This is a genomic window from Streptomyces sp. NPDC107654, from assembly GCF_055639035.1.
This window is the reverse complement of record NZ_JBVKBI010000038.1, coordinates 1-50,993: the sequence shown is the minus strand read 5'-3', so window position 1 is coordinate 50,993 and position 50,993 is coordinate 1. Positions and strand designations below refer to the sequence as shown.

Here is a 50,993-nt window from a genome sequence, read left to right as displayed (position 1 = left end):
GACGCGAACTCCCACAAGCCCTGCGCCATCGCCTCGCACACCGCCACGTTCAACCAGCAGTTCCGCACCCCGAACCGCCGCATCTCCCCCCACTCGGAGGGGTTGTGGCCGTCGCTGTCGGTCAGGCGGCGCAGGAAGCCGCCCATCAGGGCGCCTGCGTCGGTGTCGTGGCCGACGGCCGCGGCGGGCAGGCCGGAGCGCAGCACGGTGGGCACCAGGCCCGGCTGGGTGGCCACCACCACCTCGTGGCCCGCCGCACGCGCCGCCGACGCGAGCGGCACCAACGGGTAGTAGCATGTGTTCCAGCCCCAGGCGGTGAAGAGGACCCGCACCGCGCTCACCCGGCCTCGGGCAGTGCGGCCGCACGGGCCAAGGACTCCAGGCTGCGTACGACGGTCGCGGCCGGCGGCCGGCTCGCGGCCTCCTCGCGCAGGCGAACAGCGGCCGACCGGTACGACGGCGTGTGCACGATGTGCAGCGCCGCGTCACGTACCGCGGCGGGGTCCAGGGGGCCGTCGGAGAGACACAGCCCGGCTCCCGTGCCGGCGAGACGCTCGGCTGGCGTCAGATCGGAGATGTACTGCGGCAGGCAGAGCTGGGGGACGCCGGCGGTGACGCCGGCCATCATCGTGCCCGCGCCGCCGCGGGCGATCAGCACGTCGCAGGTGGGCAGCAGCAGGTGCAGGGGCAGTTGTTCCACGATCCGGACGTCGGGTGGAAGCCGTACCGTGTCGAAGGGGGTCAGGTCGGCGACGGGGACGACGATCTCGGCGCCCGTCTCGGCCAGGGCTTCGATCAGCCGGTGCTGCGCATCGACAGAGCGGTCGCCCTCGGTGGTGTTGGCCCACTGTGCGGACAGTCCCCAACTGAGGCACACCCGTGGGCGGTCGGGTTTGCCCAGCACCCAGCGGGGTGCAGTGCCGCTGCCGTTGTAGGGCACGTGTCGCAGGGCCAGGCGCGGGTGGGTCGAGGGCACCTGCAGCGATGCGGGGCACGGGTCGATCTGCGCCACACCGCGGGAGTCGAAGCCGTCGATGCCGAGGCGGTGCGACAGTTCGGCGAATGCCTCGCGTTCGTGGTCGTGGGCCTGGGCGTGGAAGTCGACGCCCCAGAGCACAGAGGCATGGGGGATGCCGTGGGCCGCGGCGACCAACGGGGCCACGTAGGTGGTCGGTTCGGACACGATCAGGGAGGGTTTCCAGGAGGCGCACAGCGCGTCGAGGTCGTCAACCATGTCCTCGGCGATGCGGACCGAAAGGTCCAGGCGCCGCCGCGGTGACCGTGGCCCGTCCGGCGGTGCGGAGCCGGCCGTCGGCTGCGGGGCGGGGCTCCGGTCCGGCGGCTGGTGCACAGGACGCATGGCCCCGCCGAGCAGGTTGCCGTGGTCCACCGACGAGCCCACCGGCACGGTGGGCAGTCCGGTGCGTACGGCGGCGTCGATCAGCGCGGGCTGGGTCGCCACCAGGACCTCTTGCCCCGCGCTGCGGAACGCCCAGGCGAGCGGTACGAGGGGGTACAGGTGCGAGGGCCAGGCCCAGGACACGAACAGGACGCGCACGGTTCCCTCCGCTGCTGCCGCTTCATGGTCGATTCCGTCCGGGCCAACATTCGGTCAACTGCATGGGAAACCCGTCCAGAAACGGTGAGGTCCACGGTGTACGTGGTTGTCGTCGGTGGCCGGATCGGCGCAGGATTCAAGGTGCAATGCAATAGGCACCGCGCCGGCTTTGTGCACAGGGGTGCTGGCCACCCTCCCACGTCGTAAGGAGAGAGCATGTCCGGGAACAAGTCCCACCCGACCGCCCCGAGGTTTCCGCTGTCGGCCTGGATCGGTTCCGCGCTGCCGCTGGCGATGGTGTGGGTTGTCCTCTACCTCACGCGCGCCGTGTCCACCAGTGTGCTCACGTCGATCGGGATCGCCATCGTCGTTCTCGTCCTGTGGGTGGGCATTGGGGCGACGATGCGGATGAGGCGGGGCCGGTAGGCGCGTGCGGGCTGGACGGCCGGTGCCCGGTGGTCGCCGTTGCCTCAGCCGTCCACGCCGTCTCCTCGACCGCCGTCTGCCACGGTGTGGCCGACGCCCCCGGACCCGGTGGGGCGGGGAGGTGAGGGAAGTATGCGCGTACTGTTCACCACCTGGGCGTGGCCCACGCATTACCAGCCGATGGTGACTCTGGCTTGGGCGTTCCGGGCCGCCGGTCATGAGGTGCTGGTGGCGAGTCAGCCCTCGTTGATGCCCACGGTCCGGGCGTCCGGGCTCAGCGGTGTGGCGATTGGCAGCGACCGGGACTCCACTCCGGTGGTCAACCGGCTGCTCGCCGTGGATCCGGCCGTCGCGGGCGACGGGCGTCGTTCCCGGACGGTGTCTACGTATGCCGCGATCGCCGAGACGATGGCGGACCCCCTGCACGACCTCATGACGCGCTGGCGGCCGGACCTGGTCGTCTTTGAGGAGAGCACGTACGCGGCGCCGTTGGTCGCGCGCCGCCTAGGGGTGCCCGCAGTGCGCCATCTGTGGGGCGTGGACATCCTGACGTCGGTGCGCACCTTCGAACCGTCTGCGCTCGCCTCCCTGACCGGGCGGCTGGGGCTGGCGGCGGCGGACACCACGGGCCTGGCGACCGTCGACCACTGTCCGCCCAGTCTTCAGGTGCCCGGCGCGGGCTTCCGCCGTCTGCCGATGCGGTACGTCCCCTTCAACGGTGCCGGTGTGCTGCCCCACTGGACCGCCCGCCGACCGCGCCGGCCGCGTGTGTGCGTCACCTACGGGACCACCAGTTCGCGCCTGGCGCACTATGCGTTCGTGCTGGACCGGGTCGTGGCAGCGGTCGCCGGTCTGCCCGTCGAGGTGGTCGCCACGGTGGCGGGCAGTGACTTGAACCGGCTCACCGCACGGCGGGACAACGTGCGCCTGGTGGAACGCATGCCGTTGCACACGCTGCTGCCCAGCTGCAATCTGCTGGTGTCCCAGGCGGGACCAAGCACCGCGCTGACGGCGGTGTCCTGCGGAACGCCGCAGCTGATGATCCCTCAGATGCCCGATCAGAAGCTGATCGCGGCCATGGTTGCGGGCACGGGAGCCGGTGAGCGGCTCGAACTGGCTGATGCGAGCATCGAGGCGATTCGGGACGCGGCACAGCGCATCCTGTCCCGGCCGGAGTACGGCGAGGCGGCCGGCCGACTGCGGGAGGAGAGCCGTCGGCTGCCGTCGTCCGCCGACCTCGTGGAGACCCTCATCGGTGGCGTCTCGGACGCGGTGACGATGGGGGCTTAGCGCGGTCGGCGTCGTGGTGACCGGCCGTCGGCGTGTTCGGCGCCCGACGGCTGGTGGTCCGGGCTCAGTCCAGCGCGGCGCGGCGGAACGCCCGCAGGCCGAGCAGGGTCATGACGGCGCCGCCGCCGATGACGACCGGCAGCAGGACCCACAGGGACAGGTGCGGCATCGCTGGGGTGAGGGCCGCCCGCATGCCCTCGCTGAGGTACACCACCGGGTTGGCCAGCACTGCCGCCCGCAGCCAGGGGATCGCCTCCAGCGACGTCCACGGGTAGTACACGCAGCCGAGCATCATGGCGGGCATCATCACCAGGCTGAACATCAGGTTCACTTGGGCGGGCGGGATCACGGAACCCAGCCACAGCCCGAGCGCAGCGGCCAGCAGTGACCCGGTGAGCACGACGACCACGAGCAGCGGCCAGTGGTGCAGGGAGACGCCCGGGGAGTGCCCCGGCGCGTGCAGGAAGAAGGCGATCGGCAGCACCAGGAGGACCGCCACGACCGACTGCACCGTGCCGCTGGCGATCCGGGCGGCCCCGACGGCCCAGGGCGGTGCGGGGGTCAGCAGCCGGTCCTGGACGGTCTTGGGGTACGACAGCTCGCTGATGAGCGGCATGGTGACGCCCATGACGCCGCTGAAGAGCATCGTGGTGGCCATAACTCCAGGCATGAGCACCTGGGTGAGCGAGGCTCCCGCCGTGCGCGGCGCGCCGGAGACCGTGGGCAGTACGTAGGAGAAGACGAACACCATGAGCAGCGGTTCCACGATCACCCGCGCGAGGAAGCCGACCAGCTGCCGTCGGAAGACCACGTGCAGGTCACGGGCGAGGAATGCAAGGAGAACCCGGCCGAGGCGCACGGGCGGGGCGGGCTCCGGCTCCGCACGGGTCACCGTCGCGGCGGTCATACGCGGTAGGTCCTTCCGGTCAGGGTGAGGAACGCGCTCTCCAGGCTGGGCCGCGAGGTTGTCAGGTTCATCAGCCGTCGGCCCGTGGAGGAACCGAGTTCGGCCAGCTCGGGGAGCAGCCCCTCCGGTCGCTGGGTGACGGCGTGCAGCACCGCCCCGTCGACCCGGGCCCGGCCCAGGACGCTCTTGCCTCCCGCCAGCACGGCCTCCAAAGTGACGGGCCCGTCGAACGTGGCGGTCACCGAGACCTCGCTGCCCGCACGGGCCACCAGCGCGTCCACGTGGTCGCAGGCGAGGATCCGGCCGCCGTCGATGATGGCGGCGCGGGAGCAGAAACGCTCGGCTTCGTCGAGGTTGTGCGTGGTCATCAAAATGGTCTGGCCCTGTTCGTGTAGTTCGGTCAGCACGTCCCACAGCTGGATCCGGCTGTGGGCGTCGATGCCGGACGTGGGCTCGTCCAGGAAGAGGACTTCGGGCCGGTGCACCAGCGCGCGGGCGATGAGCAGGCGGCGCAGCTGGCCGCCGGAGAGCTGGTAGAAGACCGCGTCACGGCGGTCGCCGAGACGGAACCACTCCAGCAGCTCGTCCGCCCGCCGCCGCGCGGTCCGGGCCCGAAGTCCCCAGTAACGGCCCCGGAACTCGAGGTTCTCCCGCACGGTCAGCTCCCGGTCGACGGCGTTCGTCTGATGGACCAGACTGATGCGCCGTCGTACGTCCCGGGTCTGTTTCACGACATCGAAGCCCGCGATGCGGGCGCTGCCCGCGGTCGGCGCCACAAGAGTGGTGAGCATGCCGATCGTTGTGGACTTGCCGGCCCCGTTCGGGCCGAGCAGACCGAAGAACTCCCCGGCCCCGACCGTGAAGGTGATCGATGAGACCGCCTCGCGTTCCCGGCCGCGGCCCCGGTAGGTCTTGCTCAGCCCCGAGACGTCGATCACTGGGCCCGCTCCTCTCAGGCCTGCGGCTTACGCAGCGACAGTGACTGGGTCATGACGGGGTAGAGGGGGGCGATGAGCAGGTCGGGCAGGGTGGCGACCACGTGGTCGAGGTCGAACTCGGGGAAGCCGAGCAACTCGCGCGGGTCGCCGCTGTCCAGGGTCAGTCCGCTGTCGGCCACCAGGCCGCCGACGTCCTGGTTGATGCCCCACACGTTGCGTTCCATGACGCCGAACGGTTTCAGGTCCAAGAACAGGTCGACGGTCAGGAGCATGAGTCCGCCGGGTCGCAGCAGACGTGCCGCCGCGGTGACCACCTGCTGGGCCTCGGCCCGGTCGAGGTGCTCCAGGACGGACAGGCACATGACGCGATCGAAGCTCTCCGGTTCGAGGTCGGCGTCCTGCAACCGCTCGGCGACCAGACGGACGTCCGTGCCGAAGGTGGTGTTGAGCATCTGGTGCAGTTCGGGGTTGAGCGGCAGGTATCCCGGGTCGGTCCACTCGTTGTAGTCGTCCCGGGCGGAGGGGTCGACGTTGACGACCTCGCAGCCGTTCATGGCGGCGACGAATTGCAGGCCGCTCAACCCGCTGCCCACGTCGAGCACGCGCATACCCGGTTCCAGGTGCGCGTTGAGGAACATCCACGGGTACTCGTGGTCCCGGGTGCCGCTCGCGTACTGGAACGCGAACGGGCCGTAGTCGGGGTTCGTCGGGTCCGCCAGTGCCTGGTTGGGACGCTGTTCGGGCCGCTTGCCCTCCTCGACCAGGCGCACCGACCGGTGCCCGTAGGGGGCACCCCATTTCTTGTTCCAGGCGGTGAACTCCGGCGGAAGGTTCTTGCGCGCGAGCATGCTGGTGCCTTTCGCTGTGTCGTCTGGCCGGGGCGTGCGGGCGGGCCCGCCGCACCCGGCCGGTTATCCGGTCAGGGCTGCGCTGCGCGCGCGGCGGCCGTCGTGGGCGAGTTCCTCAAGGGCCGGGACGAGGTCCGTGGGCGCGGGCTGGGCGGCGGCCTCATCCCGCAGCCGGGCGGCGTCGCGGGCCCATCGCGGGTTCTGCAGCAGGTCGCCGACGCGGGCGCGCACCTCGGAGGCCGTGGCGTCCTCCGGCAGCAGTACGTTCGCCGCGCCTGCCGAGGACATGCGCTCGGCCACGAAGGCCTGGTCGGGGAACTGGGGGACGATCAGCTGCGGCACGCCGCTGACCATGCCCGTCATGGTGGTGCCGTTGCCGCCCTGGTGGATCATCAAGGAGCAGCTGGGGAGCAACAGGTGAAGCGGCAGTCCCTCGATGACGCGCACATTGTCCGGCAGGGTGCCCAGCAGTTCGCGGTGGCTGGGCGCCACGGTGACGACGACCTCGACGTCCAGGTCAGCGACCGCTTCGATCATGCGTCCGGCCAGCACCAGGTTGGTGTTGACGGCGGCCAGCGTGGTGCCCCAGGTGATGCACACCCGGGGGCGGGCCGGCGGGTCCAGCAGCCAGTGCGGCATCTCGGCGGGGCCGTTGTACGGGATGTAGCGCATCAGACGGCGGGCGTAGTCCACGGGGATCTGGATGCGCGGGGGGCACGGGTCGAGGGTGAGCGTGCCCAGCGGGGCCACGTCCGTCACACCGTGGCGTGCGCACATGTCGGCGAGCAGGGCGGGTTCGGCGTGCCGACCACGGTAGGCGATGTCCGGGGCCATCAGGACCCGGACGTTGGGCACGCCGACGGCGGACGCGGCGATGGCTCCCGCATAGCTTGTGGGACTGTGCACGACGAGGTCCGGCTGCCAGGCGCGGGCGAAGTCCACGAGGTCGTCGACCATCGTCTCGGCGATGGTCGCGAACATGTGCAGTGCCTTCTCGCCCTTGGGCTTGCGCAGCTCGCGCCAGAGTTCCGGGGTGGCCTCGGCCTCGCGGCCGATGCCCATCGTGCTGCGGGTCAGCTCGGTGAAGTCGACGTCCGCGCCCACTTCGACGGCCGGCTGTCCGGAATGGGTGATGGCGTCGGCGAGGGCAGGCGGCCCGGCCACCCGGATCTCGTGGCCCGCGTTGCGTGTCGCCCACGCCAGCGGCACCAAGGGGAAGTAGTGCGGGGGCCAGGCCCACGCGGTGAACAGCACACGCATGTGTTCTCCGTCCTGTTCGCCCGCCTGGCGCGGGCGCGGTGGGATGGGGGCGTTCGTCCGGCGGAAGACGGCCCTGCCGTGGGCGCCGTCCGGGCGGTGCCACCGTCGCACCGTGTTTTGGGGAGCCGTTGGAGTATCGATCGGCTGGGAGGCGGTGCTGTCAGGCGGAGCGGACGATCTCCAGCAGATCCCCGATGAGGGCGGCCGGCGCGGACCGGTCGGCGTTCTCCTGCCGCGCCTTGCGGGCCTGGGTCGTGAACGACGGCCGCTCCAGCACATCGAACACCGCGGACAGCACCGCGTCCGGCGTGGCGTCGGGGCCCGACAATGCCCGTCCCGCCCCGCCGGCCTCCATCTGGCGGGCGATCGCCAAGTGGTCGGGCAGCTGGCCGATGGCCACCTGGGGCAGCCCCGCCGCCAGCCCGGTCAGCACCGAGCTGGCGCCGCCCTGGGAGACCAGCGCATCGCAGTGTGGCAGGACGGAGTGCAGGGGGACGTCGACGAGGACCTGGACGCTCGGCGGGGTCCGGCCCAGCAGGGCGAACTGCTGCCTGGAGACCAGGGCCACGACGTCCACGTCCAGCTCCGCGACCGTGCGTGCCACGTCACCGGCGAGGAAGTGCCGCTCGTCGAGCGCTGCCATGGTGTGTCCCCAGGTCACGCACACGCGGCGCCGGGGCGTCGGGCCGAGTGTGGCCCGTGCCGCCTCGGGACCGTTGCAGGGGACGTACCGGGTCACGAGCCGCGTATGGTCCGAATGCAGCGCCAGGCAGGCGGGGTTGGGGTCCAGGGTCAGGTCGCCCGTCCCCGGCACCTCCGGCAGGCCGAGCCGCTGGCAGGTGGGCCGCAACAGTTCCGGCAGCAGACGGTGGAACGGCCTGAGCAGGTCCGGGCCGTAGAGGCAGCGCACGGCGGGGGCGCCGATGGCCGCCGCAGCCAGAGGGCCCGCGAACGCCGTCGGGTCGAAGACCACCAGGTCCGGTCGTTCGCTCCTGGCGAGCTGGACGAGGTCGTCGGCCATCACATCGGCGAGCCGGGTGAACAGCTCAAGCGCGCGGGGCACTTTGTTGCGCTTGGCGGCGGAGGACGATTCTCCTATGACGAGCCGACGGAAGTCGGGCCGGACGTCGACGTCCGGCCCCACGGGGACGGCGGGCAGGCCCAGTGCCCCCGCCGTGGGCACGAGGGACGGCTGGCAGGCCACGCGCACATCGTGCCCCGCAGCGCGCAGCGCCCAGGCCCACGGTGCCATGGCGTACAGGTGGGTGCGCCAGCTCCAGGTGACGAACAGGATGCGGTGCGGCTCGTAGGCGCCGACGCGCGGCGAGCGGGGCATGGTTCTCCTCGTGACGTTGTCGGGCCGTACGGACGACCGGGATACGGATCTCAATGTGTCGGTTCCGGCTCCATTCGGGTTCGAGCCCTGAACGGCCGAAGGAGCAGGCCACGACCGCACAGCACAGACCGCTCGACAGCCTGTCGAACCATGTTCGAAGAAGGCTTGAACCAGCAACCGGAGACTGTGACCAAGGTGGAAGTAGGGATTACGGAGGTCCGTTGTGCACGTGCTCGTCACCGGAGGAGCCGGCTTCATCGGCCGCCACGTGGTCTCCGCGCTGCTCGCGCAGGGGCACCGCGTGCGGGTCCTGGACGCTGCACTGCCTCATGTGTACGCGGGCCGGCCGGTGCCCTGGCCCGACGGCGCCGAGAACGTGCAGGGCGACGTGCGCGAACCCGCCGATGTGGCGGCGGCGCTCAGCGGTGTGGACGCGGTGTGCCACCAGGCGGCCGCGGTGGGACGGGGTGACAATTTCGCGGACGCCCCACTGTACGCGGCCTGCAACGACCTCGGCACGGCCGTGCTGTTGCGTCAGATGCAGGTCCTTGGTACCAGGCGGCTGACCCTGGCGAGTTCCGTGATCGTCTATGGCGAGGGACAGTGGCGCTGCGCCGAGCACGGCGCGGTGACGCCGGGTCCTCGGGCCCGCGCGGACCTCGACGCCGGCTGCTACGAACCGCGTTGCCCACGGTGCGCGGCCCGGCTTGCTCCGGAAACGGTCGACGAGGACGGACGCCTCGACCCGCGTAACGTGTACGGCGCGACCAAACTGGCCCAGGAGCACCTCGCCGCGGCCTGGGCCGCCGAGACCGGCGCCGCGGCCACCGCGTTGCGCTACCACCACGTCTACGGGCCAGGGATGCGTCAGGACTCCGGCTACTCGGGAGTAACCTGCACCTTCCAGTCGCACGTGCGTAGCCACACACGGATAGACCTGTACGAGGACGGGGAGATGATGCGCGATTTCGTCCACGTACGCGATGTGGCTGCCGCCAACGTGGTGGCGCTGGGCCGCGCCGAGCCCGGGTTCCGGGCCTACAACGTAGCGAGCGGCACTCCGCGCAGTGTGGGCGAGTTGGCGCGTGTGATGTCGCGCATGGGCGGGCTGCCCGAGCCGCGGGTGAGCGGGCGGTACCGTTTCGACGACGTGCGGCACATCGTGGCCTCCCCTGCCCGGCTGCGCGACGATCTGGGCTGGCGGCCCGAGGTCCCCTTCGAGGAAGGGGTCCGTGCCTTTGTCGGCGAGGCGCTGTCACCCATTCGGCAACAGTAAATAAAGTGCAATGCAGGTCATCGTTCGGTCAAATGTGCGCTCCCGGCTGTGTGGCGGTATTGGGGCTTGATCGGATTTGAGCCTTCTCTGAGCATTCGTTGTTGACTTGGTCGAGGCGCTGCCCCTAAAGTTTCCGATATTGATGGCGCGCCGCGTGGACCGAGATGACCAGCAGTCCACGGAGGGCCAACGCACTGGGGGAACGCGTGAACAAGTGTGGCATGCACCTTCGGTAGGGTGTTTGGCACCCTTGTGCGCGACTAACACGGGGTAGCAGATGTACTTTCGCGCATTGGGAACTTTTGAGGTTTCTCATGAGGGACGCATTCTTACACCCACAGCGCCAAAACAGCGGAGCGTGCTCGCCCTCCTGGCGATGCATCGCGGTGGACTGGTACCGATCACCACCCTGATCGAGGAGATCTGGCCGACCGACCCGCCGGCTACCGCGGTCACCACACTTCAGACGTACGTCTACCAGCTGCGCAGGACCTTCTCCGAGGCGACAGGCAACCGCAAGGACATCCTGCTCACCAAGCCGCTGGGATATGTCGCGAACATCCCGGCAGAGGACATCGACGTCCACCGATTCGACCAGCTCGTCGAGTCCGGGAAAAGAGAGCTGGAACAACAAAATCCACACAAAGCGTCGGAGCTGCTGCACGCGGCGACGAATCTGTGGAGCGGGAAAGTTCTCTGGGACGTCCACCGCGGCCCGCTGCTCGAAGCGCACGCGACGCGTTTGGAGGAAGCGGGGCTCCAGGCGCTCCTCATTCAGGCCGAGGCGGATCTTCGTATCGGCCGCCACGAGGAACTCGTCGGCGAATTGCGCGGTTTGCTCACCAGTTATCCCTGGCATGAGGGACTCTGCGCGAAACTCATGGTCGCTCTGTATCGGTGTGAGCGGCGGTCCCATGCCCTGGAAATTTATAACGAAGTCAGCCGCAGCCTGGCGGAAGAACTCGGTATCGACCCCTCACCCAATCTGCAGAAGCTTTATCAGGCCGTCCTCACCGACGCTCCGTGGCTGCGCTACGAGCCCGAGTCCCCCCAGGCGGTCGTCACCGGAGCCGCCGCCCCGGCACTGCGCCCCGCCCAACTGCCCGGTGACCTACCAGACTTCCGTGCGAGGGAACGCCAACTGGCCGAGCTCGACCGGCTGCTCACCCCGGACCGCAACGCCCCTCAGGTCGTCACCATCACCGGCATGCCAGGAGTGGGCAAGACCGCCCTGGCCTTGCACGCGGCCCACGCGGCGTGCGGCCGCTTTCCCGACGCCCAGCTGTACACGTGTCTGGCCAGCAGCACGGACCAGCCGGTCTCGACGGCCGAGGCGCTGCGGGGCTTCCTCCGTGACCTGGGGGAGGGGCTGGGCCGGCTGCCCGCCGACGAGGCATCACTTGCCAGCATCTTCCGCTCGCGCGTGGCCCACCTGAAGGGGCTGCTCTTCATCGACGACGCCCGGTCCGCCGAGCAAATCCGTCCGCTGCTGCCCGGTGGCCCCCATTGGTCGGTCATCGTGACTGCCCGGCATCTGACGGGACTGCTGCCCGGCTCGCACGACGTCGTCGTCGAACCGCTGTCCCCGGCCGAGAGCATCGACCTGCTGGACAACATGCTCGGCGACCGCGATGTGCGCGCCGAGCTGGCCGACGCCGCCAGGCTGACCCGTCGCTGCGGCGGACTGCCGCTGGCGCTGTGGGCTCTGGGCCGGCGCCTGAGCGTCAACCGGCACTGGAGCGTCGGCAAGCTCGCACAACGGGTGACCGATACTGCCGGCCTGCTCACCGAGCTGCGCGAGGCTGGCCTCGACCTGCGCGGTTACCTGCACCGCGCCTTCCGCGACCTGGCAGACGTCGACCGCGAGGCGCTGTACGCGCTCGGCCGCGCCAGCGAGGGCAGCGGGTTCGACATCGACACCGCGGCGGCCCTGACCGGCACCGATACGCGCACCGCCGAGGACACCCTGGACAGGCTGTCCGCCGCCCACCTGATGCGCCCGGTGCCGGGCGCCTCGGAGAAGGAGCTGCGTTACGTCCTGCACCCGCTGCTGCGGGCCGTGCTCACCCCCGCCCGCCGCAGTCCCACGCTGCGTCCGCCGCACATCCTTCCGGTGCGCCGCCCGGTTCCCGCCGCGGTCGTGCCGCGGACGGTGCACGTCGCCTGAAAGAGACGCCCGGCGGCGGCCTTGCGTGCGCCTACGGACCCACACGGGACGCGAGGCCGGCCACCGAACGCATCACGGTGTCCGGAGCTGGCCGGACCCTGTTCTCCCGGGCCACCTCGGCTGCGGCCGCCGCCAGCCGGTCGTCCCGCAGCATCTCCGCGACTACGGCACCGGCCTCGGACAGCGCGTCAGGCGCGAGTAGACGGCCCACGCCGGCCGCGACCACGCGTTCGGCATGGACCTTCTGATCGCCCTGGCCGGCCACGATCAGCTGGGGGACGGCGCAGGCGGCCGCGGTCAGCGTGGTGCCCGCCCCGCCCTGATGCACCAGCAGCGCGCTGCCGGGCAGCACCGTGTGCAATGGGACGGACTCCAGCACCCGCACGCCTGCGGGTGTCTCACCCAGCAGACCGCGCTGGTCACCCGCGACCAGCACGACCGTCTCGCAGTCCAGCGCGGCCAGTTGGACAAGGATCCGGCGCAGCGGCTCGAGATTCCCGTGCACCGCACCGAACGTGGTGCCCCAGGTGACACACACCCGGGGCCGGCCACTGCGCATCGGCGGCCCGACCACCGACGTGCCGTTGAACGGGACGTAGCGCATGGGCCGGCTGCCCGCCGGAGTCGCAGTCTGCAGCGCGGCCGGGCAGGGGTCCAGGGTGAAGGAGCCCAGGGGGGCCGGCGCGCCCAGCCCCCACCGGCGCCACAGCGGCTCCAGCAAGGGCCACTCCCGGTCACGCTGTGCGTAGGTGTGGTCGACGCCGTAGAGCAGGCGGACCGCCGGCCGGCCGGCCAGCGCCGCAGCCAGCGGACCGGCGTAGGCTCGCGGCTCGAAAAGCACGACGTCCGCCCACCGCTCGGCCAGTTCGGTCAGGTCCTCCAGCACAGCCTCGGCCGTCAGGGTGAACATGGCCATCGTGCGGGCCGCGCGCTGCTCGGCGGCCGTGCGCTGCTCGGCGGCCGGGGAAAACCCCTCCCAGGCGGCGCCCGGGTCGACGTCCCGGCCCACCCGCAGCACCGGCAGCCCGCTTCGGGCGGCCACGGGCGCGAACGCCGGGGGCAGCGCCAGCCGGACCTCGTGCCCGGCGGCCCGCAGCGCCCACGCCGCGGGCACCAGCGGATACAGGTGGGACACGATCGGGAACGCGGTCACCACGACGCGTAGGGGGCCGTTCACGAGCCCGCCGCCACATCCACCAGCCGGACGGTGCCGGCCTGGCCGTCGACCTCCACGACCTGCCCGTCACGTAGCACCTCGGTGGCGTTGCCGGTGGCGACGACCGCAGGGATCCCGTGTTCGCGCGCCAGGATCGATGGGTGGGACAGCAGGCCCCCGGTGTCGGTGACCAGCGCGCCGATCGACCCGAACAGCACCGACCACTGGGGTGTGGTCTCGGGGCACACCAGCACGTCGCCCGGCCGAAGCCGGCCGAACTCGCTCTCGCTGACGATCACCCGGACCGTGCCGGTGCAGCGCCCGGCCGAGGCCGCCGTACCACGCAGCAGCCGGTCGCCCTTCGCCGCCGACTCGCGCGCTCCCAGGTGGGAGACGGAGTCGGTCCAGCGCACCGGTTCCAGCAGTGCTCGGTCCGCGCCGGCGAGCGCGGGCAGCACGTCGTCCAGCGAGGCGGCTGTCTCCAGCTCCCCGTAGGCCGGCGGGCCGAGATGCGCGGCCGACCAGTTCCGCTCGCCGCGCCGCCGGTCCGCCAGGGGGCGCATGTCGTCGTCCGAACCGAGCGCTTCGCACGCTTCCTCGGCCGACAACAGAAACACGTCGTCCGCCTCGGCCAGGCGACCGCGCCGGACCAGCCGGGCGGCCAGTTCCAGCAGGACGTAGCGCACCTGCCCCCAGCAGGTGTGTGCGTAGAAGCCGGTGTCGTCGCGCAGCGGGAAGGAGCGCTCGGCCCGCTCCAGGGCACGGTCGAAGCGGGCCCGGTCGCCGGGGCTCAGGGCCGCCCGCGCGGCCGCCGCCGCGGATCGCCGGCCCCGCCGCGCGCGTGCCATGGCCCGCTGCGGGTCGCTGCCGACGGCCAGCTGACCGGCTATCAGCCGCAGGACAGTCGCCGGCTGTTCGGACAGCGAGGGCTCGGCCAGGTCCGCGCCCATGCAGCGTTGGCCGTAGTCCCGCAGGAAGCAGTCGAACGCGGCGGCGAACTCGGTGTCCACGCCGGACAGCCGCCCTACCGCGTCGTCGTCCGGTGCCTGAACCAGCGCGCGGAGCACGGGGCGCGCGCAGGCCAGCTGGGCCAAGCGGGCCAGCGCCAGCGCCGGCTCGGAGGACTTGCCGGGGAGCCCGGTCAGCAGCGGCAGCACCTCGGCGACGCCCCAGCCGAGCAGGTCCCGGCACAGCACGCCGAACTGCGCCCAGACCAAGCCCGCGGCGCCGCCGATCAGGAAGTGCACGGCCTGGGCGCGGTGCGCGAGCCGCAGCCGGGAGTCCAACTCGTCCAGCAGTTGGCGGTCCGTCAGTCCGGGCAGCGCGCCGGGCACAGCGGACGCGGTGCGCCGGGCCAGCCACGGCTGCCATCGGGCGTGCCACCGCTCGACCAGTGCGTACGGCTCGTCGGCGCGCACCGCGGCCGCCACCCGTTCGGCCCGGCGCAGCACGGCCGCGGCGTCTGGAAGAGGCACGATGCGCAGGTACGACCAGCCGCCCAGGCTCCGTACGTCGATGCGCTCGCCGAAGGCGTACCGGAAGAGGCCCTCGCTGCCCGCGTTCACGGCCGCGATGAGCGTGCTGACGTTCATGGGCGTGAGCGGTTTGAGGGTGTAGCCGCCGCGCAGCCAGCGGCCGGGCGGCACCTCGACGGCGACCGGTGTGCGCTCGGCGGGTTGCGGCAACGCGGTGACGGGCCGGGCCTGGAGCAGGACGGGCGCGTCGTCGGCCCAGGCCCACTCGATGTCCTGCGGGCAGCCGGCCCAGTCGGCCACCTGGCGGGTGAGCCGGGCGACATGGGAGATGCCGTCCGCGGGCAGGGCGTCCTGGGTGCCGGCGACCCGCCGGGGCTCCGCGTCCCCGCGCAGCACCCATTCGTCGGGGTCGGCCTGGCCGGAGACCAGCCGGTCGCCGAGGCCGCGTACGGCGTTGACGACCGTGTCGTCCGGGGAGCCGTCGACGGGGTTCACGCTGAAGGCGACACCGGCCGCCTCGGCGTCCACCATGGGCTGCACCAGCACGGCCATACCGGGTACCGGTGTGCCGGGCCGGGCCTCGCCGTGCGGCGCGAGCGCCGAGGCGTAGCACTCGCGTACGGCCTCGGTGAGCGCGGCCGGGCCGCGGACACCGAGCGTCGTCACATACTGCCCGGCGTACGAGCGTTCCGGGGTGTCCTCGGCGATGCCGGACGAGCGCACCGCCACATCCGTGCCGTCGAACGCCTCGGCGATCTGCCGCACGGCGTCCAGGACGTCCGCAGGCAGCGGCCGTTCGGCGGGCCGGGAGCCGGCCGCGGCGCCGCTCGGTTCGCGAAGCACTGCCTCAAAGGCACGCACGGTGAGCACCAGGCCGCGGGGCACCGGAAAGCCGTCCTGGCGCAGGGCCCCCAGCTGGGCAGCCTTGCGCCCGACGAGCGGTGCATCGCCGGGCCCGACGTCGTCCAGCGAGCGCAGCAGCTGTGTCCGCTCCGGTACCGGGGGCGCCGTCCCTGGCGAATCGGGGATTCCCACGGTCATGCTGTCCCTCCTGTCGTTGCTGTCGTTCCTGTCGGGTCAGACCGGCCGGTCCGGGAAGCGGTCAGGTACGCCGGGTGCCGGGGCGGTCGGGGGCCAGGACGACCGCCGCGTCGGTGTCACCGGCTCCGGCGTCGACGATGGCGTCGAAGGCGTCCGCCGCGGCGGACAGCACCGGCATGGACACGCCCGCGGCGCGTGCCGCGCGGGTGCCCAGGGTCAGATCCTTCGCCATCAGAGCCGCCTTGAAGGCCGCTGGCTCGTACTCGCCCTTGCGGCTGCGGTCGATACGGAAGGAGAGCACCTTCGAGCTGAATCCACTGGCCCCGATGGCTGCCAGCAGCCGGTCGCGGTCCAGCCCGGCGGCCACCCCGTAGTCCACGGCTTCGGCCAGCGCGGCCAGCTGGCCGCCGAGCAGCAGGTTGAAGACCAGCTTCGCGGTCGCTGCGTTGCCCGTCGGGCCGAGGTACGACACCTCCCGGCCCAACGTGTCGAGGACTTCTTGTGCCTCGCCGACAGCGTCCCGGGCACCGGCCGCGAGGACCCGCAGCTCACCGGCCGCCGCCTGCGGCGGATTGCCCAGCAGACAGGCCTCCACGCGGCGCACACCGCGGGCGTCCAGCTCCTGGGTGACGCGGCGGGAGCAGTCGGGGGAGACCGTGGAGGTGTCCAGCAGGCAGACGCCCGGCCGCCAGGCGTCCCCCGCGGCGTCGAGGACGGCGTCGACCGCCCGCTCGTCGCTCAGGCTGAGCAGCACCAGGCTGGCACCGCGCACCGCCTCGGCGACGGAACCGGCGGCCACGGCACCGGCCCGCACCAGCGGCTCGGTACGGTCGGCGGTGCGGTTGCGGACGGTGACCCGGAAGCCGGCCGCGAGCAGGCGAGCGGCCATGCCCGCGCCCATCGCGCCGAGTCCGATGACGCTGATCGCCTTGGTTGTCATGCCGTTCTCCTCAGCTTCTCTCCTCGGCTTCGCCGGGCCGGTCAGCGCTCGGCCGCCGGAGCCGGCACGGACAACTGGCTGATGCAGCGCATCAGGCTGCCTGCGAAGTGCCGCTGGAACCCTTCGGCGGTCGCGGTGTCGCGGGGCGCGGCCAGATACGGCTTCAGCCGCTCCTCGACGATGTGTACGCCGCGCTGGCGGGCCATGTGCCGGCCCACGTCCTTGATGTCACCCTCGTAGTGGATGACCCGCACGAGCAGTCCGTCCTTCATGAAGACGGCCGTGCCGAGCAGCCGGCCGACCTCCGCGCCGGAGTCGTCGCGCAGCACGGTGGAGTCGGCGCGCTGGAAGCCGGCGAAGATCTCCGCGATCTCCTCGTCGTGGCCGGGCTTGATGTCATAGGTGATGGCCGCGTACGGCATGGCGAGCTGTTCCCTTCGTTCGGGTGGGGTGCGCGGCGGTCACATGCCGCCGTCGACGTTGAGCGTGGCGCCGGTGACGTAACGGGAGGTGTCGCCGACCAAGTACAGGACCGCGCCGGCGACTTCCTCGGGGGTGCCGAGCCGGCCGAGCGCGGTCATCGCGTTGATCTGCCGTGCCACGTGCGGGGCCACGTCGTCCAGGCCCGTGCCGATCACGCCGGGGGCGACGGTGTTGACGCGTATGCCCTGCGGACCCAGTTCCTTGCACAGGGACCGGGTCAGCCCGACAACCGCGGCCTTCGCCGCCGTGTAGTGCGCCGCCCCGGCGCGGCCGCGTAGCGCGACGGATGCGCCGATGTTCACGACGGACGCCTGCTCGCCGAGGAGCGGCAGACAGGCCTGGGTGACCAGGAACATCGAGGTCAGGTCGGTGTCCAGCAGATGTGCCCAGCGCTTGGGTTCCAGGGTTTCGAACGGTGTGTGGTCGTGGATGCCCGCGTTGTTGACGACGGCGTCCAGCCCGCCGAACGCCTCCCGGCAGGTGGTGGCGAGGGCCCCGACCGCCTGTGGGTCCGTCACATCGGCACGCACTACATGGTGTTCGCCGCCGGCCCGGCGCAGGTCGGCCTCCAGCGTGGCGGCTGCGGCGCTGTCCTCGCGGTAGGCGGCGACGACCCGTGCGCCGGCCGTGGCGAGTGCGACGGCGATCGCCCGGCCGATACCGCGACTGCCCCCGGTCACCAGGACGCGTTTGCCCGTCAGGCCGAATGTCATCTCGTTCCTCTTCCTCTTCGTTTGTCAGCGGCCGGTCAGCGGGGGATGACCGCGGCTGTGGCGTTCGCGGCGAGCGCGCCCACGGCGCAGCAGGTGCGCAGCAGATTCCAGGCGCGCCAGCGGGGCCGCGGGTCGGAGCGGCCGGGCAGCCGCTCGTCGGACCCAGGCGCCTTGACCGCCCGGTTGATGGGCACGTTCGCCAGGTGCGACACCGCCGAGACGCCGATCAGCAGCGCCCCGGCGGCGCCGAACAGCGCACGCTGCACGCCCTGTGGACCAGTGGTGGCCAAGGCCGCGTCCAGCACCGCGCTGGAGAGCACAGTGAGGGGCATCGCGGGGTCGAAGTTGCGGCCGATGAGCCGGTGGACCTCCACGTAACGGGGCCACGACAGGCGCAGGAACATGGGTACGACGCTCAGGGCGACGCAGAACAGCACACCGGCGGTGATGCCACTGCCCAGAAGCGCGAGGACCTCCAGCACGGCGGTGATGGCGTGCTTTTCGTCGGAGTTCACGGGCGCACGCCGGTCAGTACCGTTCGCTGACGGTCAGGACGTCGAAGGTGCGGCCGCGGGAGGTGTCCTGGTAGGGACGCAGCGGAGCCGTCGTCTCCCGGTGTCCCGGCCCCTGCTCCCAGGTCTGGAAGGCCTCCAGGGACTCCCATTCGCTCATCACCACGAAGCAGCGCGGATCCAGGCGGGAGCGCAGCAGTTCGTTGCCGAGCAGTCCGGGCGTACCGCGCAGGGCCTCACTGATGTGGTGGTAGGCCGTGGTCACGGCGTCGGCGCCGCTGGCGTCCTCGGGCTCCCGGGCGTGGACAAGGACGCGTGTCCGTGCCGTCATCGCCTGGCCGGTGAGGTGACTCACCACGCGCATGGTGGTCATGCTGCCCGCGCGGCGGTACGGGTGCAGCCGGCTGCGGTGCTCCAGGTGCTCGGCGCTGCGCTCGTACTCCCGGAAGCGCTGCTCGTCGGTCCAATCGCTGACGATGTAGTAGACGTCCTCCTCCTCCAGGCTCGCGGAGAGCCACTGGCCCAGGTTCGCTGCCTGGCCGGTGATGGTGCCGGCGCTCTCCCGCCAGACGCGCTCGAAGTCCGGGCCCCGGCCGGGGTGGACCTCCATGCGCAGCGTCACGCGGAAGACGTGCTCGGGGGACGTGTTCTGCTCGGACATGGTCGTCGTCTCTCCTTGTACGGCCTGGCCTGCCGGGATCCGCCGGTCAGATGCCGCCGTCGACGTTGAGGGTCTCGCCTGTCACATAGGTGGACAGGTCGCTGGCGAGGAACAGCACCGGGCCGGCAACCTCCGCGCCGCGGCCGATCCGGCCAAGCGAAGTGAGCTGCTGGTAACGACCTCGGATCTCGTCGGTCAGCGGCTTGTCGGCCGTCTCGATCACCCCGGGCGCCACCACGTTGACCCGGACGCCGCGTGTGCCGAGTTCCTTCGCCAGCGAGCGTGCCAGGCCCACGAGCCCGGCCTTGGCCGCGGTGTAGTGGGCGCGCAGCGGGATGCCGGCCTGCGCGGAACGGGAACCGACGAACACGACGGACGCGCCCGGCTGAAGCAGCGGCAGCGCGCGGGACGTCAACAGGTAGGCGGCGGTGAGGTTGGTGTCGATGACCCGGTGCCACTCCTCGTGCGCCAGTTCCGCGAAGGGCACATGGCTGATGGCTCCGGCGTTGCTCACCAGCGCGTCGAGTCCGCCGAGCCGGGTGCGGCACTCGTCGAGAAGGGTGTCGACCTGGTCGGGCACGGTCACGTCCGCCAGGGTGACGTGGTGTTCGCCGCCCCGTTCGGCCAGCTCCTTGGCCAGCTCTTGGGCCGCCCAGTCGTCCGAGCGACCGCACACGACCAGACGCGCTCCCGCGTCGGCGAACTCCAGAGCCAGCTCGCGTCCGATGCCACGGGTGCCTCCCGTGATCAGGACACGCTTTCCGTCGAGCCACATGCCACTTCACTCTCTCTCGGGGTTGGTCGGAACGGGGTCACAGAAGGCTCGCCACGGCCAGGGCGTCGAGCAGCAGTGCGCCGGTCATCGCGGCGGTACGGGCCAGATGCCAGCGCCGCCACCTGGCGCGGGGGTCGCTGCGGGCCCAGTCGCCGGGTTCGCGTTCGGGGTCGAGGGCCAGGACGAACCGGTTGATTGGGACCGCCTTCGCGACTGACAACGCGACCACCGAGGCCACCAGGACGACGGCACACACCAGCAGGGTCCGCGCGGCGACCGAGGGGGCCCACACCGCGGCCGCGGCACCGGACAGCATCGCCACCGTGTTGATCACCGGCATGGCGGGGTCGTAGCGCGGTTGCAGGAACTGAACGGTCGTCACGTACTCGCGATAGGTCTGGACCTGCATCAGCGGCGCGGTACCCACGGCCGTGCAGAACATGTCGCCCGCGGCCACCCCGGTGCACACGAGGAGCACAGCGATCAGGGTCGGGAACACCTCAGCCCTTTCGTACCGACGCTCACCCGGGGTCACCGACGAGGCCACGGTCCTGCTGAGCGGCCTCCTCCAGAAGGTGTTTGATTCGTGCCTGCTGCCGACGGGTGTTGCGGTTGATGAGGTCCGCCATCGCGGCGTCCCCGACCGGAGCGGACGGCTTCATCTCGAAGTCCTGCACCCAGCGCATCCGTACGCCGTCACCGTCAGGCAGGTACTCCCAGAAGATGCTCATGTATTTGAAGGGGCCGGTCTCTACCCGGTGGGAGCGGGTGGTCCGGGTCGCCGCGTCCAGCGTGCGCCGGGAGACCCAGCTCCACTTCCGCCCGTCCGCGTCCGGATGCAGCGTGAGCCGGAAGACGACCGTGTCCCCGTCCTGCCGCTCCACGGTGGCCTCCGCGTACTCGTCGAACAGCTCGGGCCAGGAGGCGATGTCGTTCGTGCGCTCCCAGACCAGGTCCATGGGCGCCTCGATGTAGACACTGTTGTCCGTGTGCATGGCCATGGTCAGGCCCCCCGGTTCCGACCGGACACGCGCTCCAGCAACAGGCGCGGTGTGGTCAGTTCGGAGGTCTCTTCTTCCGGGAGATCCACACCCGTGCGGTGCTGGACCTCCGTGGTGATCTCCAGCACAGCGAGGGAGTCGTAGCCCAGCTCGGTCCAGCTGCGGTCGAGGATGTCGTCGTCCAGGTCGACGCTGTCCTCGACGCCGCTCTGGCGCATGATCCCCTTCAGTTCGTCAAGCAGCATGACGTGTCCGTCCTCTCTCATGTGCGGTGCAGTGGGAGCCAGTCGCGGGTGAGCACGAGCGCCGAGTTGAAGCCGCCCGCTCCACGCGCGAGCACCAGCGCGGTACGCAGCTCGGCGGCGCGCGGACGGCCCACGACCAGATCGATCGGATGCTCGGGGCTCGGCGCGGTGGGCAGGGCGGTCGGCGGGACGACGCCGTCGCGTAGGGCCAGCAGGGCCAGGGCCGCGTCCAGCGCACCAGCGCCCGCGTTGAGCCGCCCGAGCAGCGCCTTCGGCGCCGTCACCGGTACTGCGTGCGGCCCGAACAACTCGGCGAGGACTCGCGATTCGGCCGTGTCACGCACCCGGTCGCCAGCCGCGTCGGCGAACACCACGTCGACCCCGGCGGGTTCGACTCCGGCGTCCCGCAGCGCGCCCAGGGCGGCAGCCGCGAGCCCGCTGCCCGCCGGCTCTCCGGGGCCGTCGAAGGTCGCGGCGTGTCCCGCCAGCCGGCCGTACACCCGCGGGGCACGGCGCGCGCGAGCGGCCGCCGCGTCCTCGGTGACGAGGAGCGCGCCACCCTCCCCGGGCACGTATCCGCACGCGTCCTCGTGGAACGGGAGGTAGGCGCGTGCGGGATCCGTACGGTGGCTGACGGACCCGTCGGCGTCCAGGCAGGTGAGCGCGTAGGGCGACAGCGGAGCCTCGGTTCCGCCGGTGACGACCAGAGCGGTGCCGGTGCGCAGCGCGCGGCGGGCCGCCGCCAGGGCGTCGAGTCCGCCCGCCTGGTCGGCGACCAGGACGGAGCACGGCCCCTGCAGGGCGTGCCGGATGGACAGCTGGCCGGTGGTGGCCGCGTAGAACCAGGCGATGGACTGGTAGACGGACACCCGCCCCGGTCCCTCGGTCCACAGTCGGGCCAGTTCGCGCTGCCCGAACTCGGTGCCGCCGGATCCGCTGGCCGTGATCACGGCCATGTCGTACGGGTCGTACGGCCCCTGCCCGGGATCGTCCAGGCCCGCGTCGCGCAGGGCGGCCTCGGCGGCGACGAGCGCCATCTGCGTCCAGCGATCGGTCTGCGCCCGGATCCGGCTCGGCACGGCGGCGGTGAACGCCTCGTCGGGGACCGTGCCGCCCAGCCGGGCGGGCCCGGTGGGGGTGAAGCGGGTGAGAGGGCCGATGGCGCTTCGCCCGGCGAGGACGCTCGCCCACACCTCCTCGGTGTCCGTGCCGCCAGGGGCGAGGATCCCGATGCCGGTCACCACCGCCTCGCCGGAGCGGCCGGCCGGAGTGACCCTGGTGCGAGCGGCGGTGTCGGGCGCTGTCGTGCTCATGCGGCCCTCCCCGGCCTGGCGAGCACCATGGCGCTCTGGAAGCCGCCGAACCCGCTGCCGACCGTGAGCACGGTGTCCAGCCGGGCCTCCCGGGCCGTAACCGGCACGTAGTCCAGGTCGCACTCCGGGTCGGCGGTGTGCAGATTGGCGGTGGGCGGCACCACCTGGTGCGCCAGCGCCAGCACGCAGGCGGCGATCTCCAGGGAGCCGATGGCGCCCAGCGAGTGCCCGATCATCGACTTGACGGAGCTGACCGGAACGTCGTACGCGTGGCTTCCCAGCGCCCTCTTCAGCGCGGCCGTCTCGTGGCGGTCGTTCTGCCGGGTGCCCGAGCCGTGGGCGTTGACGTAGTCGACGGCGGTGGCGTCGGTCCGGGCCCGGTCCAGCGCCGTGCGGGCCGCCTCGGCCAGCTCCCGGCCGTCGGGCCGCAGACCGGTCATGTGGTAGGCGTTGCACCGGGTGGCAAAGCCGGACACCTCGGCGTAGACGCGGGCGTGGCGGCGCAGCGCGCGGCCGTGCTCCTCCACGACGAACACGGCCGCCCCCTCGCCTAGGACAAATCCCCTGCGGTCCCGGTCGAAGGGGCGGGAGGCGTGCGCGGGGTCGTCGTTGTCAGGAGTCGTCGCCTTGATGCTGTCGAAGCAGGCAACGGTGATGGGAGTGATCGGCGCGTCGGTCGCGCCGGCCAGCATCACGTCGGCGGATCCTTCCTCGATCAGCGCGACGGCGTGGCCGACGGCGTCGAGGCCAGATGTGCAGCCGGTCGAGACCGTGGTCACCGGACCCCGCGCACCGCTGCGCCGGGCTACCTCGGCGGCGAAGCTGCTGGGCACCAGGTGGTCGCGCAGCTGGGGCATTTCGGAGGCGACACCGGTCACCCAGTCGCGGCCCCGCCTCGACAGGGCGACGTAGCCGGTCTCCAGCCCGGTCGACGCGCCCACCGCGGTGCCCAGGCTGACACCGAAGCGGTGCGGGTCGGTGACGGCGCCGTCGAGGCCGCTGTCCGCGCGGGCGCGTTCGGCGCACACCACCGCGAACTGGGCCGCCCGGTCCAGGGTGCGGACCTCGTCCGCGGTCAGGCCCTCGGCCTCGGCGTCGAAGTCGCACTCCGCGGCGATCCGGGAGCGGAATCCGCTCGCGTCGAACAGTGAGATGGGACGGGTGGCCGTGCGCCCCTCGGAAAGCAGCGACCAGAACTCCTTGGCTCCGGCTCCGCCGGGTGCGACGACGCCGAACCCCGTGATGACCGCCCGACGCCGGTTCACCGGGCGCCTCCTACCTCGGGCTGCGGCTCGTCCGGGGCGGGCAGCGCCTCGGTGTCGACGTGGCCGAGTTCCGGGCGAGGCGCCAGCGGACACAGGTGGAAGACCGCCTCCGCTGGCTCGGCACCGTGGTTCTCGATGCGGTGGCGCATCGCACGCGGCACGAGGACACCCTCGCCGGCCCGGACCGGAACAGGCCGGCCGTCCAGGCGCGCGGTCACCTCGCCCCGGGTGACATACAGGAACTCCTCTGAGTAGGGGTGGTAGTGCTCGCTGACGAACTCGCCCGGGCGCAGGGTGAGCATGCCCATGAACCCCGTTGTGGCACCGGCCGTCTTGGGGCCGAGCACGATCCGTAGCTCGCCGCCGCGCCGGCGGTTGGGTTCGACGTCGGTGAAGGCCACCGCGCGCGGGGCGGGCGGCAGGGCCGACGGCCCTTCAGGCCGCGGTGCGGCGCCGGCCGTCACCGCGCCCGCCAGGTGTAGAAGCGGGTGGCCATGGCATCGGCCGGGCCGCGCCAGGTGTCCGGGTCGTACGGCTTCACGTACGGCTCCAGCCGGCGGCTGATGTCCTCGAAGTGCGGGTTCGCCGCGGCCTCGGTGATGCGCTCCGCCACCGGCTCCTCCGCCTCGATGAGGTGGAAGTACAGACCGCGGTAGTGGAAGAGTGAGCGGCCGGTGACGCCGACGAGGCCCGGCAGCGGCCCCGCATCGGACGCGGCGAACGCGTCGGCGACGGCATGTGCGTGTTGTTCGTCCATTCGTGCCACGATGAGCCTGCGTTCCACCGTGCTTTTCCTCCGCTGCTCGATTTTCCGACCCAGATCTTTCCGGCACTTCTTAGAGAACCGATCTAGAAGCCTTCCAGCCCGCTGGCCTGGGCGTTTACTCGGGCTGAGACGGTGTTGGGAAAGGCCTTCGCTACACTTTTCCTTCGTTTTCTTCCGAGGGCATTGCCAGCCCTTCGGGAAAGCGAAGGGGCACGGGGAAAGCCGTCAGAATGCGGATGTGGTGACCGGTCCCGTTGCCTGCGGTGTCGTCGGCACAGGCATGGCGAGCCGGTGCGTCAGGGCCCGGCGGCCCACCAGCAGCGCGCCCGCGACCGCGGCACCGGTGGCAGCGAGAAGCAGGAAGTAGACGGGCTGCGGCACCAGGTCCGTCAGGTGCACGAGCTGGCTCCCGATGGCCGCGCCGAACGCGGAGCACATCCAGTACAGGCCCATGGCACGGCCCGCGAAAGCGGCCGGCGCGATGTCCGCGGAGGCGCTGAGTCCGACCGGGGCGAGGACCACCTCCCCGCAGGCCAGCAGGAAGAAGGCGGCCAGCAGCCACAGAGGTGACACCAGGTGACCGCCAGCCGCACGCGCGGCCGCGCCGCTCATCGTGGCCATCGACGCGGCGGCCAGCCCCAGCCCGACCGCCAGCTTCACCGGCAGCGAGATACGCCGTCCCGAGCTCGTCCAGAGCCGGGCCGCCAGCGGGGCGATCACCAGAATGAACAGCGGTGTCGCCGACTGGAACCAGCCGGCGGGCAACTGGGTGCCGGCCAGGTGTCGGTCGGTGGACCATTTGGCGAACAGGCTGAGGACAGAACCAGCCTGAATCACGAACATCCAGAACAGGGCAGTGGCCCCGAGCACCCATCCGAACGCGGTGACGCGAACCCGCTCGCCGGCGTCGAGCGCCGCGTTGCGACGCAGCGCCAGGAAACACAGGACGGGCGCGACCATGGTGACCAGGCCCATCGCCGCCACTGCGTGCATCAGCCGGAACGCCCCGCTCACCGCGTCCGCGCCAGCCACCGCGCCGACACAGCCGACCGCGGTCACCACGATGCGCAGTACGCGCCGCAGGTGATCCGGTGTGGCCGGATGCCCGGGGGCCGCGCCCACCGCCCCGAAGGACCCGATGCCCCACGCGAACTGGAGCACCCCGTAAGCCATGCCGACGCCCGCCGCCGCGAAGCCCCAGTGCCAGGAGAACGTCTCGCCCAGGAAACCGGTCACCAGCGGGGCGGCCAGCGCGCTGATCTGGATGCTGACGTAGAAAACCGACACCGCGGCCTCGCGTTCGGTGCTTCGGTCCGGGGGGTAGAACCGGCTCAGCAGGGCCAGCATGTTGGGCTTCAGCAGCCCCGTGCCGCAGGCGATCAGTGCCAGGCCCGCGTAGGCGCAGGCCGTCGTCGGCAGGGTCATCGTGGCGTGTCCCAGGGCGATGACGACGCCGCCGGCGAGCACGGCCCGCCGCTCGCCCAGGACCCGGTCTCCCACCCAGCCGCCCGGCATCGCTGCGATGAACACCACGCCCACGTAGGCCCCGTACAGCGCCAGCGCCTGTGTCCTAGGCAGCCCGAGGCCCCCGTCGTGTGCCGGTGCCGTGGCGAACAGGACCAAGATGGCCTGCATCCCGAAGAAGCTGAACCGCTCCCACATGTCCGTGAGGAACAGGGTGACGAACCACCTCGGCTGGCCCAGTGCGCGCCGCGCACGGGCGGCCTGGTGCTCCCCGGCCATGGGATCTCCCTCCGCGCTCCGTATCCGCCCTGGCGGGCGTGCCGGACCAGAATCCGCCAAGCTTTTCCAAGAGAGTTGGGGGTCCGCTGGGGCCGCTCTGCGGGCACGCCGACGGTTCCTGGATCCGAGCTCGAACGCCGGGTGTCAGTGTGTGCCGTGTTGTCGACGCGACCGCCGGAAAGGGGCCACGACCACGTGACGCACACCTCACCGACCTTTGAACCCACGAGCCTTGAGGACATCAACCGGCTCGGCATCGCCTTCGCTCAGGCGAAGGTCGTCCTCAGCGCCATCGAGCTGGACCTGTTCACGGTGCTGGCCGCAGGTCCGGCCACGGTGGGACAGCTGCGCGAGCGTCTGGGGCTGCATCCGCGGGCAGCGCGGGACTTCCTGACCGCCCTGGTCTGCTGCGGCCTGCTGCGCCGCGACGGCGACCGGTATGCCAACACGCCAGCTGCTGACCGCTATCTCGACAAGGCCAAGCCCGAGTACGGCGGTGCCTTCCTGGAGCGCGCCAACCACATGATGTACCCGGCCTGGTCCGGGCTGACGGGTCTGCTGCGCACGGGCGAGCCGCAGCTGGCGGGCCGCGAGGACCAGGCGGCCGCGTTCAAGCGCATGATGGCCGAACCCAGCCGTCTCAGGAACTTCCTGCGCATGATGGACGCGGTCAGCGGCCCGCTCGCCGCAGACATCTGCGCGGCGTTCGACTGGGGCGCCCACCGCACCGTCCTCGACGTGGGCGGCGCGCGGGGCAACCTGCTCGCCAGCATCCTCACCGCCCATCCTCACCTGACCGGCGGGGTGTTCGACCTGCCGCCGATCGGACCGATGTTCGACGAACACATCGCAGGCTTCGGACTGACAGACCGGGCGGTGTTCAGCGGCGGCGATTTCTTCGCCGACGAGCTGCCCCCCGCCGACGTCGTCATCACGGGCCATGTCCTGCACGACTGGACTCCCGAGGAACGCGCCCACCTGGTGAAGAAGCTGGCCGACGCGGTACGGCCCGGCGGCGCGCTGCTGATCTACGACCAGCTGCTGGAGGACGAGCCGAGCGACCCGTGGAACACGCTCATCAGCCTCAACATGCAGCTGATCTCCAACGGCGGGTCGGAGTACACACTCGCCGAGTGCACTCGATGGCTCGCCGACGCGGGCCTTGAGCCGGTCGAGACAGCGTCAATCGGGGCGCACGACACCCTGGTCATCGCGCGCAAGCCCGGTGACTCCGGCACCGGCGCGTGAGAAAGAGAGCGAAATGACGCACAACGACTCCGCAGCGGCGCCCCGCTCCTCGGCCGAGGACGACGAGACACCTGACGAGACCCTGCATGTCCCGGTGCTGGTGGTCGGGGGCGGCCCGGTCGGCCTGTCCACCGCCCTGTTCCTGACCCGGCATGGCATCAGGCCGCTGCTGATCGAGCGCCGCGACGCGACCTCCCGGCTGCCCCGGGCGCCGGGCATCCAGGCCCGCACCCTGGAGCTGTTCCGCTCTATTGGGCTGGAGGAGGACATCCGCGCTCTGGAGATGGGCGACACCCTGCCCTACTTCGAGGGCGGCATCCTGCGCACCACCACCCTCGCGGAGATCGGCGACGCCGAGGTGGTGGAGGCCCCCCGGCTGGACGGAGCCGGTATCTCTCCCGTGACCGTCATGGGCTGCGGGCAGGACCGCTACGAGCCGGTGCTCCTAGAGCACGCGCAGAAGGCGGGCGCCGAGGTCCTGTTCCGCACCGAGCTGGTGGACCTGTGGCAGGACGATACCGGTGTCTTCGCCGTGCTGCGCTCCCATGACGACGGCAGCGAACGGCGAGTGTGCGCCGACTACCTGGTCGCGGCGGACGGCGCGAGTAGTTCCGTGCGCCGCAGCCTCGGCATCACCCAGCACGGCCGGGGCACCGTGTTCCACGCGCTGAGCATCTACTTCCGGGCTCCGCGGCTCGAAGAGATCATGGGCGGCCGGAAGTTCATCCTGTGCTACGCCACCCAGGGGCCGACCATGATGACCCTGTCCCGGTTGCACGGCTGCGACCCCTGGGCGGGGGCCGCCCTCTACGACCCGGAGAGGGAATCGCCGGCGGACTTCACCGAGGAACGCTGCATCCAGGTCGTGCGGGACGCCAGCGGAGTCCCCGACCTGGAGGTCGAGATCGTCGCCACCGTGCCCTGGGAGGGCGCGCAACGGGTGGCCTCGGCCTTCCGCGCGGGGCGTGTCTTCCTGGCCGGGGACGCCGCGCACGTCCACCCGCCGGCCGGCGGCTTCGGAGCCAACACCGGTATCCACGACGGGCACAACCTGGCGTGGAAGCTGGCCGCCGTGCTGCACGGCTGGGCGGGCGACGGGCTGCTGGACAGCTACGACACCGAACGCCGCCCGCTGGGCGCCGCCATGGCCGAGCAGGCGCTGCTGCGCAACCGCATCCGTCACGAATTGGCCGAGGACGGCGACCAGGAGCGCATGGTCGACGACATCGTGGTGACCCTCGGCTACCGCTACACCTCCTCGGCGGTGGCCGGGCCGGGGCACGCCGCCCCCCTGCTGCCCGGGTTGGACCTTACGGGCGCACCCGGCACCCGGGCACCGCACGTGTGGCTGCGCGAAGAGGACCAGCGGCTGTCCACGCTCGACCTGTTCGGCGACGCCTTCACGCTGCTGACCGAGGACGAGCGCTGGCTGGAGGCCGCGGCCGGGGCGGCGGCGCGGAGACCGGTTCCGCTGCGCGCCCACCTGATCGGTGCTGACGGCCTGGTCGCGGAAGGCGCCGACTGGGGTGCCCGTTACGGCGTGTCCGCCACGGGCGCGGTGCTCGTACGCCCGGACGGGTTCGTGGCCTGGCGCTCGCCGGCGGGAGACGAGCCGGACCGTGAGCGGACGCTGTCCGACGTGCTGACAGGCCTGGTCGCCTGACGGGCACGGCCTGACCGGACGTGGCGAACAGGAGGCGGGGGCGCGACGCCCCCGCCCCTTGGTGGGTGTACCGGTCAGGGTGCGACGCCGCAGCCCACCCGGTCCAGCGTGTCCGCCAGTTCGCGGTCGGGACACGGCCGTGCGCCCGTGCAGCGCCAGGCCACGAAGCCGTCCGGCCGTACGAGCACCGCGCCCTCGGGGGAGATGCCGTGCACGGCGGCCGACTCCTCGTCGAGCACCCGCACCACCAGGTTCCGGCCGCGTAGCGCGCGTGATGCCGTGGCCCATGAGCCGTTCCCGTCCGCGACCACCAGCACGAACTCCCGCCCGTACCAGTCGAGCGAGGATCCCTCCGCCGTGCCTGGCACGGCCACGTGCGGGGCGCGTGTCCCGGGGCGGCCGGTGAGCCGTTGCGGTGGTACCGCCTCCTCGTCCCAGCCTGCCTCGCCGGTCTCGTCGAGGACCGCGCAGGAGCGGTAGCGGTAACCGAAGACGACCGCGTCGTAGGGGACGGTCCGGTGCCCGGAGGGAGGTTCGGGCAGCGCACCGCGCTGGTGCATCAGCAGCAGCGCCTGTCCCAAGGTGAAGTCGGCCACGGGCCGCCGTTCAGCCTCGTACGTCGAGATGAGGTCGTCGCCTGCCCGGCCGGCCAGGACCGCCGCCAGTTTCCAGGCGAGGTTGTGCGCGTCCTGGATGCCGGTTCCGGCGCCGAAGGCGCCGGTTGGCGGTATCGCATGCGCGGCGTCGCCGGCCAGCAGGACGCGGCCCGAGCCGAACGACTCGGCGACGCCCGCGCCGATGCGGTAGCTCAGGACCTTCGTCCCGTCGGCGAGTTGCGGGATGAGCCGCACCGAGAGGCCGGCCACACCGACGGCGGCCCGGACCGCCGCGATACAGCGCTCGTCGTCGAAGTCCTCGATGCGCTCGCCCCGACCGGGGAACATCGGGGTGTTGAACACCCAGCGGTCCGGCGTCCCATGCGGGAAGAGCACGGTGCCGGGCGCCGGGCTGCCCAGATGACAGGAGGCCATGAAGCGGCCCCGGGCGGGGTCGTGTCGGCCGCGCAGCAGACCGCTCAGGTCGGCGTCGAAGACCATGCTGACGACATGGCCGAGGGTTCCAGGGCCACGCAGTTCGGTCCCCAGCAAGTCACGCACCCGGCTGGCGTGACCGTCCGCCCCGATCACGTAGGCGGTCCGCAGGACGCACTCCCCGCCGCGGCCGGCGCGCAGCCGGACGGTCACGCCGTCCGGGTCCTGCGCGAAGGAGAGCATCTCGTGACCGAAGCGGATGTCGGCACCCAGTTCCTCGGCACGGGCCCGCAGCAGCCCTTCCAGCCGGTCCTGGTCGATCAGGCTCCAGGAGGCGGGGCTGACGCGGAGCCCTTCCCGGGCGCCCGCGGGCGGCCGCTGCTCCGTGCGGCCCGTCTCGGGGCCGGCCAGGGTCTCGGCGCGCAGCATATACGCCGAAGGGAACTGGCTCTCATAGCCCTGTTCCCGGGTGACCGCCTCCTCGATGCCCACTTGGCGCAGCAGTTCGGCCGTGCGCGGGTTGATGCTGCGCGCCCGGGGGTGCGCCAGGGCGCTCGCGTGGCGTTCGACGACCGTCACCGCGTGGCCCTGCCAGGCCAGGAACACGGCAGCGGACAGACCGGTCAAGCCCGCGCCCACGACGAGTACGTCGGTGTCCCGGTCGGCGTGGTCCGGACGTGCCGTGCGCGGCACCACTGGCCGCCCCCTCACGACCGGACGAGCAGCGTCGCCCGCAGCCGCGCCACCATGTCAGGCGAGATGCCCAGTCCCGAGGACAGGTAGGCGGAGAAGGAGCCGTAGTCCCGCTGGATCTCGTCGTATGCGGCGTTCAGGTAGGCCTCGCTGGTGCCGGTGGAGAGCAGGTAATCCTGACGTACCACGGCGTCGGGCACGCCCAGCGCCTTGAGCAGGACGACCGTCATCCAGCCCGTGCGGTGGTTGCCTCCGGTGCAGTGGAACATCAGGGGGCGCTGGTCCGGGTCGGCGGCGCGCAGCAGCCCGTGGGTGAACTGGCGGCGCAGGTTCGGATTGGAGACGAACAGACGGTAGTTGTCGGCGATCGGGTCGTCGGACGGCGGGGTGGCCGGCGGCACCGCCTGGTCGGGGTCGCCCACTGGGTCCGCGATGTGTACGGTCCCGGCCGGCAGTGGGTCGAGTCCCTCGCGGGCCGCTTCCGCCGTGCTGCGGAAGTCGACGACCTCCGTCAGGCCCAGTGCGGCCAGCTGCTGCCGTCCCAGGTCGGAAGCCGGGGTGAGCCGGCCGGAGCGGAACACCGTGCCCCAGCGGATCCGCATGCCGTGCGCGGCCGGGTAGCCGCCCAGATCACGCGAGTTGGCGACCCCGTCGAGCGTCACCGTGCGCGCGGCGGTGACCGTGGCGGTGCCGCCGTCGGGCACCACGGCGAAGTACCAGCGGCGCAGCGGGTCGAGTCCCTGCACGGTCGTGTCGGTGCCGGAGATGACCGCGACCAGGCTGCGGTGGCCCGGCCGCAGCGCCGGGTCGGTGGACACGTAGATCCGCGTGCTCCCGTCCGGTACCGACGCCGTCCAGGTCAGCCGGTAGTCGCCGTTGGTGACGCGGACGGCAAGGACGTCGGCGACGCGCACCTTGACGTTCACGGCGGCCGCGGGCCGGGGCTGGGCCTGGGCCTGGACGGTCCCCAGGGCCATGCAACTGAGCAGTGCGGCGCCCACCGCCCCGGTGGCGACGGCGCGCCGGAACAACGGCGCAGTACGGTTTCTCATCGCGAGACTGCTTCCTCTGTGAAGACGTCACCGGATCACGGGGCGCACAGCGCCCCCCCCAGCGTCGTGCGCCGTCCTGGAGGACCGTTCCACCCTCGTTGGGGCCGCCCGGCCGCTCCGGCGTGCGGGGCCCGAACGGCATCAGACCCGCTCTTGAGAGCCGGCGGCGACAGTGGCGGACACATCGTCGTCGAAGACCGGGAGCTTTTCGTATGCAGATCAGTGTCGGCTTGCCGTCGATGGTCTCCGGTACAAGCCCGCGGCAACTCCTTGAGTGGGCCGTACGGGCAGAGGAAGGCGGCTTCGCCTCACTGGGTGTTCTCGACCGCATCGCGTACGGGAACTACGACCCCCTGGTCACTCTGGCCGCAGCGGCCGCGGTCACCGGGCGGATCCGGCTGACGACCACCGTCCTGCTCGGCGCCGCGCGCGGCGCGCCCGTGGTGCTGGCCAAGCAGGTGGCCTCCCTGCACCGCGTCGCCGCCGGACGGCTGACGCTCGGGCTGGCCGTCGGGGGCCGCGAGGACGACTACACGGCCACCGGGGCCGCCTTCCGCAATCGGGGACGGGACCTCGACGCGCTCATCGGCTCCCTGCGCACTCTGTGGCAGGGCGGCACGGAGGACAGCGCGGGATGTGTGGGACCGCCGCTGCCCAACGGCGCGCCACCGCTGCTCGTCGGGGGGCACTCGGACGCGGCGATGCGCCGTGCGGCCCGGTACGCCCAGGGCTGGATCTCGGGAAGCGGCTCCGCCGAACCGTTCGCCTCCCGCCTCGATCGCCTGCACCAGGCGTGGCGGGAGGCCGGCCGCACGGTCCGCCCGCGCGTCGTCGCGCTCGGCTACTTCGCGCTCGGTGACGGCGCCGCCGACTCCGTACAGCGCTATCTCGGCGACTGCTACCGGAACACCGGCCCGTACCTGCACCGGGTGGTGTCCGAGGCGCTCACCACGCCCGAGGCCGTGTCGAAGGCCGCCGCCGCCTACGACCAGGACGGCTGCGACGAACTGGTCCTCATGCCCTGTGACGCGGACCCGGCGCAGCTCACCGCGCTGGCCGAGGCGGTACGGGACCGGCTGGTGGCCTCATGACCCGCCGCACCGCGCTGGTCACCGGCGCCAACCGCGGGCTCGGGCTGGCGGTCAGTGCCCGTCTGCTCGCGGAGGGCCATGACGTGGTTGTCGCGGCACGCCGCGCCGACGCCGCCCGGGAGACCGCTCGCCGGCTCGGTCCCGGAGCCCGCCCGGTCGTCCTCGACGTGACCGACGACGACTCCGTGCGCACCGCGCACGAGCTGGTCGGCCCGGTCGACATCCTGGTCAACAACGCGGGTGTCCTGCTCGACGACGGCCGCCCGCCCCACCAGGTGCCGCCGGCCCTGGTCGCCGACACCTTCGCCGTCAACACGCTCGGCGCGCTACGCGTGTCGCAGCACTTCCTGCCCGGCATGCTCGAACACGGGTGGGGCCGGGTTGTCATGGTGTCTAGCGGTACCGGCGCCTTCAGCCACGGGCTGCACCCGGGCACGCCGGCCTACGCGGTCTCCAAGGCCGCGCTGAACGCGGTGACCGTACTCCTGGCCACCGCGTCCAGGGACAGTGGCGTCCTCGTCAACGCGGTCAATCCCGGACGCGTCCGCACCCGCATGATGCCCTCCGCGACCACCGAGCCCGAGGAGGCTGCGGCCGACATCGTGTGGGCCGCCACGCTTCCGGACTCGGGCCCCACCGGCACCTTCCTGCGGGCTGGCCGTCCTGTCGCCTGGTGACGCACGCCACCGGTCCCTGGCCTTCGGCCGTCGCACGCCCACACGCCACCCACCCGGCCTCCGAGCCGGACGACACCCCCTTGGGAGCAACTATGTCCACGATGGACACCGTCCCCGAATTCCCCTTCCCGTTCACCACACCCGGAGCCACGCTGGAGGCCTACGCGCGCCTGCGCGCCGACGAGCCGGTGGCCCGGGTACGACTGCCCGGCGGCCACACCGGCTGGCTGCTCACCCGGTACGAGGACGTGCGTACGGCCCTGACCGACGGCCGGTTCAGCAAGCAGGCCGCGACCGCCCCGGACGCGCCCCGGATCCTGCCCATCCACCGTGGCTCGAACTCCCTGGTCACCATGGACCCGCCCGACCACACCCGGCTGCGCCGCCTGGTGTCGGGCGAGTTCACCGGGCGACGCATCGAGGCCCTGCGGCCGAGCGTCGAGCGGATCGCCGAGGAACTCGTGGACAGCATGCTCCTGACCGAGGACCGGCGTGCCGACGCGCTGGACGCGCTGGCACTGCCCCTGCCCATCCGAGTCATCTGCGAGCTGCTCGGCATCCCGGCGGAGGAACAGGACGAGTTCCAGCGGTGGAGCGACCACATCCTGACCTTGTCCCCGGCAGGGCCCGGCGCAGCCGAGGCTGCCGCAGCAGCCCAGTCCGCCGCCCGCAGCCTCATGGGCTACCTCGGCAAGCTCCTCGCCGCCAAACGGGCCGCTCCCGGCGACGACCTGCTCAGCCGCCTGGTCCGCGCTGAGGACGAGGACTCCCTCAGTGGCGAGGAACTGCTCACGTTCGCGATGACGCTCCTGGTGGCCGGCTATCACACAACCACCGCCGCGATCTCTCACCTGCTGCTGCACCTCCTGGACGACACGAGCCGCTACACCGCCCTGCTCGACGACCCGGCGACGATCCCCGGCGCGGTCGAGGAGGCCCTGCGCTACAGCCAGGTCGCCTCCGGCTTCGGGTCGCTGCGCATCGCCGTCGAGGACGTCGAGCTGAGCGGCCGGACCATACGCGCCGGCGAGGCCGTCGTCCCGCTGATGAACTCGGCCAACCGGGACGCCGCCGTCTTCGCCGACCCCGACCGGATGCGGCTGGACCGCTCCCCCAATCCACACCTCGCGTTCGGCGCGGGCATCCACTTCTGCCTCGGCGCCCCGCTCGCCCGCCTGGAACTGCGGCTCCTGCTCGAAGTGCTGGCCGACCGCCGGGTAGCCCTGCGCCTCGCGCAGCCGGTCGGGGACCTCACCTGGCAGCTGGCCACCGCCTTTCCGCGGCCCGACCGGCTGGAGGTGCGGTGGTGACCGACGGTCGGCTGCGCATCGGCGTCCTCGGCTGCGCCGACATCGCAGTGCGCCGCGCCGCGCCGGCGGTGCGTGCCGCCGGGCTGACGCTGGCCGCCGCGGCCAGCCGTGACGCCGGCAAGGCCCGTGCCTTCACCGACCGGTTCGGCGGCACCCCCTTGCACGGCTACGAGGCGCTGCTGGTGCGCGAGGACATCGACGCCGTCTACATTCCGCTGCCTGTCGCCCTGCATGAGGAATGGGCGACGGCGGCACTGGAGGCCGGCAAGCACGTTCTGCTGGAGAAGGCGGCCACGACGACGGGCCGGGGTGCGCGCCGGCTGACGGCGTTCGCGGCCAGCCGTGACCTGCTGGTCATGGAAAACTTCACCTTCCTCCAGCACGGCCAGCACGCGGAGGTGCGCAAGCTGGTCGGGGACGGCGCGATCGGCCGTCCCCGGCTGTTCACCGGCGAGTTCGGCTTTCCGCTCGCCGACCGCGCCACCATCCGCCACAACCCCGAACTCGGCGGCGGCTGCCTTCTGGACGTCGGTTGCTACCCGTTGCGAGCGGCCCAGCTTTTCCTCGGCGACGCGCCGGCCGTGCTGGGCGCGACCCTCGGCATCGACGCGGAGGCGGGGGTGGACATCGCCGGCACGGTGCTGCTGAGCGGCGCCGACGGCCTCGCGGCCCAGTGCGCGTTCGGCTTCGCCCACGGGTACCGCAACACGTACGCGCTGTGGGGCGAGGCCGGCCGTATTTCTCTCACCTGGGCCTTCACCCCGCCGGCCACCACCGGGCCGGTGCTGCGCATCGAACGGCAGGACCATGTCGAGGAGCGGGTATTGCGGGCGGACGACCAGTGGGCGAACACGCTGCGGCGCTTCGCCGAGCTGACCGCGCGCCCGGCGGAGCACCACGTGGAACACGAACGTCTCGTACGGCAGGCGGACGTGCTGGACGCCGTCGCCGGCCGGGCCCACCGCACCGTCTCGCCCTGAGCGTGCGTCCGCCCGCCGGATACCGGGCAGGTCTGCTCCGGCGGGCGGACGGGGCGTCAGGGCTTGACGACGAACGACATGAAGTGACGGTGCACGTCGAGCTCCAGGACCTCCGAGAAGACATCCCGCAGGATCGAGGCGCCCTCCCAGCTGTTGATCAGCTGCGTGCGGTAGGCACCGGTGCGCAGCCGGCCGCGGGAGACACGGATCGCCGCCGCCGTGCCGAAGAAGCCGGCGGTGCGCACCAGGTGGTTGACGGTGCCGTAGCGGCGGCGCTCGAAGTCGTGGAAGTGGTCGCCCGTCCAGAGGTTGCCCACCAGCACTCCGCCCGGTTCGGTGAAGGTCTTCATGCGTTCCAGCACCTTGCGCACGTCTCCCAGGTGGTGGATGGCGTCCACGCACATCACCAGGTCCGCCGTCCCGACCTTGTTGTCTGCCCAGAAGTCGCCGTAGACCAGGCGCAGGCCCTCGTGCGTGACCCGCCCCCGGACGATCTCCAGGCCCTGCGCCGAGATGTCGAGCGCCGTGATGGCGCGGGCCGAGGTGTGCTCGGCCGCAAGGGCCGTGAACTCGCCCGTGCCACAGGCGAATTCGAGGACCTTCTCGGTCTCGGTGCCGTACTGCTTGAGGTAGCCGGCGATGGTGTCCTTCTGGCGGAGGAAGTCATCGCGCAGCAGCGGATGCTGTTCGGCGGCCTCCCGGTCCCAGAACCTCGCGGCCCAGTAGCGGCGGCCGTCCGGAGGTACGTTCTTGAGCAGGGACTTGCCGGACCTGGCGAGCAACTCGGCGAGCATATGCGTCCTCATTCTGCGAATAGGGATGGGCCGGTGACACGCGGGGGTCCGGGGGATGCGGCCGCACCGCCAACTGTCATCGCGCTCATCCTGGGCAGCGCCGATCGAAAATCCTTTGGGATCCGCTGAAAGGGCCGTGGGGCGAACAGGACGCGGACCTCGCCGCCCCGCGGGGGCCGGGGCGGCGAGGTCATCGGGGCGGGCCGGTCATGAGGGAGCCGGTTCGCGCCGCTCTGGGGAGAACCTGGCTCAGCCGAAGGTGATCACCACACCGGTACCCTGCGAGCCGGGGTGCGAGGCGTCGGTGGAGCCGATGTAGCAGTGCCCGCTACCGCAGTCCACCGACGTGGTCTTGGTGCCCCCGGTCAGGTCGGTGCCCGTGAAGGCCTTGTGCACAGTGAACTTGGTGCTGATGGCGCCCCGGGCGTCGGCGGTGACGGCCACCAGGCTCTGCTTGTCACAGGCGGTGCCCTGCGGCTTGTCCGCGTCGCACTGCAGGAGCACGATCGTCGAGCCAGGCGTGTAGCCGCTGCCCGTCACGGAAACGGACTGGCCGTTGGACAGTGCCGAGGCCGGGCTGACCGCAAGCAGCGGAGCCGCGGAGGCCTGGCCGCCCAGACCGAGCACCGCGGCTATGCCCATGCCGGCCAGGACAAGCCCCTTGCGTGCCGAGCGCTGGTACTTCATGGAGGACTCCTGTCCCGTTGGAGGGTCGGTTCGCAGAAGAGTCTGTCCCGGGGGCGACCCACGCCATGAGGTCCCAAAGATCGAATTCTGGGGTCCATCGACCGGAGGACCCGGCCGTCAGTCGACCGGATCGTGCGGGAATGCCCGGGGCCGCCTGCGAGACGGCGTTTCGAACGGATCTCGAAGCCCGCCGACCACGATCAGTTCCTACCCGCACCGAGCGGCCCGTCGCCCCGGCGGCTCCCACCGCTTTGAGCGCGCCTCGCCGAAAGGAACCCGATGCCGACAGGGAACCGCTCCCTCGCCGTGCTGCACGGCCCCAGCGCCGCCCATCCGGACGGCGACCGCGTCGATGTGGTCGTGGCGCGCCGCGCGGCCGAACGGCCCGACGCCCCCGCGCTGCGCACCCGAGACCGGGTGGTCAGCTACGGCGAACTCCTCGCTGCGGCCCGCGCCGTCGCCGCCGGCCTGCACGCACGGGGTGTCCGCTCCGGTGACGTGGTGGCGGTGTGTGCGCCGCGCACACCCGAGATGGTCGCGGGACTCCTCGGCATCCTGCTGGCCGACGCCGCGTATGTCTGCGTCCCCGAGGACTGGCCGGAGCTCCGGCGAGCGGCGCTGCTGCGCCGTACCGGCGCCGTTCTGCTGCTTGACGCGGACTCCGGCAGCGACGGCGAGCCGGAGGCCGAGGAGGCGGCGCACCCGGTTCCCACGGCGCGAATCGCGGACCTTCTCGTCCCGTCCCGGCCCACTCCCGGTGCGGTAGGCGCCGACGGACCACAGGCCGGTTCCGGTAGGTTCGCCGGAGCGTGCGTCTTCCTGACCTCCGGTACTACCGGAGAACCCAAGGCGGTGCTCGCCCCGCATCTCGGCGTCCTGCGCACGGCGCTGGACCCGACGCACGTCCTGCCGGGCCGCATGGTCTGCCTGCAGTCCGCCTCCCCCGCCTGGGACGTCTTCGCGCTGGAGCTGTGGGTGCCCCTGCTACGGGGCGGCACCTGCGTACTGCACGACGGCGGCCCGCTGACGGCCGCCACCCTGCGTGCCCACCTGCGCGACGGGGTCAACGCCCTGGTCATTTCCGCCGCGCCGCTCAACGCGCTCGTCGAGGACGATCTGGGTGCCCTGACGGGGCTGCGGCTGCTGTACACCGGTGGTTCCCGGGCCTCCGCCCGGCACCTGGAGCGCTGCCGGACGGCTCATCCGGCGCTGCGGGTGGTCAACTGCTACGGGCCGGTGGAGAACACCATCAGCAGCGCCTCCTGGCTCGCCGACGGCACGGTGCCCGACGAGGTGCCGATCGGGACGCCCTCGGTAAACACCTCCGTGTACCTGCTGGACGACGACCACCGCGTCGTGCCACAGGGTGTCCCGGGACAGATCGCGGTCGCCGGCGACGGACTCAGCCTGGGCTACCTCGGTGACCCCGCCGAGACCGAGCGGCGCTTCCCGGTCCTCCCGCTGCCCGGCGGACCCCGGCGGGTCTACCTCACCGGTGACATCGCCCGCATGGACGACGACGGGCGCCTGGTCTTCCTAGGCCGCCGCGACCGGCAGATCAAGGTACGGGGGATGCGGATCGAGGCCGAGGAGATCGAGCGCCTGATCGAGGCCGTGCCCGGCGTGGGACAGGCGCACACGCTCGCGCTGCCGCTGAACGCCCCGGTCAACACCCACCTCGCCGCCTTCTACACGGGCGAGTCGGCGGCCGTGCCCGCCGACGTGGTGCGCCGTGCGCTGGCCGAGCAGTTGCCCGCGTCCTTCCTGCCCGACCTGCTCTTCCCGCTGGACGAACTGCCCCTCACGACGAACGCGAAAGTCGACCAGCGGGCCTTGGCCGAGCTCGCCGCCCGCCTGCCCGGGCCCGGGGAACCCTCCCCCGGGCAGCACGAGGATCCCGGCACGCAGGGACCGGACGTCCTGCGCCTCGTCCTCGACTCCCTCGTCGTACTGCTCGACCGCCCGGTCGCGCCGGACGAGGACATCTTCCACCGCGGCGCGACCTCGCTGACGGCGCTCCGGCTGGCCACCCGGGTCGGCGCCCGCCTGGGTCGGGACGTCGACGCGTCCGCCGCCCTTAAGGCGCGTACGCCCCGTGCCATCGCCGCGCTGCTCGCCGCCGCGCCGCCCCTGCCGCCCGCACCGGACCAGACGGCGGACCGGAAAGGCACCGTCCGTGCCCCTGTGGCGCAGGGCGTGTTCTGGGCCGCCGCGCGCGACGGACGGCACCTCGACGAGGACGTCGTGCCCATGGTCTACCGGCTGCCGCACCAGGCGGACCCGGCTCTGCTCGACGCCGCCCTTGTGGCGGTCGTACGACGGCACGAGGCTTTGCGCTCCCGGTTCACCGACGGCCCGCGCGTGCCGGACGTGCATGTGCTGGACAGCGACCGGGTGGGTCCGCTCCTCGAGACGCGGCCGACCGCCGCGAGTCCTCAGGAGGCCGTCGAGCAGGTCCGTGCCTGGGCGCACCGGCCGTTCGACCTCACCGCCGGCCTGCCCCTCAGAGCGGCCCTGATCCCCGTCGCCAGCCAGCGTCCCCTGCTGGCCGTCGCGGTCCACCACATCGTCTTCGACGGCTGGTCCGCCGGGCTCTTCCTGCGGGACCTGGAGACAGCCCACGGCGCGCTCGCCGCTGGCCGGCCGGCCTTCACGGACACCGCGCCCTCCTACTACCGGGCCGCCGACGACCAGCGTAAGCGCTATCACGCGCGGTTCCCGCAGGCGGCGTGGCGCTGGGCGAGCCGCCTTGGCGACGTGACGGAGCTGCGTTTCCCGCTCGGCGGTCGGCGGCCGTGGAGCGGCCCAGCGGCGGAACTGCCCCTGGACATCCCCGGGGAACTGCGCGAGCGCGCCGACCGGGCCGCCGCCGCCGTCGGCGGCACCGGCCTCGCCGTGTTCCACGCCGCATGTGTCCGCCTGCTGCGTTCCTACACGGGCGCGGCGGAGCCGGTGGTAGCGGTGCCGGCCACCGGCCGCTTCACGGAGCAGGCCTCCACCGCGATCGGTTGCTTCGCCGGTCTGCTGCCCGTGCGTGCCCCGCACCACGCGGTCGAGGCCGGCGACCTGGTCCGTGCCGCGGCCGGACAGCTGCGTGAGGCGATGCGCCCGCCCCTGGTCCCGATGGAGGCGATCCTGCCGGAGCTGCCCGAGGACTGTCATCGCCACCCCCTGCTGCAAGCGCAACTGCTGCAGGTGGAGTTGCCGCCCGCGGTGCTGTCCCTGGGCGGCGGACAGGCCGAGTACGTACACCTGGCGCCGCGCCGCACGCTCCCGGAGCTGACCGTCGAGCTGTGGCTGCCTCCCCGGCACGGCGGGGTGTTGCGGTACCGCGAGGACGCCGTACCCGCGACACACGCCGCCGATCTCGCCGACCGCCTGCCGGCCGCAGTGCGGGACATCTGCGCAGAACTCGAACAGACCCAGGAAGACACCGGCCGGGTCTGAAAGCACCATCCACCTGAGGAGGAAAGGTGACAGTTTCACCTGGCACTGGCACGCACCCGGACATCGAGGCCGACGAATCCTCGCAGGCCACCGGCACGGCGGAGATCCAACAGCTCGTCAGCGCGGCCGGGAACACGCCCCGGGCGCTGCGGGACGCCGTCGACATCGTGGGACCGGCGCGCGCCGCGCAGTTGGCGGTGGCTGAGCTGCTGACCCGCCTGGAACCGCCGGTTAACCCGCGCGAGGTCAGCGTCGGCCTGCGCATCGAACACGACGGCTACGACTCGGCCACCGACCGCACGCTGACGCTCACCGCCGGCCGGCCCGTGCACCTCGCCGAGGGCCTTAATCCGAAGTGCGACGTGCACATCGTCTACCGCCTCAAGGACCTGGTGCGCGAGCTGTGGGGCGTCGACCTCGCACGCACCGCGGGCACCCGGCGCATCGAGCTGGCCACCGCGCACGAGACTCGTTTCCCGCCGCGCGAGGCGCAGCCCTCGATCGCCGCGGCAACGTCCACGGTGCTCGCCGCGCTGTCCCCGCGTACCCCTGATCTCGGCGCGCTGGCGCTGCACCATGGCTCGGACAAGTGGGGGCAGACCCACTGGTTCACCCCGCACTACGAACGGCACTTCGCTCCGCTGCGCAACAGCCCGGTCCGACTGCTGGAGATCGGTGTCGGCGGCTACGGCGACTCCGCGTCCGGTGGCGGTTCGCTGAAGATGTGGCGCCGCTACTTCCACCGGGGCACCGTCTTCGGTCTCGACCTGTTCGACAAATCCGCCCTCAAGGGCCCCCGCCTCGAGATCCTTCGCGGAGACCAGAACGACCCGGACGCCCTGGACGTGCTGGCCCGCGAGCACGGCCCCTTCGACATCGTCATCGACGACGGCAGCCACATCAACGAGCACGTCCGCACATCGTTCGCCGCCCTCTTCCCACATGTGCGTCCGGGCGGCTTCTACGTCATCGAGGATCTGTGGACCTCGTATCTGCCGGGCTATGGCGGCGACGACAAGGATCTGAATGCGTCCCACACCATGATCGGGCTGGTGAAGTCCCTCATCGACGATCTGCACCACGAGGAACGCGACCGCGCGCCGGGCAGCACCCCGACGCAGACCGAGGCGTATCTGACGGGCTTGCACGTCTATCACAACATCGCGTTCATGGAGAAGGGCGTCAACGCCGAAGGAGGCATCCCGAGGTGGATGCCGCGCGCGCCCCACTGGTGAGGCGGTGAATCAGGCGACCACTGTCGCTTCGGGCACGAGATAGCGGTCGATGACGCCCTCGAAGTACCGCGGTCCCAGCCCGAAGCGTTCCTCGACGCCGGGCAGCAGCCGGGAGAGCTTGGCGATGGACACCGCGGTACCCGCTCCCCAGCTGTCCGACGCCACCCGCTCCCAATCGGCCCGTACCCCCAGCCGCCGTTCGATCCGCGTGACGATCTGTTCGACGGGCACCGAGACGCCGGACGCCAGATTGATCACCTCCCCGGTGACCCGCGCCTCCAGCAGGCCGTCCACGGCCGCTCGCGCGTGGGCGACGTCCAGCAGATCGCGATGGGCGCCTACGAAGACCCGCACCCGTCCCGAGCGGATCTGGGCCGTCAGGGACGGCAGCAACTGGTGCGGCCGCTGCCGAAGACCCACCAGGTTGGTCATGCGTACGATCAGGAAGTCGATCCCGGAGCGGGCCACGACCGTCTCCATCGCCAGCTTGTGCCGGCCGTACGGCAGGGTCGGGTACACCGGACCGTCCTCCTGGGTGCCCGAACCGGCCTGGGACGGCCCGTACATGGCAGGCGAGGCGGTGGACAGGTACACCAGCCGCAGCCCCTTCGCACCGCACCTCGCAATGACGTCGTACAGCTGGGCCGCGTCCCGGGCGAAGGCCTCGTGCCCAGTCGCGGTGGTGGACGCGACCCCGGTGGCGCACAGCACCGCGTCCGGGTGGCGGTGCGCGATGGGACGAAAGTTCTGGGCGACGAAGCCCCGGCCGATGATCTCCATCCATCCGCTCCTCATGGCAGGCCGAAGTGCTGAGCTTCATGCTGGCCGACCGTGTTCGAAGCCCTGTCCAAACTGTTTGGGACGCCCGGCGCCAACCACCCGCCAGTGCGCTGTCCATCGATCGATGGACCCGGGCCTCATACGACAGCATCCTGTGGCCGGCGACGACGATCTCTAGGGTCCTCAACGTGGCAACCGACCAAGTGATTCACGCACGTAACGTGCGCAAGGCCTACGGCGAGCGCTTGGTGCTCGACGTGGCGGAGCTCAGCGTGCGCCAGGGCGAGGTCTTCGCTCTACTGGGCCCGAACGGTGCGGGCAAGACGACGCTCACCGAGATCCTGGAAGGGTTGCGTGACCGCGACGCCGGCGAGGTCCGCGTGCTCGGCGCGGACCCCGGTTCCGCGGCACCGGCCTGGCGTACGCGCATCGGTGTGGTCCTGCAGGACGCGCAGGACTACGCGCAGCTGACCGTCCAGGAGATCCTGCGGCACTTCGCCTCCTTGTACGACTGCCCGCGCGACCCAGACGAACTGATGGCGGCCGTCGGGCTCAGCGAGCACCGCGGCCAGCAGACCCGGCGGCTCTCCGGTGGCCAGCGTCGCCGCCTCGATGTGGCGCTCGGCATCGTGGGCCGCCCGGAGCTGCTGTTCCTCGATGAGCCGACCACCGGGTTCGATCCCGAGGTGCGCCGCCAGTTCTGGGACCTCATCGGCGATCTGCAGCGCGGGGGCACCACCATCCTGCTCACCACCCACTACCTCGACGAAGCCGAACACCTCGCCGACCGCGTCGCCGTCCTGGCGGCCGGGCGGATCGTGGACACCGACACCCCGCGGCGTCTGGGCGGCCGACACCTGGCCAGATCAGTGGTCGGCTGGAGCGACGACGACGGAGCCCACCGCCTGGAGACCACGGACCCCACCGCGGTCGTCCTCGACCTCGCCGGCCGCTACGGCGGCACAGTCCGCGAACTAACCGTGACCCGGCCCACCTTGGAAGACATCTACCTGAGCATGATCGGAGAGGCCTCGTGAGCGCGCCACCCCTCACCACGACCGCCCCGCCCCGGCCTGGGCTGCCTTTATGGAAGATCGCGGCGGCCCGCAGCGCCCTGGAGGTCAAGCAGTTCTTCCGCGAGAAGAGCCAGGTGGTCTTCACCTTCCTGATGCCCCTGCTCATGCTTGTGCTGCTCGCCTCTACGTTCAAACACCGCTTCGGCGATACGGGGGTGGACGCGCAGCAGATCTACGTCACGGGCATGCTCGGCGTCGGCATCATGTCGACCAGCTTCCAGAGCATGATCTTGCAGGTCGTCGGCGAGCGGGCCAACGGCACCCTCAAACGGCTGCGCACCACACCCATGCCTAAGAGCGCCTACTTCGCCGGGAAGATCGCCGTGGTGCTGGTCTCAAGCGCTGGCCAGAGCGCCGTCCTGCTGGGCCTGGGCACCGCGTTCTTCGGTCTGCACCTGCCCACCGACCCCGGCCGCTGGGGCACCTTCCTCTGGGTCTTCGTCCTGGGCATCGTCAGCTGCACCCTGCTCGGCCTCGCCTACAGCAGCTTCGTGGCGCCGCAGAGTGCGGGAGCCCTGGTGTTCTTGCCGGTCATCGTGCTGCAGTTCATCTCCGGCGTGTTCATACCGTTCAACGAGCTGCCGCATCCGCTGCGCATCGTCGCCTCGTTCTTCCCCATGAAGTGGATCTGCCAGGGCATGCGTTCGGTGTTCCTGCCGGACACCTTCCGCCCGTACGAGCCAGGCCACTCCTGGGGACACGCACCGACAGCGCTGGCGCTGACCGCCTTCGCCCTAGTGGGATTGGCCGTATGTCTGAAGACGTTTCGCTGGAAGGGCCGCGACGACGGCTGACCGGGACCGAGCCCGCCTTGCACGTGGCCGAGGAGGACAGCAGCCAGGGCTGGCTGATGCGCATCCTCCTCGGGTGGCATGCCTCGTTCACCCTCATGGGGCTCGTGCTGGAGGTGCTGCTGTGGGCCGACGGCGCCTCCCCGGCCGCGCATCTGGTGCTCTACGGCCTCGCCGCCGGCTACGTCACCTTCGGCGCGCCCGCGCTTTCGGGTGACCGCCCACCGAGGACCGGGCGTATCTTCCTGGCCTGCGCCTGCGTCGGCACGCTGGTGCTGATCGCGGTCGACGACCGTGCCTCCGTCGCACTGTACCTGGTCCTCCCCGCCGCCTTTGCGCTGCTGACCCCGGTGCGCCTGGCCGTCGCCTGCTGCGTGGTCGTCACCCTCCTCAGCGACGCGCTGTACCTGGACCGGCACGGCTTCACCGCGCGGGCGGTCGGCGAAACCGCCCTGCAGAACGCGACCACCTGGCTGTTCGCGCTGCTCGTCGGGTTCTTCGTCACCCAACTGCTGACGGAGAACAGGCGGCGCGGTGATCTCATACGGCAGCTGGAGGAGAGCCGGATCCTGCTCACCTCCGCCTACCACGAGGCAGGTGTCATGGCTGAACGGCACCGTATGGCGCAGGAGATCCACGACACCATCTGCCAGGGGCTCACTAGCACCCTGATGCTGTTGCGGGCCGCCGGCACCGCCGCGCGCACCGATCGGAACCGGGTCCTCGAACGCCTCGACCTAGCGCAGCGGACCGTGAGCGAGAACCTCGCCGAGGCCCGCGCCCTCGTGAGTGCGAGTGGCCCGCTCCAGTTACGCAGCGCTCCCCTGGCCACCGCCATCGAGAACATCACGGCCCGTCTCGGAGCCGAGCTGGGAATCACCGCCGAGGCCCGCATCAGCGGGACACCGCTGCCGCTGGACGCAGCCGTCCAGGTGGTGCTGCTGCGCTGCGCCCAGGAGGCCCTCGCCAACGTGCGCAAACACGCCCAGGCCAGCCGGGTGGAGGTGCGGCTGAGCTACCATCCGACATCGGTCCTGCTGGAGATCACCGACGACGGCACGGGGTTCGGCGCGGAACAGGCCCAGGGCTTCGGTCTGCGGGGCATGCGGAGTCGCGCCGAGCAGGTCAACGGGGTGGTGCGGGTGAACAGCGGCCCGGAACAGGGCACCTGCGTCACCGTGGAGGTGCAATGGGCGGGCTGACCGGCCGCCCGCGCGGTCGCGGCGGCCACCGACAAGGGGGGCATGGAGTTGTGAGCATCCGAGTGCTGATCGCCGACGACCATCCGGTGGTTCGGGCGGGGCTGCGCGGGCTGCTGGCCGACCAGAGCGGCTTGGAGGTCGTCGGAGAGGCCGCCAGCGGCCTGGCGGCCGTGCGCCTCAGCCACGAACTGGCTCCGGACGTCGTGCTCATGGACCTGCGGATGCCCGAACTCGACGGCGTGGTCGCCACCGCGCGGATTACCGCTGAGTGCCCGGCGACGCGCGTGCTGATCCTGACCACGTACGACACCGACTCCAACATCGTGCACGCAGTGGAGGCAGGAGCCGCCGGCTACCTGCTCAAGGATGCCACGCCTGATGTGCTCGTGGCCGCCATCCGGGCAGCCGCGGACGGCGAAACGGTGCTGCCCCCGCCGATCGCGGCGAAGCTCGTCAACCACGTGCGGACCCCTCCCCAGGAGATGCTCACCGGGCGTGAGCGGGAGGTGCTGCGCCTAGTGGCCCGCGGCCTGACCAACGCCGCGATCGGCCGGCGTCTGAACATCGGCGAGACCACGGTCAAGACCCACCTGGTCCGCATCTTCACCAAGCTGGACGTCGACGACCGCACGGCCGCGGTCACGGTGGCGGTACAGCGCAGGCTGCTCACGGACGTCTTCGACAGCCCCGGCTAGCCGGGACGTGGATCCATTCGCGGTCGGGTCTCGAAGTCGACCACACAAGCTGGATCTCCCATCACGATGATGAGAGGTACAGACACAGTGGTTCACTCTTCTGCGGCCGCCGAACCGCTCACCGTTCTGGAAACAGCGGCACGCTGCCGGGCGGCGTCTCAGGTCCTGGCCACCGCGGCCACCGAAGACCTGGCCGCCGTCCACGCGTGGCTGCGTGAACGGACGCTCGCCAACGAGTTCGTCACCGCGCGGGTGCCGTTCGCGCAGCTGGACGGCTGGCGCTTCACCGAGGACACGGGAGACCTGACGCACCGCAGCGGCGGATTCTTCCGCATCAAGGGCCTGGCCGTCTCGGGGGCGGACGGATCGGTGCCCGAGTGGTCCCAGCCGGTCATCGACCAGCCGGAGGTCGGTGTTCTGGGCATACTCGCCAAGGAGATCGACGGTGTGCTGTGTGTGCTCGTCCAGGCGAAGATGGAACCAGGCAACATCAACACGCTGCAGCTGTCGCCCACCGTGCAGGCGACCCGCAGCAACTTCCGGCGCTTGCACGGCGGCGCCGCCACCCGCTACCTGGAGTACTTCACCGAGCCGGGCCGGGGCCGCGTCCTCGCCGACGTCCTCCACTCCGAGCAGGGCGGAAGCTTCTTCCGCAAGCGCAACCGCAACATCGTCGTGGAGACCGACGAGGACGTCGCCGTGCACGCCGACTACCGCTGGCTGACGATCGGGCAGGTCCACGCCTTGTTGCGTGAGGACAACATGGTCAACATGGACGCTCGCTCCGTGCTGTCCTGCCTGCCCGCGGCCCTGCCGGACGCCGCAGCCCAGCAGGAGACCGTCGACATCCAGAACTGGCTCAACGACGCCAAGAGCCGTTGCTCGCTGACCTCCGGGCTGATTCCGCTGGACGCGGTGCGCCGGTGGAAACGCTCCGAGGACACCATCGAGCACGAGGCGAGCCGACACTTCCGGATCATCGGAGTGTCCGTGCGCGCGAGCAACAGGGAAGTGGGCGCCTGGAGTCAGCCGCTCATCGCTCCGCGCGAGCCTGGCGTGGTCGCCTTCCTCATATGCCGGGCCCGCGGTACGACAGAGGTGCTGGTGCAGGCACGGGTGGAGGCCGGCACCCCCGACGTGGTCGAGCTCGGGCCCACAGTCCAGTGCATCCCCAGCAACTACGGGCCGCACCGGCCGCGCTACCTGGACCTGGTCCAGGAAGCGCAGCCGTCGCAGATCCTCTATGACACGCTGCTGTCCGAGGAGGGCGGCCGCTTCTACCACGCCGAGAACCGCTACCTCGCCGTCGAGGTCGACGAGGCGGTCCGCGCGGCCGGTACCGCGCCGGGCTTCCGCTGGGTGGCGCTGGACCGGCTGCACGCCCTGGTGCAGCACAGCGGTTATCTCAACGTGGAGGCCCGCAGCCTGCTCGCCTGCCTACGGCACCTGGGGTGAGCAGGTCACCTGGGCGGACGCTGCAGCAGGGGCCCCCACCAGGTGCTGTTTTCTCGGTACCACTGCACTGTCTCGGCGAGCCCGGCGGCGAAGTCACGGCGCGGCTCATAGCCCAGTTCGCGCCGGGCCTTACTCCAGTCGACCGAGTAACGCCGGTCGTGCCCCTTGCGGTCGGCGACGTACTCGATGCGCTCCGGGCCCGCCCCGCATGCCTTCAGCAGCAGATCGGTCAGCTCCCGGTTCGTCAGCTCTGTGCCGCCGCCGATGTTGTAGACCTCGCCGGCCCGGCCGTGCCGCAGGGCCAGCAGGATGCCCCGGCAGTGGTCGTCGACGTGCAGCCAGTCGCGCGCGTTCATCCCGTCGCCGTAAAGCGGGACCGTCAGTCCACGCAGCAGATTGGTGACGAACAACGGGATGATCTTCTCGGGGTACTGGTACGGACCGTAGTTGTTCGAGCAGCGGGTGATCCGGACGTCCAGGCCGTGCGTGCGATGGTAGGCCTGGGCCAGCAGATCACCGGAGGCCTTGGACGCGGCGTATGGCGAGTTGGGCCGCAGGGGGTGCTCCTCCGGCCACGATCCGGTGGCAATCGAGCCGTAGACCTCGTCGGTCGAGACGTACACCACCCGTGCACCGTGCCGCAGCGCGGCGTCCAGCACCGACTGCGTACCCAGCACGTTGGTCAGCACGAAGTCCCGGGCTCCGTCGATGGAGCGGTCCACATGGGACTCCGCGGCGAAGTGCACCACCGTGTCATGGCCCGCGACGAGCCGGTCCAGCAGCGCGACCTCCCTGACGTCGGCCTGCTCGAAGCGCAACCCCGGGTGGTTGAGGACCGGGGCGAGGTTCTCCGGATTGCCCGCGTAGGTCAGGCTGTCGACCGCTGTGACGGTGTGCCGGTCGCCGCCCTGCGCCGGATCGAGAAGCATGCGGACGAAATACGAACCGATAAACCCGGCCGCACCCGTGACCAGGGCCTTCACGCGCTGATCCGGGCCGTGCTGTGGTCACCCAGGACCAGCCGGTGGGATTGTGGGGTCCGGGGCGCGCCGGTGACCCGTACGCTCCGGCCGATGAGCGATGCCTCCACGCCGGCCACGCCCTCAATCCGGGAGCCCTCCAGCACGATCGAGTGCTCGATGCCGCTGTCGATGACGGCGCAGTCGTCGCCGACCGAGGTGAACGGTCCGATCGTCGAGCCGTGGATGCGCGCGCCGTCGCCGATGACCACCGGGCCGATGATCCGCGAGTTGCGGATATCCGCGTTCCGGCCCACGCTGACCCGTCCGACCAGCTCGCTGGCGTCGTCCACCTGTCCGTCCGTGCGCGAGCGCAGCCGTTCCAGCACGATCCGGTTGACTTCCAGCAGGTCCTCCACCGTCCCGGTGTCCTTCCAGTAACCCTCCATGAGGGTGGAGCGCACCGTGAACTCCCGGTCGATCAGCCACTGGATCGCGTCGGTGATCTCCAACTCGCCCCGCGCCGAAGGGGTGATGTGCGCTATGGCCTCGTGGATCGCGGAGGTGAAGAAGTAGATCCCGACCACGGCGAGGTCGCTGCGGGGGGCCTTGGGCTTCTCCTCCAGTCGTACGACCGTGCCGTCAGCGGCGACCTCGGCCACGCCGAACGCCGACGGATTAGCGACCTTGGTCAGCAGGATGCGCGCATCCGGCCGGGACGCGGAGAACTTCTCGACCACCGAGGTGATGCCGTCGATCAGGAAGTTGTCGCCGAGGAACATGACGAAGTCCTCGTCCCCCAGCCACTCCCGGGCGGTCAGCACAGCGTGCGCGAGCCCGAGTGGCTGTTCCTGCCGCAGATAGGTCACGGAGATCCCGAACTCCGAGCCGTCCTTGACGGTCGCCCGCACCTCGTCCTCGGTGTCGCCTGTCATCACGCCGACATCGGTGATGCCGGCCGCCGCGATGGATTCCAGCCCGTAGAACAGCACGGGTTTGTTGGCCACCGGTACCAGTTGCTTGGCCGACGTGTGCGTCAGGGGGCGCAACCGGGTACCGGTCCCCCCTGACAGGACGAGTGCCTTCACGGATGCTCCTCGACGAAGGAATCGGTGCCGTGGCCCCAGCCGGTGCCGATCGGTGACCGGGTGGGGCGCCGGTTCTGCCGGGCACCATGCTCTCCGCCGTGCTTCGAGGCCTTCTTGAGAAAACATGGTCTCCCCGGCGCGCCCCGGCCCCACCGGGCGCGTGGGCACGTCGTCGCGGTCGGCGGGCCCGCCCCGTGATGGAGCGTTCCTAGATCCGTTCCCCAAAGGCGGCCGCGACGATGCTGGACGGACCGGAATCCGGCGGGAGGCCTGCACATGCTCGGCAGCGTAGTCGTCGTCGCTGGTGGCACATCGGGATGGATGACCGCCGCGTATCTGCGGGCGGCTCTCGGAGAGAACCTGACCGATCACGGGGGCTGGTGTGGATCTTCCCGACGAGCCCGCCGAAGTCGGCTGCCTCGAGCTGCCACGTCGGCGCACACCCTGTGCTGGGCGTTCGGCTCCTTCATGGTCGTGCTGGGCTTCGGTATCGGCACCACGATGGTGCCGATCATGACCGCGGCCTTCCGGGGCCTCCCGCCCACGGCCATCAGCGACGCGACGGACAAGACCGACGTGCTGCAGCGCATCGGGGGTTCGCTCAACGCCGCGATCCTCGCCGTCGTGCCGCAGCGTCGGCTGGACACCGCGCCCACCCGTGCGGAACAGGATGCGTCATTCGGCACGGCGTTCTGGTGGGCGGTCGGCCATCGCGTTGTGTGCGACGGCACCCCCGGCAGTCGTCCTGGTCACCGCGGAACGCGCCCAGCAGCGTGCGGAGCAGCCTCGCGAACCGGTGTCCGCCACACCGCAGCAGTGCCCCGCCGCCAGACGGTGGTCACGATCGATCGAGCGTCGAACTCCCTGCGTGCCAAGTCGACTTGGTTAAGCGATCACGGGGGGCGCATGTGCACGATGACTGATATGGCGAAGGCCACCCGGGT

General features: G+C 71.4%; 46 protein-coding genes and 2 pseudogenes. 18 read left to right on the top strand and 30 right to left on the bottom strand.

Annotated elements, in window-relative coordinates:
- Both ACZ7N4_RS37210 and ACZ7N4_RS37205 read right to left on the bottom strand, forming a co-directional pair.
- Positions 1-332, bottom strand: a pseudogene (locus tag ACZ7N4_RS37210) (nucleotide disphospho-sugar-binding domain-containing protein); the annotation flags it as partial.
- Between the two features lie 5 nt (positions 333-337).
- A complete protein-coding gene (locus tag ACZ7N4_RS37205) occupies positions 338-1,558 on the bottom strand; it encodes a nucleotide disphospho-sugar-binding domain-containing protein (RefSeq protein ID WP_471368008.1) in 1,221 nt (406 codons plus the stop codon).
- A 216-nt stretch (positions 1,559-1,774) separates the two neighbouring features.
- Here ACZ7N4_RS37205 and ACZ7N4_RS37200 point away from each other — a divergent pair, with 216 nt between their 5' ends.
- The gene (locus ACZ7N4_RS37200) at positions 1,775-1,984 is read left to right on the top strand and encodes a hypothetical protein (protein WP_471368006.1); all 210 of its coding nucleotides are present in this window, start codon (positions 1,775-1,777) and stop codon (positions 1,982-1,984) included.
- Positions 1,985-2,116: 132 nt separating this feature from the next.
- A complete protein-coding gene (locus tag ACZ7N4_RS37195) occupies positions 2,117-3,274 on the top strand; it encodes a nucleotide disphospho-sugar-binding domain-containing protein (RefSeq protein ID WP_471368004.1) in 1,158 nt (385 codons plus the stop codon).
- A gap of 64 nt (positions 3,275-3,338) precedes the next feature.
- Here the strand turns inward: ACZ7N4_RS37195 and ACZ7N4_RS37190 are convergent, their stop codons facing one another.
- The 5 genes from ACZ7N4_RS37190 to ACZ7N4_RS37170 form a co-directional block, all read right to left on the bottom strand.
- Entirely contained in the window at positions 3,339-4,181 is an 843-nt protein-coding gene (locus tag ACZ7N4_RS37190) for an ABC transporter permease (protein ID WP_471368002.1), read from the bottom strand.
- Complete coding sequence (locus ACZ7N4_RS37185) at positions 4,178-5,119, bottom strand: ABC transporter ATP-binding protein (RefSeq protein WP_471367999.1); 942 nt, start codon at positions 5,117-5,119, stop codon at positions 4,178-4,180. Before ACZ7N4_RS37185 ends, ACZ7N4_RS37190 begins: the two co-directional genes overlap by 4 nt.
- Positions 5,120-5,133: 14 nt before the next feature.
- Positions 5,134-5,967, bottom strand: coding sequence for a class I SAM-dependent methyltransferase (locus tag ACZ7N4_RS37180; RefSeq protein WP_471367998.1), 834 nt, complete (start codon positions 5,965-5,967; stop codon positions 5,134-5,136).
- A gap of 63 nt (positions 5,968-6,030) precedes the next feature.
- Positions 6,031-7,227: a nucleotide disphospho-sugar-binding domain-containing protein gene (locus ACZ7N4_RS37175; RefSeq protein WP_471367996.1), complete on the bottom strand. Its 1,197-nt coding sequence runs from the start codon at positions 7,225-7,227 to the stop codon at positions 6,031-6,033.
- 160 nt (positions 7,228-7,387) lie between these two features.
- Entirely contained in the window at positions 7,388-8,563 is a 1,176-nt protein-coding gene (locus ACZ7N4_RS37170; protein ID WP_471367994.1) for a nucleotide disphospho-sugar-binding domain-containing protein, read from the bottom strand.
- Between the two features lie 223 nt (positions 8,564-8,786).
- Between ACZ7N4_RS37170 and ACZ7N4_RS37165 the strand changes: the two genes are divergently transcribed.
- Complete coding sequence (locus ACZ7N4_RS37165; RefSeq protein ID WP_471367992.1) at positions 8,787-9,839, top strand: NAD-dependent epimerase/dehydratase family protein; 1,053 nt, start codon at positions 8,787-8,789, stop codon at positions 9,837-9,839.
- A 277-nt stretch (positions 9,840-10,116) separates the two neighbouring features.
- Positions 10,117-12,006 carry an AfsR/SARP family transcriptional regulator gene (locus ACZ7N4_RS37160; protein ID WP_471367990.1) on the top strand — a complete coding sequence of 630 codons (1,890 nt, stop codon included), beginning with the start codon at positions 10,117-10,119 and terminating at the stop codon, positions 12,004-12,006.
- A 31-nt stretch (positions 12,007-12,037) separates the two neighbouring features.
- Here the strand turns inward: ACZ7N4_RS37160 and ACZ7N4_RS37155 are convergent, their stop codons facing one another.
- The 16 genes from ACZ7N4_RS37155 to ACZ7N4_RS37080 all read right to left on the bottom strand — a co-directional run bounded on the left by ACZ7N4_RS37155 (position 12,038) and on the right by ACZ7N4_RS37080 (position 26,095).
- Positions 12,038-13,183, bottom strand: a complete 1,146-nt coding sequence (locus ACZ7N4_RS37155) for a nucleotide disphospho-sugar-binding domain-containing protein (RefSeq protein ID WP_471367989.1) — start codon at positions 13,181-13,183, stop codon at positions 12,038-12,040.
- Positions 13,180-15,678: a PEP/pyruvate-binding domain-containing protein gene (locus tag ACZ7N4_RS37150; protein WP_471367987.1), complete on the bottom strand. Its 2,499-nt coding sequence runs from the start codon at positions 15,676-15,678 to the stop codon at positions 13,180-13,182. The genes ACZ7N4_RS37155 and ACZ7N4_RS37150 overlap by 4 nt, the downstream gene beginning before the upstream one ends.
- Positions 15,679-15,739: 61 nt before the next feature.
- Positions 15,740-16,618: an NAD(P)-dependent oxidoreductase gene (locus tag ACZ7N4_RS37145; RefSeq protein ID WP_471367985.1), complete on the bottom strand. Its 879-nt coding sequence runs from the start codon at positions 16,616-16,618 to the stop codon at positions 15,740-15,742.
- A 41-nt stretch (positions 16,619-16,659) separates the two neighbouring features.
- Positions 16,660-17,040 carry a SchA/CurD-like domain-containing protein gene (locus ACZ7N4_RS37140; protein ID WP_450869805.1) on the bottom strand — a complete coding sequence of 127 codons (381 nt, stop codon included), beginning with the start codon at positions 17,038-17,040 and terminating at the stop codon, positions 16,660-16,662.
- A 39-nt stretch (positions 17,041-17,079) separates the two neighbouring features.
- Positions 17,080-17,814 carry an SDR family NAD(P)-dependent oxidoreductase gene (locus ACZ7N4_RS37135; protein WP_471367983.1) on the bottom strand — a complete coding sequence of 245 codons (735 nt, stop codon included), beginning with the start codon at positions 17,812-17,814 and terminating at the stop codon, positions 17,080-17,082.
- 35 nt (positions 17,815-17,849) lie between these two features.
- Entirely contained in the window at positions 17,850-18,329 is a 480-nt protein-coding gene (locus ACZ7N4_RS37130) for an anthrone oxygenase family protein (protein ID WP_471367980.1), read from the bottom strand.
- Positions 18,330-18,342: 13 nt separating this feature from the next.
- Complete coding sequence (locus ACZ7N4_RS37125) at positions 18,343-18,987, bottom strand: antibiotic biosynthesis monooxygenase family protein (protein ID WP_471367978.1); 645 nt, start codon at positions 18,985-18,987, stop codon at positions 18,343-18,345.
- 46 nt (positions 18,988-19,033) lie between these two features.
- Entirely contained in the window at positions 19,034-19,762 is a 729-nt protein-coding gene (locus tag ACZ7N4_RS37120; RefSeq protein ID WP_471367976.1) for an SDR family NAD(P)-dependent oxidoreductase, read from the bottom strand.
- 37 nt (positions 19,763-19,799) lie between these two features.
- On the bottom strand, positions 19,800-20,261 hold the full coding sequence (locus tag ACZ7N4_RS37115; RefSeq protein WP_471367974.1) for an anthrone oxygenase family protein: 462 nt from the start codon (positions 20,259-20,261) through the stop codon (positions 19,800-19,802).
- Positions 20,262-20,283: 22 nt separating this feature from the next.
- Positions 20,284-20,763 carry an SRPBCC family protein gene (locus tag ACZ7N4_RS37110; protein ID WP_471367972.1) on the bottom strand — a complete coding sequence of 160 codons (480 nt, stop codon included), beginning with the start codon at positions 20,761-20,763 and terminating at the stop codon, positions 20,284-20,286.
- 2 nt (positions 20,764-20,765) lie between these two features.
- Positions 20,766-21,008, bottom strand: coding sequence for an acyl carrier protein (locus tag ACZ7N4_RS37105; RefSeq protein ID WP_471367970.1), 243 nt, complete (start codon positions 21,006-21,008; stop codon positions 20,766-20,768).
- A 17-nt stretch (positions 21,009-21,025) separates the two neighbouring features.
- The gene (locus tag ACZ7N4_RS37100; RefSeq protein WP_471367968.1) at positions 21,026-22,321 is read right to left on the bottom strand and encodes a beta-ketoacyl synthase N-terminal-like domain-containing protein; all 1,296 of its coding nucleotides are present in this window, start codon (positions 22,319-22,321) and stop codon (positions 21,026-21,028) included.
- Entirely contained in the window at positions 22,318-23,586 is a 1,269-nt protein-coding gene (locus ACZ7N4_RS37095; protein WP_471367966.1) for a beta-ketoacyl-[acyl-carrier-protein] synthase family protein, read from the bottom strand. Before ACZ7N4_RS37095 ends, ACZ7N4_RS37100 begins: the two co-directional genes overlap by 4 nt.
- Entirely contained in the window at positions 23,583-23,987 is a 405-nt protein-coding gene (locus tag ACZ7N4_RS37090) for a cupin domain-containing protein (protein ID WP_471367964.1), read from the bottom strand. The genes ACZ7N4_RS37095 and ACZ7N4_RS37090 overlap by 4 nt, the downstream gene beginning before the upstream one ends.
- 59 nt (positions 23,988-24,046) lie before the next feature.
- Positions 24,047-24,370, bottom strand: a complete 324-nt coding sequence (locus ACZ7N4_RS37085; protein ID WP_450869827.1) for a TcmI family type II polyketide cyclase — start codon at positions 24,368-24,370, stop codon at positions 24,047-24,049.
- 207 nt (positions 24,371-24,577) lie between these two features.
- Positions 24,578-26,095 (bottom strand): peptide MFS transporter, encoded by a 1,518-nt coding sequence (locus tag ACZ7N4_RS37080; RefSeq protein WP_471367961.1) that lies wholly within the window; start codon positions 26,093-26,095, stop codon positions 24,578-24,580.
- Positions 26,096-26,290: 195 nt separating this feature from the next.
- On the opposite strand from ACZ7N4_RS37080, the gene ACZ7N4_RS37075 reads away from it, so the two are divergent.
- Together ACZ7N4_RS37075 and ACZ7N4_RS37070 are read left to right on the top strand one after the other, a co-directional pair.
- Positions 26,291-27,343, top strand: coding sequence for a methyltransferase (locus ACZ7N4_RS37075; RefSeq protein WP_471367959.1), 1,053 nt, complete (start codon positions 26,291-26,293; stop codon positions 27,341-27,343).
- Between the two features lie 13 nt (positions 27,344-27,356).
- Positions 27,357-29,006: an FAD-dependent monooxygenase gene (locus ACZ7N4_RS37070; protein WP_471367957.1), complete on the top strand. Its 1,650-nt coding sequence runs from the start codon at positions 27,357-27,359 to the stop codon at positions 29,004-29,006.
- Between the two features lie 74 nt (positions 29,007-29,080).
- On the opposite strand, the gene ACZ7N4_RS37065 is transcribed toward ACZ7N4_RS37070, so the two are convergent.
- Both ACZ7N4_RS37065 and ACZ7N4_RS37060 read right to left on the bottom strand, forming a co-directional pair.
- Positions 29,081-30,730, bottom strand: coding sequence for an FAD-dependent oxidoreductase (locus ACZ7N4_RS37065; RefSeq protein ID WP_471367954.1), 1,650 nt, complete (start codon positions 30,728-30,730; stop codon positions 29,081-29,083).
- A gap of 14 nt (positions 30,731-30,744) precedes the next feature.
- Positions 30,745-31,782: a tyrosine-protein phosphatase gene (locus ACZ7N4_RS37060; RefSeq protein WP_471367952.1), complete on the bottom strand. Its 1,038-nt coding sequence runs from the start codon at positions 31,780-31,782 to the stop codon at positions 30,745-30,747.
- 212 nt (positions 31,783-31,994) lie between these two features.
- Here ACZ7N4_RS37060 and ACZ7N4_RS37055 point away from each other — a divergent pair, with 212 nt between their 5' ends.
- From ACZ7N4_RS37055 to ACZ7N4_RS37040, 4 genes are all read left to right on the top strand, one after another.
- Complete coding sequence (locus ACZ7N4_RS37055; protein WP_471367950.1) at positions 31,995-32,873, top strand: LLM class flavin-dependent oxidoreductase; 879 nt, start codon at positions 31,995-31,997, stop codon at positions 32,871-32,873.
- Positions 32,870-33,550 carry an SDR family NAD(P)-dependent oxidoreductase gene (locus ACZ7N4_RS37050; protein WP_471367947.1) on the top strand — a complete coding sequence of 227 codons (681 nt, stop codon included), beginning with the start codon at positions 32,870-32,872 and terminating at the stop codon, positions 33,548-33,550. Before ACZ7N4_RS37055 ends, ACZ7N4_RS37050 begins: the two co-directional genes overlap by 4 nt.
- 92 nt (positions 33,551-33,642) lie before the next feature.
- Positions 33,643-34,860: a cytochrome P450 gene (locus tag ACZ7N4_RS37045; protein WP_471367945.1), complete on the top strand. Its 1,218-nt coding sequence runs from the start codon at positions 33,643-33,645 to the stop codon at positions 34,858-34,860.
- Positions 34,857-35,840 (top strand): Gfo/Idh/MocA family protein, encoded by a 984-nt coding sequence (locus ACZ7N4_RS37040; RefSeq protein WP_471367942.1) that lies wholly within the window; start codon positions 34,857-34,859, stop codon positions 35,838-35,840. The genes ACZ7N4_RS37045 and ACZ7N4_RS37040 overlap by 4 nt, the downstream gene beginning before the upstream one ends.
- Positions 35,841-35,896: 56 nt before the next feature.
- On the opposite strand, the gene ACZ7N4_RS37035 is transcribed toward ACZ7N4_RS37040, so the two are convergent.
- On the bottom strand, positions 35,897-36,646 hold the full coding sequence (locus ACZ7N4_RS37035) for a methyltransferase domain-containing protein (protein WP_471367940.1): 750 nt from the start codon (positions 36,644-36,646) through the stop codon (positions 35,897-35,899).
- A gap of 237 nt (positions 36,647-36,883) precedes the next feature.
- Positions 36,884-37,321, bottom strand: coding sequence for an enediyne antibiotic chromoprotein (locus tag ACZ7N4_RS37030; RefSeq protein ID WP_471367938.1), 438 nt, complete (start codon positions 37,319-37,321; stop codon positions 36,884-36,886).
- 279 nt (positions 37,322-37,600) lie between these two features.
- Between ACZ7N4_RS37030 and ACZ7N4_RS37025 the strand changes: the two genes are divergently transcribed.
- A complete protein-coding gene (locus ACZ7N4_RS37025) occupies positions 37,601-40,768 on the top strand; it encodes an AMP-binding protein (protein ID WP_471367935.1) in 3,168 nt (1,055 codons plus the stop codon).
- 26 nt (positions 40,769-40,794) lie between these two features.
- Entirely contained in the window at positions 40,795-42,003 is a 1,209-nt protein-coding gene (locus ACZ7N4_RS37020) for a hypothetical protein (RefSeq protein WP_471367933.1), read from the top strand.
- 9 nt (positions 42,004-42,012) lie between these two features.
- On the opposite strand, the gene ACZ7N4_RS37015 is transcribed toward ACZ7N4_RS37020, so the two are convergent.
- Positions 42,013-42,783: an NAD-dependent epimerase/dehydratase family protein gene (locus ACZ7N4_RS37015; protein WP_471367931.1), complete on the bottom strand. Its 771-nt coding sequence runs from the start codon at positions 42,781-42,783 to the stop codon at positions 42,013-42,015.
- Between the two features lie 188 nt (positions 42,784-42,971).
- Here ACZ7N4_RS37015 and ACZ7N4_RS37010 point away from each other — a divergent pair, with 188 nt between their 5' ends.
- The 5 genes from ACZ7N4_RS37010 (at position 42,972) to ACZ7N4_RS36990 (ending at position 48,002) form a co-directional block, all read left to right on the top strand.
- Positions 42,972-43,820 carry an ABC transporter ATP-binding protein gene (locus tag ACZ7N4_RS37010; protein WP_471367928.1) on the top strand — a complete coding sequence of 283 codons (849 nt, stop codon included), beginning with the start codon at positions 42,972-42,974 and terminating at the stop codon, positions 43,818-43,820.
- Positions 43,817-44,653, top strand: coding sequence for an ABC transporter permease (locus ACZ7N4_RS37005; protein WP_471367926.1), 837 nt, complete (start codon positions 43,817-43,819; stop codon positions 44,651-44,653). Before ACZ7N4_RS37010 ends, ACZ7N4_RS37005 begins: the two co-directional genes overlap by 4 nt.
- Entirely contained in the window at positions 44,611-45,852 is a 1,242-nt protein-coding gene (locus ACZ7N4_RS37000; protein WP_471367925.1) for a sensor histidine kinase, read from the top strand. The genes ACZ7N4_RS37005 and ACZ7N4_RS37000 overlap by 43 nt, the downstream gene beginning before the upstream one ends.
- A gap of 50 nt (positions 45,853-45,902) precedes the next feature.
- Positions 45,903-46,547, top strand: coding sequence for a response regulator (locus ACZ7N4_RS36995; protein ID WP_471367921.1), 645 nt, complete (start codon positions 45,903-45,905; stop codon positions 46,545-46,547).
- Positions 46,548-46,634: 87 nt separating this feature from the next.
- Positions 46,635-48,002: an NDP-hexose 2,3-dehydratase family protein gene (locus ACZ7N4_RS36990; RefSeq protein WP_471367920.1), complete on the top strand. Its 1,368-nt coding sequence runs from the start codon at positions 46,635-46,637 to the stop codon at positions 48,000-48,002.
- A gap of 5 nt (positions 48,003-48,007) precedes the next feature.
- On the opposite strand, the gene rfbB is transcribed toward ACZ7N4_RS36990, so the two are convergent.
- Positions 48,008-48,985 (bottom strand): dTDP-glucose 4,6-dehydratase, encoded by a 978-nt coding sequence (gene rfbB / locus ACZ7N4_RS36985; protein WP_471367918.1) that lies wholly within the window; start codon positions 48,983-48,985, stop codon positions 48,008-48,010.
- Complete coding sequence (locus ACZ7N4_RS36980) at positions 48,982-50,049, bottom strand: glucose-1-phosphate thymidylyltransferase (RefSeq protein ID WP_471367916.1); 1,068 nt, start codon at positions 50,047-50,049, stop codon at positions 48,982-48,984. The genes rfbB and ACZ7N4_RS36980 overlap by 4 nt, the downstream gene beginning before the upstream one ends.
- A 276-nt stretch (positions 50,050-50,325) precedes the next feature.
- Between ACZ7N4_RS36980 and ACZ7N4_RS36975 the strand changes: the two are divergent.
- A pseudogene (locus tag ACZ7N4_RS36975) lies at positions 50,326-50,993 on the top strand (hypothetical protein); the annotation flags it as partial.

Excerpts from the sequence above, each read along its gene's own strand:
- ACZ7N4_RS37000 (WP_471367925.1), top strand. The coding sequence starts at position 44,611 with ATGTCTGAAGACGTTTCGCTGGAAGGGCCGCGACGACGGCTGACCGGG.
- ACZ7N4_RS37200 (WP_471368006.1), top strand. The coding sequence starts at position 1,775 with ATGTCCGGGAACAAGTCCCACCCGACCGCCCCGAGGTTTCCGCTGTCG.
- ACZ7N4_RS37100 (WP_471367968.1), bottom strand. The coding sequence starts at position 22,321 with ATGAGCACGACAGCGCCCGACACCGCCGCTCGCACCAGGGTCACTCCG.
- ACZ7N4_RS37015 (WP_471367931.1), bottom strand. The coding sequence starts at position 42,783 with ATGGAGATCATCGGCCGGGGCTTCGTCGCCCAGAACTTTCGTCCCATC.
- ACZ7N4_RS37190 (WP_471368002.1), bottom strand. The coding sequence starts at position 4,181 with ATGACCGCCGCGACGGTGACCCGTGCGGAGCCGGAGCCCGCCCCGCCC.
- ACZ7N4_RS37060 (WP_471367952.1), bottom strand. The coding sequence starts at position 31,782 with ATGAGAAACCGTACTGCGCCGTTGTTCCGGCGCGCCGTCGCCACCGGG.
- ACZ7N4_RS37135 (WP_471367983.1), bottom strand. The coding sequence starts at position 17,814 with ATGACATTCGGCCTGACGGGCAAACGCGTCCTGGTGACCGGGGGCAGT.
- ACZ7N4_RS37080 (WP_471367961.1), bottom strand. The coding sequence starts at position 26,095 with ATGGCCGGGGAGCACCAGGCCGCCCGTGCGCGGCGCGCACTGGGCCAG.
- ACZ7N4_RS37195 (WP_471368004.1), top strand. The coding sequence starts at position 2,117 with ATGCGCGTACTGTTCACCACCTGGGCGTGGCCCACGCATTACCAGCCG.
- ACZ7N4_RS37045 (WP_471367945.1), top strand. The coding sequence starts at position 33,643 with ATGTCCACGATGGACACCGTCCCCGAATTCCCCTTCCCGTTCACCACA.
- ACZ7N4_RS37055 (WP_471367950.1), top strand. The coding sequence starts at position 31,995 with ATGCAGATCAGTGTCGGCTTGCCGTCGATGGTCTCCGGTACAAGCCCG.
- ACZ7N4_RS37030 (WP_471367938.1), bottom strand. The coding sequence starts at position 37,321 with ATGAAGTACCAGCGCTCGGCACGCAAGGGGCTTGTCCTGGCCGGCATG.
- ACZ7N4_RS37150 (WP_471367987.1), bottom strand. The coding sequence starts at position 15,678 with ATGACCGTGGGAATCCCCGATTCGCCAGGGACGGCGCCCCCGGTACCG.
- ACZ7N4_RS37120 (WP_471367976.1), bottom strand. The coding sequence starts at position 19,762 with ATGTGGCTCGACGGAAAGCGTGTCCTGATCACGGGAGGCACCCGTGGC.
- ACZ7N4_RS37110 (WP_471367972.1), bottom strand. The coding sequence starts at position 20,763 with ATGGCCATGCACACGGACAACAGTGTCTACATCGAGGCGCCCATGGAC.
- ACZ7N4_RS37125 (WP_471367978.1), bottom strand. The coding sequence starts at position 18,987 with ATGTCCGAGCAGAACACGTCCCCCGAGCACGTCTTCCGCGTGACGCTG.
- ACZ7N4_RS37145 (WP_471367985.1), bottom strand. The coding sequence starts at position 16,618 with ATGACAACCAAGGCGATCAGCGTCATCGGACTCGGCGCGATGGGCGCG.
- ACZ7N4_RS37140 (WP_450869805.1), bottom strand. The coding sequence starts at position 17,040 with ATGCCGTACGCGGCCATCACCTATGACATCAAGCCCGGCCACGACGAG.
- ACZ7N4_RS37105 (WP_471367970.1), bottom strand. The coding sequence starts at position 21,008 with ATGCTGCTTGACGAACTGAAGGGGATCATGCGCCAGAGCGGCGTCGAG.
- ACZ7N4_RS37050 (WP_471367947.1), top strand. The coding sequence starts at position 32,870 with ATGACCCGCCGCACCGCGCTGGTCACCGGCGCCAACCGCGGGCTCGGG.
- ACZ7N4_RS37035 (WP_471367940.1), bottom strand. The coding sequence starts at position 36,646 with ATGAGGACGCATATGCTCGCCGAGTTGCTCGCCAGGTCCGGCAAGTCC.
- ACZ7N4_RS37170 (WP_471367994.1), bottom strand. The coding sequence starts at position 8,563 with ATGCCCCGCTCGCCGCGCGTCGGCGCCTACGAGCCGCACCGCATCCTG.
- ACZ7N4_RS37070 (WP_471367957.1), top strand. The coding sequence starts at position 27,357 with ATGACGCACAACGACTCCGCAGCGGCGCCCCGCTCCTCGGCCGAGGAC.
- ACZ7N4_RS37025 (WP_471367935.1), top strand. The coding sequence starts at position 37,601 with ATGCCGACAGGGAACCGCTCCCTCGCCGTGCTGCACGGCCCCAGCGCC.
- ACZ7N4_RS37180 (WP_471367998.1), bottom strand. The coding sequence starts at position 5,967 with ATGCTCGCGCGCAAGAACCTTCCGCCGGAGTTCACCGCCTGGAACAAG.
- ACZ7N4_RS37175 (WP_471367996.1), bottom strand. The coding sequence starts at position 7,227 with ATGCGTGTGCTGTTCACCGCGTGGGCCTGGCCCCCGCACTACTTCCCC.
- ACZ7N4_RS37160 (WP_471367990.1), top strand. The coding sequence starts at position 10,117 with ATGTACTTTCGCGCATTGGGAACTTTTGAGGTTTCTCATGAGGGACGC.